The sequence below is a fragment of the Variovorax sp. W2I14 genome (assembly GCF_050435205.1).
Lineage (GTDB): Bacteria > Pseudomonadota > Gammaproteobacteria > Burkholderiales > Burkholderiaceae_C > Variovorax > Variovorax paradoxus_C.
This window is the reverse complement of sequence record NZ_JBNDJX010000001.1, coordinates 7143144-7197842: the sequence shown is the minus strand read 5'-3', so window position 1 is coordinate 7197842 and position 54699 is coordinate 7143144. Positions and strand designations below refer to the sequence as shown.

57 protein-coding genes and 4 tRNA genes (2 of these 61 running past the window's edge) are annotated in these 54699 nt (G+C 66.3%); 13 read left to right on the top strand and 48 right to left on the bottom strand.

Annotated elements, in window-relative coordinates; translation table 11 throughout:
- Nucleotides 1–902, top strand: partial view of a GMP reductase gene (locus tag QF040_RS33475; protein WP_429614482.1) — the 3' portion only. It extends 76 nt beyond the left edge of the window; only the last 902 of its 978 coding nucleotides appear in the window; its start codon lies beyond the left edge, outside the window; its stop codon occupies nt 900–902.
- A gap of 24 nt (nt 903–926) precedes the next feature.
- On the opposite strand, the gene QF040_RS33470 is transcribed toward QF040_RS33475, so the two are convergent.
- A complete protein-coding gene (locus QF040_RS33470; RefSeq protein WP_429614481.1) occupies nt 927–1793 on the bottom strand; it encodes an alpha/beta hydrolase in 867 nt (288 codons plus the stop codon).
- 98 nt (nt 1794–1891) lie between these two features.
- Here QF040_RS33470 and QF040_RS33465 point away from each other — a divergent pair.
- A tRNA-Ala gene (locus QF040_RS33465) sits at nt 1892–1967 on the top strand.
- 49 nt (nt 1968–2016) lie between these two features.
- Here QF040_RS33465 and QF040_RS33460 read toward each other — a convergent pair.
- Complete coding sequence (locus tag QF040_RS33460; protein ID WP_429614480.1) at nt 2017–2727, bottom strand: SDR family NAD(P)-dependent oxidoreductase; 711 nt, start codon at nt 2725–2727, stop codon at nt 2017–2019.
- Nucleotides 2728–2869: 142 nt separating this feature from the next.
- On the opposite strand from QF040_RS33460, the gene QF040_RS33455 reads away from it, so the two are divergent.
- Nucleotides 2870–2945: transfer RNA gene (locus QF040_RS33455), tRNA-Lys, on the top strand.
- A gap of 814 nt (nt 2946–3759) precedes the next feature.
- A complete protein-coding gene (locus QF040_RS33450; RefSeq protein WP_429614479.1) occupies nt 3760–4770 on the top strand; it encodes a hypothetical protein in 1011 nt (336 codons plus the stop codon).
- Nucleotides 4771–5152: 382 nt separating this feature from the next.
- On the opposite strand, the gene QF040_RS33445 is transcribed toward QF040_RS33450, so the two are convergent.
- Nucleotides 5153–5560, bottom strand: coding sequence for a hypothetical protein (locus tag QF040_RS33445; protein WP_429614478.1), 408 nt, complete (start codon nt 5558–5560; stop codon nt 5153–5155).
- A gap of 206 nt (nt 5561–5766) precedes the next feature.
- On the opposite strand from QF040_RS33445, the gene QF040_RS33440 reads away from it, so the two are divergent.
- A complete protein-coding gene (locus QF040_RS33440; protein ID WP_429614477.1) occupies nt 5767–6009 on the top strand; it encodes a hypothetical protein in 243 nt (80 codons plus the stop codon).
- A gap of 89 nt (nt 6010–6098) precedes the next feature.
- On the opposite strand, the gene QF040_RS33435 is transcribed toward QF040_RS33440, so the two are convergent.
- The 5 genes from QF040_RS33435 to QF040_RS33415 form a co-directional block, all read right to left on the bottom strand.
- The gene (locus QF040_RS33435) at nt 6099–6662 is read right to left on the bottom strand and encodes an HNH endonuclease (RefSeq protein WP_429614476.1); all 564 of its coding nucleotides are present in this window, start codon (nt 6660–6662) and stop codon (nt 6099–6101) included.
- Between the two features lie 53 nt (nt 6663–6715).
- Nucleotides 6716–6789: transfer RNA gene (locus tag QF040_RS33430), tRNA-His, on the bottom strand.
- Between the two features lie 28 nt (nt 6790–6817).
- Nucleotides 6818–7015, bottom strand: coding sequence for a short-chain dehydrogenase (locus QF040_RS33425; RefSeq protein WP_429614475.1), 198 nt, complete (start codon nt 7013–7015; stop codon nt 6818–6820).
- 38 nt (nt 7016–7053) lie between these two features.
- Nucleotides 7054–7130: transfer RNA gene (locus QF040_RS33420), tRNA-Arg, on the bottom strand.
- A 387-nt stretch (nt 7131–7517) separates the two neighbouring features.
- Nucleotides 7518–7721, bottom strand: coding sequence for a hypothetical protein (locus tag QF040_RS33415; RefSeq protein WP_144298954.1), 204 nt, complete (start codon nt 7719–7721; stop codon nt 7518–7520).
- A gap of 153 nt (nt 7722–7874) precedes the next feature.
- On the opposite strand from QF040_RS33415, the gene QF040_RS33410 reads away from it, so the two are divergent.
- On the top strand, nt 7875–8258 hold the full coding sequence (locus QF040_RS33410; protein ID WP_429614474.1) for a hypothetical protein: 384 nt from the start codon (nt 7875–7877) through the stop codon (nt 8256–8258).
- Between the two features lie 3 nt (nt 8259–8261).
- On the opposite strand, the gene QF040_RS33405 is transcribed toward QF040_RS33410, so the two are convergent.
- From QF040_RS33405 to QF040_RS33300, 22 genes are all read right to left on the bottom strand, one after another.
- Complete coding sequence (locus QF040_RS33405; protein ID WP_429614473.1) at nt 8262–8726, bottom strand: acyl-CoA thioesterase; 465 nt, start codon at nt 8724–8726, stop codon at nt 8262–8264.
- Between the two features lie 2 nt (nt 8727–8728).
- Nucleotides 8729–9259, bottom strand: coding sequence for a MarR family winged helix-turn-helix transcriptional regulator (locus QF040_RS33400; protein WP_013540115.1), 531 nt, complete (start codon nt 9257–9259; stop codon nt 8729–8731).
- Entirely contained in the window at nt 9256–10032 is a 777-nt protein-coding gene (locus QF040_RS33395; RefSeq protein ID WP_429614472.1) for an SDR family NAD(P)-dependent oxidoreductase, read from the bottom strand. The genes QF040_RS33400 and QF040_RS33395 overlap by 4 nt, the downstream gene beginning before the upstream one ends.
- Before the next feature lie 109 nt (nt 10033–10141).
- Nucleotides 10142–11728, bottom strand: coding sequence for an ATP-dependent acyl-CoA ligase (locus QF040_RS33390; RefSeq protein ID WP_429614471.1), 1587 nt, complete (start codon nt 11726–11728; stop codon nt 10142–10144).
- On the bottom strand, nt 11718–12449 hold the full coding sequence (locus tag QF040_RS33385) for an ABC transporter ATP-binding protein (RefSeq protein WP_307599323.1): 732 nt from the start codon (nt 12447–12449) through the stop codon (nt 11718–11720). Before QF040_RS33385 ends, QF040_RS33390 begins: the two co-directional genes overlap by 11 nt.
- Nucleotides 12446–14233 carry an ABC transporter permease subunit gene (locus QF040_RS33380; RefSeq protein WP_429614470.1) on the bottom strand — a complete coding sequence of 596 codons (1788 nt, stop codon included), beginning with the start codon at nt 14231–14233 and terminating at the stop codon, nt 12446–12448. Before QF040_RS33380 ends, QF040_RS33385 begins: the two co-directional genes overlap by 4 nt.
- Complete coding sequence (locus tag QF040_RS33375) at nt 14230–15285, bottom strand: branched-chain amino acid ABC transporter permease (RefSeq protein ID WP_429614469.1); 1056 nt, start codon at nt 15283–15285, stop codon at nt 14230–14232. Before QF040_RS33375 ends, QF040_RS33380 begins: the two co-directional genes overlap by 4 nt.
- Nucleotides 15286–15356: 71 nt before the next feature.
- Nucleotides 15357–16520: an ABC transporter substrate-binding protein gene (locus QF040_RS33370; RefSeq protein WP_429614468.1), complete on the bottom strand. Its 1164-nt coding sequence runs from the start codon at nt 16518–16520 to the stop codon at nt 15357–15359.
- A gap of 40 nt (nt 16521–16560) precedes the next feature.
- The gene (locus tag QF040_RS33365; RefSeq protein WP_429614467.1) at nt 16561–17034 is read right to left on the bottom strand and encodes an aromatic-ring-hydroxylating dioxygenase subunit beta; all 474 of its coding nucleotides are present in this window, start codon (nt 17032–17034) and stop codon (nt 16561–16563) included.
- Nucleotides 17031–18350 (bottom strand): aromatic ring-hydroxylating dioxygenase subunit alpha, encoded by a 1320-nt coding sequence (locus tag QF040_RS33360; RefSeq protein WP_429614466.1) that lies wholly within the window; start codon nt 18348–18350, stop codon nt 17031–17033. The genes QF040_RS33365 and QF040_RS33360 overlap by 4 nt, the downstream gene beginning before the upstream one ends.
- Before the next feature lie 21 nt (nt 18351–18371).
- Nucleotides 18372–19517, bottom strand: coding sequence for an ABC transporter substrate-binding protein (locus tag QF040_RS33355; RefSeq protein ID WP_429614465.1), 1146 nt, complete (start codon nt 19515–19517; stop codon nt 18372–18374).
- A 34-nt stretch (nt 19518–19551) separates the two neighbouring features.
- Nucleotides 19552–20721, bottom strand: coding sequence for an ABC transporter substrate-binding protein (locus QF040_RS33350; RefSeq protein ID WP_429614464.1), 1170 nt, complete (start codon nt 20719–20721; stop codon nt 19552–19554).
- 57 nt (nt 20722–20778) lie between these two features.
- The gene (locus tag QF040_RS33345; protein WP_429614463.1) at nt 20779–21504 is read right to left on the bottom strand and encodes an SDR family oxidoreductase; all 726 of its coding nucleotides are present in this window, start codon (nt 21502–21504) and stop codon (nt 20779–20781) included.
- Nucleotides 21501–22313 (bottom strand): cyclase family protein, encoded by an 813-nt coding sequence (locus QF040_RS33340; RefSeq protein WP_429614462.1) that lies wholly within the window; start codon nt 22311–22313, stop codon nt 21501–21503. The genes QF040_RS33345 and QF040_RS33340 overlap by 4 nt, the downstream gene beginning before the upstream one ends.
- A 16-nt stretch (nt 22314–22329) precedes the next feature.
- Nucleotides 22330–23583, bottom strand: a complete 1254-nt coding sequence (locus QF040_RS33335; RefSeq protein WP_429614461.1) for an SDR family NAD(P)-dependent oxidoreductase — start codon at nt 23581–23583, stop codon at nt 22330–22332.
- Entirely contained in the window at nt 23580–24752 is a 1173-nt protein-coding gene (locus QF040_RS33330; protein ID WP_429614460.1) for a thiolase family protein, read from the bottom strand. Before QF040_RS33330 ends, QF040_RS33335 begins: the two co-directional genes overlap by 4 nt.
- Nucleotides 24749–26374 (bottom strand): AMP-binding protein, encoded by a 1626-nt coding sequence (locus QF040_RS33325; RefSeq protein WP_429614459.1) that lies wholly within the window; start codon nt 26372–26374, stop codon nt 24749–24751. Before QF040_RS33325 ends, QF040_RS33330 begins: the two co-directional genes overlap by 4 nt.
- A 7-nt stretch (nt 26375–26381) precedes the next feature.
- Nucleotides 26382–26876 carry an aromatic-ring-hydroxylating dioxygenase subunit beta gene (locus QF040_RS33320; protein WP_429614458.1) on the bottom strand — a complete coding sequence of 165 codons (495 nt, stop codon included), beginning with the start codon at nt 26874–26876 and terminating at the stop codon, nt 26382–26384.
- Complete coding sequence (locus QF040_RS33315) at nt 26876–28189, bottom strand: aromatic ring-hydroxylating dioxygenase subunit alpha (protein WP_429614457.1); 1314 nt, start codon at nt 28187–28189, stop codon at nt 26876–26878. The genes QF040_RS33320 and QF040_RS33315 overlap by 1 nt, the downstream gene beginning before the upstream one ends.
- A 19-nt stretch (nt 28190–28208) precedes the next feature.
- On the bottom strand, nt 28209–29201 hold the full coding sequence (locus tag QF040_RS33310; RefSeq protein WP_429614456.1) for a PDR/VanB family oxidoreductase: 993 nt from the start codon (nt 29199–29201) through the stop codon (nt 28209–28211).
- A gap of 21 nt (nt 29202–29222) precedes the next feature.
- Nucleotides 29223–30734, bottom strand: coding sequence for an indolepyruvate oxidoreductase subunit beta family protein (locus QF040_RS33305; RefSeq protein ID WP_429614455.1), 1512 nt, complete (start codon nt 30732–30734; stop codon nt 29223–29225).
- Nucleotides 30735–30738: 4 nt separating this feature from the next.
- Entirely contained in the window at nt 30739–32931 is a 2193-nt protein-coding gene (locus QF040_RS33300; RefSeq protein WP_429614454.1) for a thiamine pyrophosphate-dependent enzyme, read from the bottom strand.
- A 159-nt stretch (nt 32932–33090) separates the two neighbouring features.
- On the opposite strand from QF040_RS33300, the gene QF040_RS33295 reads away from it, so the two are divergent.
- The gene (locus QF040_RS33295) at nt 33091–33573 is read left to right on the top strand and encodes a MarR family winged helix-turn-helix transcriptional regulator (RefSeq protein ID WP_429614453.1); all 483 of its coding nucleotides are present in this window, start codon (nt 33091–33093) and stop codon (nt 33571–33573) included.
- Nucleotides 33574–33579: 6 nt separating this feature from the next.
- On the opposite strand, the gene QF040_RS33290 is transcribed toward QF040_RS33295, so the two are convergent.
- The 6 genes from QF040_RS33290 to orn form a co-directional block, all read right to left on the bottom strand.
- The gene (locus QF040_RS33290; RefSeq protein ID WP_429614452.1) at nt 33580–34455 is read right to left on the bottom strand and encodes a quinone oxidoreductase family protein; all 876 of its coding nucleotides are present in this window, start codon (nt 34453–34455) and stop codon (nt 33580–33582) included.
- Nucleotides 34452–35252 (bottom strand): alpha/beta fold hydrolase, encoded by an 801-nt coding sequence (locus tag QF040_RS33285; RefSeq protein WP_429614451.1) that lies wholly within the window; start codon nt 35250–35252, stop codon nt 34452–34454. The genes QF040_RS33290 and QF040_RS33285 overlap by 4 nt, the downstream gene beginning before the upstream one ends.
- Nucleotides 35249–36253 carry a 3-hydroxybutyryl-CoA dehydrogenase gene (locus QF040_RS33280; protein ID WP_429614450.1) on the bottom strand — a complete coding sequence of 335 codons (1005 nt, stop codon included), beginning with the start codon at nt 36251–36253 and terminating at the stop codon, nt 35249–35251. The genes QF040_RS33285 and QF040_RS33280 overlap by 4 nt, the downstream gene beginning before the upstream one ends.
- Nucleotides 36243–37316: an NAD/NADP octopine/nopaline dehydrogenase family protein gene (locus tag QF040_RS33275; protein WP_429614449.1), complete on the bottom strand. Its 1074-nt coding sequence runs from the start codon at nt 37314–37316 to the stop codon at nt 36243–36245. Before QF040_RS33275 ends, QF040_RS33280 begins: the two co-directional genes overlap by 11 nt.
- Nucleotides 37317–37530: 214 nt before the next feature.
- On the bottom strand, nt 37531–39480 hold the full coding sequence (locus QF040_RS33270) for a DEAD/DEAH box helicase (protein WP_429614448.1): 1950 nt from the start codon (nt 39478–39480) through the stop codon (nt 37531–37533).
- 261 nt (nt 39481–39741) lie between these two features.
- Nucleotides 39742–40338 carry an oligoribonuclease gene (gene orn / locus QF040_RS33265; RefSeq protein ID WP_429614447.1) on the bottom strand — a complete coding sequence of 199 codons (597 nt, stop codon included), beginning with the start codon at nt 40336–40338 and terminating at the stop codon, nt 39742–39744.
- 59 nt (nt 40339–40397) lie between these two features.
- On the opposite strand from orn, the gene QF040_RS33260 reads away from it, so the two are divergent.
- The 3 genes from QF040_RS33260 to rsgA are packed head-to-tail and all read left to right on the top strand — an operon-like array spanning nt 40398 to nt 43017.
- Complete coding sequence (locus QF040_RS33260) at nt 40398–41663, top strand: M48 family metallopeptidase (RefSeq protein WP_429614446.1); 1266 nt, start codon at nt 40398–40400, stop codon at nt 41661–41663.
- A gap of 31 nt (nt 41664–41694) precedes the next feature.
- Entirely contained in the window at nt 41695–42045 is a 351-nt protein-coding gene (locus tag QF040_RS33255) for a 4a-hydroxytetrahydrobiopterin dehydratase (protein WP_429614445.1), read from the top strand.
- A gap of 12 nt (nt 42046–42057) precedes the next feature.
- A complete protein-coding gene (gene rsgA / locus QF040_RS33250) occupies nt 42058–43017 on the top strand; it encodes a ribosome small subunit-dependent GTPase A (RefSeq protein WP_429614444.1) in 960 nt (319 codons plus the stop codon).
- Here the strand turns inward: rsgA and hisC are convergent.
- From hisC to rpsP, 7 genes are all read right to left on the bottom strand, one after another.
- The gene (hisC, locus tag QF040_RS33245) at nt 43011–44099 is read right to left on the bottom strand and encodes a histidinol-phosphate transaminase (RefSeq protein WP_429614443.1); all 1089 of its coding nucleotides are present in this window, start codon (nt 44097–44099) and stop codon (nt 43011–43013) included. The two genes, rsgA and hisC, sit on opposite strands and share 7 nt — an antisense overlap.
- Before the next feature lie 10 nt (nt 44100–44109).
- Nucleotides 44110–45111, bottom strand: a complete 1002-nt coding sequence (locus QF040_RS33240) for a CobD/CbiB family protein (protein WP_429614442.1) — start codon at nt 45109–45111, stop codon at nt 44110–44112.
- 52 nt (nt 45112–45163) lie between these two features.
- Entirely contained in the window at nt 45164–45904 is a 741-nt protein-coding gene (locus QF040_RS33235) for a CoA pyrophosphatase (RefSeq protein WP_429614441.1), read from the bottom strand.
- A gap of 123 nt (nt 45905–46027) precedes the next feature.
- Entirely contained in the window at nt 46028–46411 is a 384-nt protein-coding gene (gene rplS, locus QF040_RS33230) for a 50S ribosomal protein L19 (protein ID WP_042582524.1), read from the bottom strand.
- Between the two features lie 113 nt (nt 46412–46524).
- The gene (trmD, locus tag QF040_RS33225; protein ID WP_429614440.1) at nt 46525–47271 is read right to left on the bottom strand and encodes a tRNA (guanosine(37)-N1)-methyltransferase TrmD; all 747 of its coding nucleotides are present in this window, start codon (nt 47269–47271) and stop codon (nt 46525–46527) included.
- Nucleotides 47272–47288: 17 nt separating this feature from the next.
- Nucleotides 47289–47843 (bottom strand): ribosome maturation factor RimM, encoded by a 555-nt coding sequence (gene rimM, locus QF040_RS33220; protein WP_307509531.1) that lies wholly within the window; start codon nt 47841–47843, stop codon nt 47289–47291.
- A gap of 16 nt (nt 47844–47859) precedes the next feature.
- Nucleotides 47860–48123 carry a 30S ribosomal protein S16 gene (gene rpsP / locus QF040_RS33215; RefSeq protein ID WP_013540078.1) on the bottom strand — a complete coding sequence of 88 codons (264 nt, stop codon included), beginning with the start codon at nt 48121–48123 and terminating at the stop codon, nt 47860–47862.
- 180 nt (nt 48124–48303) lie between these two features.
- Here rpsP and QF040_RS33210 point away from each other — a divergent pair, with 180 nt between their 5' ends.
- Nucleotides 48304–48828: a GNAT family N-acetyltransferase gene (locus QF040_RS33210; protein WP_307643305.1), complete on the top strand. Its 525-nt coding sequence runs from the start codon at nt 48304–48306 to the stop codon at nt 48826–48828.
- On the top strand, nt 48825–49271 hold the full coding sequence (locus tag QF040_RS33205; RefSeq protein ID WP_013540076.1) for a hypothetical protein: 447 nt from the start codon (nt 48825–48827) through the stop codon (nt 49269–49271). The genes QF040_RS33210 and QF040_RS33205 overlap by 4 nt, the downstream gene beginning before the upstream one ends.
- A gap of 3 nt (nt 49272–49274) precedes the next feature.
- Here QF040_RS33205 and QF040_RS33200 read toward each other — a convergent pair whose 3' ends face one another.
- The 5 genes from QF040_RS33200 to hda form a co-directional block, all read right to left on the bottom strand.
- Entirely contained in the window at nt 49275–50285 is a 1011-nt protein-coding gene (locus QF040_RS33200; protein ID WP_429614439.1) for an inorganic phosphate transporter, read from the bottom strand.
- Nucleotides 50286–50299: 14 nt separating this feature from the next.
- On the bottom strand, nt 50300–50944 hold the full coding sequence (locus tag QF040_RS33195; protein ID WP_012746613.1) for a DUF47 domain-containing protein: 645 nt from the start codon (nt 50942–50944) through the stop codon (nt 50300–50302).
- Between the two features lie 183 nt (nt 50945–51127).
- The gene (gene folK, locus QF040_RS33190) at nt 51128–51787 is read right to left on the bottom strand and encodes a 2-amino-4-hydroxy-6-hydroxymethyldihydropteridine diphosphokinase (RefSeq protein ID WP_429614438.1); all 660 of its coding nucleotides are present in this window, start codon (nt 51785–51787) and stop codon (nt 51128–51130) included.
- On the bottom strand, nt 51784–53415 hold the full coding sequence (pcnB, locus tag QF040_RS33185; protein ID WP_013540073.1) for a polynucleotide adenylyltransferase PcnB: 1632 nt from the start codon (nt 53413–53415) through the stop codon (nt 51784–51786). The genes folK and pcnB overlap by 4 nt, the downstream gene beginning before the upstream one ends.
- An 18-nt stretch (nt 53416–53433) precedes the next feature.
- On the bottom strand, nt 53434–54120 hold the full coding sequence (hda, locus tag QF040_RS33180) for a DnaA regulatory inactivator Hda (protein ID WP_041942819.1): 687 nt from the start codon (nt 54118–54120) through the stop codon (nt 53434–53436).
- A gap of 133 nt (nt 54121–54253) precedes the next feature.
- Between hda and purM the strand changes: the two genes are divergently transcribed.
- Nucleotides 54254–54699 carry the beginning of a phosphoribosylformylglycinamidine cyclo-ligase gene (gene purM, locus QF040_RS33175; RefSeq protein ID WP_429614437.1) on the top strand. Its footprint extends 595 nt past the window's final position, so 446 of the gene's 1041 nt are visible here — the first part of the coding sequence; its start codon is at nt 54254–54256; the stop codon falls past the right edge of the window.

The following is a 54699-nucleotide window of genomic DNA, read 5'->3' as shown; positions in this document are numbered from 1 at the left end:
CCAGCGTGACGCTGGGCGAACGCACATTCCGCCTGCCGGTGGTGCCGGCCAACATGAAGACGGTGGTCGACGAGTCGATCTGCCTCTGGCTCGCGCAGAACGGCTACTTCTATGTGATGCACCGCTTCGACCTGGACAACGTGAAGTTCGTCAAGGAGATGCAGGGCAAGGGCGTGTTCGCCTCGATCTCGCTCGGCGTGAAGAAGCCCGACTACGAGACCGTCGACCAACTGGTGACACAAGGCCTCGTTCCCGAATACATCACGATCGACATCGCGCACGGCCATGCCGACAGCGTGAAGAACATGATCGGCTACCTCAAGGAGAAGCTGCCGAAGGCCTTCGTGATCGCCGGCAACGTCGGCACGCCTGAAGCGGTGATCGACCTGGAGAACTGGGGCGCGGATGCGACCAAGGTCGGCATCGGCCCGGGCAAGGTCTGCATCACCAAGCTCAAGACGGGTTTCGGCACGGGTGGCTGGCAGCTGTCGGCGCTCAAGTGGTGCGCGCGCGTGGCGACCAAGCCGATCATTGCGGACGGCGGCATCCGTGACCACGGCGACATCGCGAAGAGCGTGCGTTTTGGCGCCTCGATGGTGATGATCGGCTCGCTGTTCGCGGGTCACGAAGAGTCGCCCGGCAAGACGGTCGAGGTCGACGGCGCGCTCTTCAAGGAGTACTACGGCTCGGCCAGCGACTTCAACAAGGGCGAGTACAAGCACGTCGAGGGCAAGCGCATCCTCGAACCCATCAAGGGCAAGCTGGCCGACACGCTGGTCGAGATGGAGCAGGACGTGCAGAGCTCCATCAGCTACGCGGGCGGCCGCACGCTGATGGACATCCGCAAGGTCAACTACGTCACGCTGGGCGGCGCCAACGAGGGCGAACACCTGCTGATGTAAGCGCCCTGCCCCGGGCCGTCTCGGTCAGGCCTCGAGCAGTTGCACCGCGTGGCGGTGCAGCGCGTGGGCCGGATCGGCGAAGGCGTCGACCACGCTGAAGTGGTCGAGGCCCGGAAGCACCTCGCACACAGGCACGGCATTGCGGCCCCAGGCGTCGCGGATCATCGTGTTGTGGCGGATGAATTCCGGGCTCTCTTCGCCACCGGCGACTGCATAGAGCTGGCCCCTCGGCGGTGCGGGCCAGAGCACCGGGCTCGCACGGCGAGCGTCGGCATCGGTCAGCTTCAGCGTGTTCTCCAGGAACGGCGTGTGTTGCAGTGGCCGCAGGTCGTAGAGGCCCGAGACCGAGAGCGCGTTGCGCACCAGCTGCGCAGGCAGATCGGGCGCGACCGCTTTCCAGTCGCACGCCAGCAGCGCCGCCGCCATGTGGCCGCCGGCCGAATGACCCGCGACGGTGATGCGCGAAGGATCGCCGCCATAGGCCGCGACGTGGCGCCAAGTCCACTCGAGCGCATGCACCACCTGCATGAGGATGCCCGGCACGGTGACGGGCGCCTCGACCGGTCCGGGACACAACGCGTAGTTGGGCACGACGACACAGATGCCGCGGTCGTTGAACGACGGCGCGATGAAGGAATGCTGGCTCTTGTCCATCGCACGCCAGTAACCGCCGTGGATGAAGACCAGGACCGGCGCGTCGGGGATCGGCGCCGGAAAAATATCGAGCGTTTCGTTCGGTCCGTCGCCGTAGCGAAGATCGATCCGGCCGGGCAAGGCGTCGCGCACCGCCGCCGATTCGCGCGTCCAGCGCTCGAAATACGCGGGGTGGTTTTTCACCCGTGCGAGATTGTTGTACATGCCTTCCAGCCAGGCGGGGTCGTACGAGGCCATGCGGTTGCTGCTCTTGTGTTCTTGGTTTGCGAGGCGCGGATCTTGGCACGACACCACGTGCGGCGAGACGGGAGTCTGGTTAGAATTTACGCCGTGTTGGGGGGGTAGCTCAGCTGGGAGAGCGCCGCGTTCGCAATGCGGAGGTCGTGAGTTCGATCCTCATCCTCTCCACCAACCGATTCGAAAAGGCCTTGGCAACCGCCAAGGCCTTTTCTTTTGGCACTCAGGTATCGAGCGTCAGGTGCTGGCCATGCAACGCAGCGGCTGCAGGCGATGCGAGGAAGCCGATGGTCTGCGCCGCGACCGACGTCGACACCCATTCGGCCGGATTGGCATCGGGCATCGCCTGGCGATTCGCCGGTGTGTCCAGCACGCTCGGCGCGACGCTGTTCACGCTGACGCCGTGCGGTGCGGCTTCGGCCGCCATCGCTTCCACCAGGCGCTGCAATGCGCTCTTCGATGCGATGTACGCCGCCATTGCCGGCACGCCGCGCGCCGCCACTTTTGCCGTCACCGCGACGATGCGGCCGCTCTTGCGTTCGATCATCGAGGGCAGCACGGCTTGCGTCACCGCGACGAACGACCACGCATTGAGATTCATCATGCGGTCCCAGCTTGCGCGCGACAGCGCATGCGTTGCCTCGCCCATCTCGAAACCACCGGCGATGTGCACGAGCGCGTCGACGCGGCCGAAGGCCTTGAGCACCTGGCCGGTCAGCAACTCGGCCATGTCGGGCGCCGAGGTCACGTCGCCCGCGAGCAGCAGGTGCTGCGAGTTGTCGAGCCCCGGAAAGACCTCGGTCAATCGGCCGGCATGGTGATCGACCAACGCAAGGCGTGCGCCTTGCTCAAGGAAGTGCTGCGCCACGGCACGACCCAGCGCGCCCGCGGCACCGGTGATCACGACATGGGGCGTGGTGTTTGCATCGCTCATAAGAAAATGCTCCTGATTGAGGAGGGGCATGGCCCCGTCGGTGGCGCATCCTAACGCCGCGGTTCACATTTTTTTTGGACACCGGAAAATTCTGGGATATACTCGTGGTCTTGCCTGAAAACGCTAGTCGCTTACAGCGCAGGGGCTCTTAGCTCAGTTGGTAGAGCAGCGGACTCTTAATCCGTAGGTCGAGTGTTCGAGTCACTCAGGGCCCACCAACCAACGCCGCGTCATCGCTGAAAAGCCCGCTATCCAAAAGGTAGCGGGCTTCTTTCATTGCGGGGAACATGAAACGCGTCCCATATCCATAGGTCGCCGCATACCCGCCGCACTCACACGAAGCAATGTGCGAGAAGCTGCGACTGGAAGCGCTGGTGCCATTCGATGAATCGATTACCACGACCACCACGCCACAGGCGCGATCTACGCGGCGAGCAAGCGGCGCGCCGCGCAGGTCGTCGTCGCGAACCTCGCACTGTTCCGTGGTGCCGAGGCCTACTCAGGCACGGTGTTCGAGAAGGGCATGGCTACCGCTTCGGGATTGCCTGTGGTGCCGCCGGGCTTGGTGCGATCTTGACCAACGCGGCGACCCGCATCGCGAACGCGGAAGAAGCTCTCGCCGTTATGGTGAGGACAGTTCGCGCTGCACCATAATCCCGCCGATGACCACGTCCCTCAAGGAAGAATTGCAGCGCCGCATAAAAGCTCGAGACGAGATAGCCAAGTTGATGCGCCTAGAAAGTCCGGAGGGAAGGCGCGAGGCCGCGCTCACGCTGGCCAGCGGCCACAAAGCACCCGCCGTCCGCCGACGCCGAGAGAGAGCTGCCGCGCCGCGTCGAGGCACTGGAATGGAACGCGAGATTGCCGAGCTGTTGCATCACCCCACGGGCACGTCGAAAGGCTTCGTCGAGGAGCCTGTGCCAGTAGACGCCAGATATCTCAGTAGCCCAGGCGGCATGCACTGCCCGCCCAGTTCGGGCGAACGCCCACCGCCGAAAAAACCAAACCGGGACGCTATGTCCCTCGCAATCAATGCTCAACTCTGTCACGCCCTTTCGCCAGCTCCGCCGCCTGTATGCGGCGGCACTTTCCGCAGCGTCTGCTCTTGACCAGATCAAGTCCGCCCAGGCGCACGCGCAGCCATCGATTTCGCCGACGCTTGAGGAACACCTCTGCGTGATTTCGACCCGGGTAGCCGCGCTCGGCTCCCACGCCGGCCTGAGCGGCGCTCGCACCATTGGCCACACGTGGCAAGACTCCGCGCAGCTGATTCGCGAGTTGCAGAAGGAGATCGCGAAGGAAATGCCCGGCAACATCGCTGCACTGGGCTGGAACTCCTTCGCGCAGTGCGACGAAGACGGGATGATCCGTGCTTGCCTGCAGCGAGTCTCGCAGTTGACCCCGCTGTCGAAAACCTTCATCGAAATCGGATGCGGCAATGGCTTGGAGAACAACACGCACCAGCTGCTGCTTGACGGGTACCGCGGCGGCTGGCTTGACGGCAGCGCAAGCAACATCGCGTTCATCGCTGAGCACCTCGGCGAGCTGAAGAGCGATCAACTCCTGGTCACGGAAGCCTTTGTCACAAAAGAATCCGTCGGGCCGCTGGTGGCGCAGTTCAGGGAGCATCTTGACGAAACCAACATCGACTTCTTCTCGTTCGACATCGACGGCAACGACCTGCACCTGGTGCCGCTGGCACTGAAAGAGATCGCGCCGAAGGTCATTTGCGTCGAATACAACGGCAAATTCCCGCCGCCTAGCAGCATGGCCATGGCCTATGCAGGCGACCATCAGTGGGCGCAGGACGACTATTACGGAGCATCCCTTCAGGCCTGGGTGGATCTGTTCAAAGACGACTACACGCTGGTCAGCTGCAACCTGAGCGGCGTCAACGCTTTCTTCGTCCGCAATGACCTCGCGAGCGCCTTCGCGGTGTACCCGGTAGAGCTACTGTTCCAACCTTGCCGCTATTGGCTGGTTGGGAACAACGGCCACCGCTCAAGCATGAAGTGGCTCAAGCAAAAGCTGAGAGCCCAATGAGAAAAGCTCTCAGCCTATAGCCCCTACTTGAACTCATCGGTCCAGGCTTTGTTGAGAGATACATCAAAGCTCGCTGGTCAGAAAGCACCACGCCGCACCAAGTAGCAACACTGAAATCCGTCTTACATACTGTGGTTTTTCTGGAATCGTTCGAGCGCAGGACGGCAAAGACAGAACACCGAACATGAGACACCACTGTACAAACTCTCAGCCCTAACGCGGCCTGCGGCCTGTTGCAGAGTCGGCCTCTTAATCCGTAGGTCGAGTGTTCGAGTCACTCAGGGCCCACCACCAACATGGCGGAAACGCTGAAAAAGCCTGCTACCTCACCGGTAGCAGGCTTTTTTATTTGCCCACGACATCACGATCACGGCGCTCTCGCTCAGCCTTGGCGCGCGATCCAGTCATCGACAAAGCGCACGAGCACATCGCGCTTCTCGCCGACTTCCGCCATCAGGTACTGCCGTGCATGCGTCTGCGCCAGTTCGTTCGACAGGAACCATTGCTCCCGCTCAGGGCTGCCTTGCGACGGTGGCGTGCCCCAAGCCGCGATGCTCTTGCCGAGAAAGGCCTCGGTGACAGGCAATCGCCCATCCGTCTTGCCGATGTCCGACAGCGCATTGCGCGGCTCGCCGAGCGTGACGCGCGCCCGCACGATGTCGCCGTCCACGTGAATGGAGGCACCAAGGCCGCCGGCCTGATGCACCTGCCAGAGCTGGTCCGCCGAGGCATGGCGAATCCAGCTTTCGAGTGCGCGGGTCAGGCTCTCAAGGATGATTTCTTGGTTCATATATGCACTATTTCACATTTACAAATGGCGACTTCGGCCGACGGTGCCCCGTATCCATGAAGTGCGGTGCGTGACATGGCATCTTGTACCCGCTGTCACACAGCACAACAACCAGGATTTCAGGGACATCACATCGAAGCAAAAAAGCTCGTTGAACCCGCTTCGGCGGGTTATTTTTTGCCCCCCTCGATCCAGTGCAATCGGCGATGTCCGACGACAACACAATCCACCAACCGGGCAAAGTGATTTCCGGCCTGCGCTATATTTCTTCCATGGAAAAGGCTTCCGACATAGGCAAACCCACCGTCCCCATCGATCTGATCGGGCCGGAACACTGGGGCCGCTCCAAACGCGGCAATGGTCGGGTCACGAAAGTGCTCTGCATCATCGTCGGCGGCATCGCGGCGGCAGGGGTGATCGCCTATCGATTCTTCGGCGTCGGACGCTGAACACCCCATCCGCACGATAGAAAGCCCGTTGTCCAAAGACAGCGGGCTTTTTTCTTGAGGGTCGAGCCAAAGCACAGCAGAGCGCCCTCTCATTGAAGCCGCGAGCCCTTGGGCAGCCGCCTCGCCAGCCACTCGTGCACGTCTGCGCGGATGTTGCGGCCTTCGAGCAGGAAGTTCTCGAAGCGGCTCGGCACGTAGGGAAGATAGACCAGCGGCATGCCGGCTTCCTCCGGCGTGCGCGCGGCCTTCCTGTTGTTGCAGACGGCGCACGCGCTCACCAGGTTGGTCCAGGTCCACGGACCGCCGCGCGATTCGGGCATCACGTGCTCGCATTGCAGGTCGCGCTCGTGGAACACGCCCGCGCAATAAGCGCAGGTGTGGCGGTCGCGACGCAACAGCTTGCCCTTGGTGACACCGGGCACGACGTCGAACAGGTTGATCTTCGATGCGCCACGCAGCGCGATGATGGGTGCCACGTCGATGCGCGACTGCACGCCACGCGCGACGTTGAAACCGCCGCGCAGCGTGGCCAGCGGCAGGTCGCCGTCTTCCCACGCGACCGATCCGGTGGCGTAGTGCAGCGCCGCCTGCTCCAGCGAAATCCAGGCTTGCGGCGTGCCCTGAATATCGAGTTGCAGGACGTGAGGGTGCATGTTGGCTCGCCTCCTTTGCGGCGATGGTCGAAGGGTTGAAAGAAAAAGATGGATGGGGTGCACGAACGGAATCGAACCGTCGTCAGCGGGATCACAACCCGCGGCTCTGCCGTTGAGCTACGCGCACCGTAAAGAAGAAAGAGCTGAGAGCCCGGCTACCACTCGCCCACTTCACGCACACGCTGATCGAGGTCGAGACTTTCGACAGCACGCTCGCGGCCAGGCGAAGTGGATGTACTTTCCGCCGTGCGCCAACCGATGCCGAAGCGTTGCGCCAGTGCCTGCACCATGCGCCTGCGCGGCTGGGCCGGGCGCACGGTGATCATCCGGATCGGGGTGTTGCGCTTGCGCATGGTGACTCCTTGGTTGTGGTGGTGACAGCAAAAAAAAATGGCCCCACGTGCACGACTCGAACGTGCAACCCCTTGCTTCGTAGGCAAGTGCTCTGATCCATTGAGCTAACGCGGGATGAATGAAAGCGAAAAACAAAAAGTGTCCGGTTACGAGTTCCGGCGCCGCCCAATCTTTGCGGCCGGTTTCCGCGGAAGGACCATCTGCAATGGCCCGGTTCCGCTCGGGTTCGATGCGAAAAAACGAATGCCCCGCTTTTCCATTTCGGTTGTGTCCTCACGCGACGGACAGCGCGCTGGGCGCTGCCCCGTACGACGTCGCTGCACAGGAGGGATCAGTTCCTGCACATCCCGCCAGACCGTCTACGCGGTGGTTCCTGGCGGTGTGGTGAAGGCACACCCGAAATGGCAAAGCACGAAAAACAAAAGCAAAAAACAAAACAAAAAGGCCCGGAAACCTTTCGGTGTCCGGGCCTCTGCTGGAGAGAGCTTGGAAGGTATGCGCCTATGCGCAACCTCCACCCGGTAGCACCTGATCCTCGAACTTGCCAACGCGCAGGCGGGCTGCGGTTTGCGTGGCATGCACGTAGCTCTGGCGCAGATTCGATTTCGACGACGGCATGCCGAACCCACCGCCACACGACCACACGCGCACGAACGCCCGGCCCGATGCGGGTCGAATGTTGGTGAGGGTCAATGCGGTGTTCACGATGGTTCCTGGGTCAAAAATTGCCGCTGTCGGCTGTCAAGGGTTGGAAAAAGGGGACGGCTTGAGCCGCGAGTGATGGCAACTGTAAATAGTGTTTACGGCGACGTCAACAACCGGGACAATCTTTTCTTGTCTTGTTGTTGTTTTTGAACAGTGCCCAATACCACCGTCGCGCGCCGTCGCAATGTCCTCGCGCTGCATCGCCGCTTTCTCGAGGGCGCCATTGCCGCCGGCCTGCCAGCCAAGGGGCTGGACCAGTCCTTCGCTAAGAAGATCGAAATCTCCCCGAGCATGTGGAGCCAGATCAAGAGCGCCCGGCCCATCGGCGACAACCTCGCGCGGCAGATCGAGCGGCACTGCGAGGTGGAGCCCGGTTGGCTCGACAAGGAAGACCGTCCCTCCGAGGTGCCCGATGCGGCGGAAGAGCGCTTCATCGCGGCTGCGCGCGAGGCTTGGCGCACGGCCAACGCCAAAGGCAAGAGAGAACTCAGCGGCTGGCTGAAGAAACACGCGCAGGACGCCGACCCGTCGCCCTGACGTTCACCTCGCCAACGCCGGTGCGTCGCGCAGGATCGCCGCGCGCATGTCGTCGGGAATGGCAACTGCGCGATGCGTCTCCAGCGATGTCGTCACGATCACCTGCGTCATCCGCATCCGCACTTCGCCGCTCTCGGCGCCGAAGCAGCGCACCGCCAGCGTCATCGAGCGCGAGCCCAGTCGTTCCACGGCAAGACCAAGCATCACCTGATCGCCCATGCGGCTCACTGCACGAAAGTCCACTTCGAGCTTCACGGTCGGCAGCCCGATGCGGCGCTCCGCCACGAGCCCGTGATAACTCAGGCCCAGCCCTTCGTTCACCCAGTCTTCGACCAGCCCGTTGAGCATCACGAAGTACTGCGGATAGAACACGATGCCCGCCGGATCGCAGTCCGAAAACCGGATCAGCCGCGGCCGCCGGAACTCCGCGCTCGGCGCCGCCAGGTCGACATGCGTGGCATCACTCACGCTCACGCCTCCTCGCCGGCCGCCTCGCCGCGCATCACATGCACGCGCAGCAGCCCGAGCTGGCTGTGCATCTGCTTGACCGTCTTCATGTCGAGGCCCGAGAACATCTCGAGGATCCACTGCTCGTGCTCGCTCGCCATCGTCTCGAAGGTGCGCCGCCCCGTGGGCGTGAGGCTCACGATCCATGCGCGGCGGTCGTCGGGGCTGGGCGCGCGCGCCACCATGCCTTCGCGCTCGAGCTCGTCGGTCAGGCCCGTCACATTGCCGCCGGTCACCATGAGGTAGCGCGACAGCACGCGCATCTTGAGCCCGTCCTTGTAGCGGTAGAGCTGCGCCATGTAGTCGAAGCGTGCGAGCGAGATGCCGAAGCGCTCGCGCAGACGGCGGCGGATCTCGGCCTCGATCTGCGTGGTGCTCGCGAGCATGCGCAGCCACAGCTTGAGCATCGCGTGGTCTTCGTGACCGGCGCGTGCTTCATGACCGAGTTCTTCGGCGTCGCTGAGCGCGGCGTGCGAGGCATCGTTGCGTGTCATGTCACCTCTCCTCCCGAAACCGAAATCGACTGGCCTGTGACCGACGCCGCGCCTTCGCCGCACAACCAGCGCACCGTATCGGCCACCTCGGACGGCTGCACGATGCGCTTCTGCGGATTCACGCTGGAGAACTCCGCCAGCGCATCGGCTTCGCTGCGCCCGGTCTTGCCGACCACGTTGGCGACGCTGTTGCGCAGGATGTCGGTGTCGGTATAGCCCGGGCACACGGCATTCACCGTGATGCCCTTGCGCGCCACTTCGAGCGCGAGCGAGCGCGTGAGGCCGATCACGCCGTGCTTGGCCGCGGTGTAGGCCGAGACATAGGCATAACCCTTCTGCCCCGCCGTGCTCGCGATGTTGACGATGCGGCCCCAGCCGGTTTCCAGCATGTCGGGCAGCGCGGCCTGCGCGCACAGGAAGCTGCCCGTGAGGTTCACCGACAGCATCCTCTGCCAGAGTTCGACGGAAGTCTTGAGGAACGGTGCGCTTTCGGCGGCACCCGCGTTGTTGACGAGGATCACAATCGGCCCTCGCGCTGCGCGAGCCTGCGCAAAGGCGGCTTGCACGCCCTCCGGATCTGCCACGTCGGCAGTGGCCACGCCATGTCCGCTGCCGGCGAGCGTGTCGGCCACGCGCTGCAATGCTTCACGGTCGCGCCCGAGCAGCGTGAGCACCGCACCCTCGGCCGCGAGGGTCCGAGCGATCTCCGCACCGATGCCGCGCGCAGCGCCGGTCACGAGCGCGTGACGGCCAATGAGTAGATTTGATTGCATACCTGAATTGTTTAGTCCTGAATCATTTTAGCGACGCGGCACGACCGAAGCTGTCACCGCGTGAAACGCCCGCTATTCATCCAGGTCCAGCGGCAAGGTGCGCACCGGCCTACGACCTCGCGGGCCGGCCGTCCCAGGTCTGTGGCCCCACGCCGCGCTCGCGCAGCTTGAACTTCTGCACCTTGCCGTTCTCGGTGCGCGGCAGGTCGGGCAGCACCTCGATGTAGCGCGGCACGGCGAAATACGGCAGCCGGCCCTCGCAGAAGCGCGACAGCTCCACAGGGTCGATGCGTTCGCCCTCGCGTGCGACGAGCGCGGCCATCACCTCGTCCTCGGCCAGCTCGGAGCGCACGGGATACACCGCGCACGACGCTACGCCGGGATGGCTCAGCAGCACCTGCTCGACCTCGAACGAGGAGATGTTCTCGCCGCGCCGGCGGATCGCGTCCTTGATGCGGTCGACGAAGCGAAATGCGCCGTCCGCATCGCGCACCACGCGGTCGCCCGTGTGGAACCACAGGTTGCGCCAGGCCTCGACCGTCTTCTCCGGCATGTTGAAGTAGCCACTCGCGAAGGCATACGGCTCGTCCGCGCGCAGCAGCAGTTCGCCGGCCTCCCCGGGCGGCAGCGCCACGTCGTCTTCATCGGCCACGCAGGCCTGAAAGCCCGGCCGCAGCCAGCCCATGACGCCGCCGCGCGGGGAATCCGGCGCGGTGGCGATCGCGAAATTGGTTTCCGTCGAGCCGTAGCCCTCGAGCAGCGAAACGCCCGTGCGCGCCTTGAACGCCTGCCCCGCCGCCGAAGGCACGCCCGGTCCGAGCCCGATGCGCACGCGATGACCGCGCTCGCCTTCGCCCTCGGGCTGCGCGAGAAGGATCGGCACCATCGCCCCCAGCAGGTAGACCACGGTCGCGCCGTTCGCGCGCATCGACGGCCAGAAGCCAGACGCCGAGAAGCGCGATTCGAAAACAACCTCGGCACCCGTCAACGCAGCCTGCGCGAAGGTGTTGAGTGCATTGATGTGAAAGAGCGGCAGCGTGGTGCACAGCACGTCGTCGCCCCTGACGCCCAGCACCTCGGCGCTGTTCACGCCCCACCAGAAATACTGCGCATGCGGACAGATCACGCCCTTGGCGGGACCGGTGGTGCCCGAGGTGTAGAGGATGGCGAGCGGATCGCCCGGCTGCACCGCCGCAGCCGCGACGGCCTCCGAGCCTTCTGGATAGTTCGAGACACGCACACCAGCGGGTGCCTCCCACGATGCAGCACCCTCGCCCACCACCCACACATCGCGCAATGCGGTACGCCCGAGATCGGCCGTCTTCAACCGCTCGAGAAAGCCAGCCTCGATCACCAGCAGCTTTGCCGCGCTGTTGTCGAGGAAGTATTCGATCTGCGGCCCCATCGACGCCGTGTTCACCGGCACCACCGACGCGCCCAGCCATCCCGCACCGAGGAAGGTCTCGAGAAACTCGATGCGATTGCCGCACATCACCGCGATGCGGTCGCCGCGCGCCACGCCGTGCTGCGCCAGCGCTCCGGCTCGCACCGCTGCCGCCTCGGCCGCATCGCGGTGCGTCCACTGCCGTCCTGCGATCCGCAACAGCGGGCGCGTGCCGAACAGCGCCGCCTGCCGCTGCAGCATCGCCGGCAGCGTGCGCTGCGCGGGTGGCAGCGCGCGCACCTCACTCGTCATCGTGCGTGCCTCCGCCAAGATACGTCGCCTGCACACGTGGGTCGCTCGCCAGCTCGGCCGACGCGCCCGTGAGCGCGATCTCGCCCGTCTCCAGCACATAGCCCTGGTCCGAGCTTTCCAGCGCGGCGCGCGCGTTCTGCTCCACGAGCAGGATCGAGACGCCGTCCTCCCGCAGCTTGCGCACGATGGTGAGGATGTCCCGCACGATCAGCGGCGCGAGGCCCAGGCTGGGCTCGTCGAGCATCAAGAGGCGCGGCGCCGACATCAGCGCGCGCCCCACCGCCAGCATCTGGCGCTCGCCGCCCGAGAGCGTGTCGGCGCGTTGCGCGCGGCGCTCCGCCAAGCGCGGGAAGCGGTCGTACACCGACTGCAGCCGCTTCTTCATCGCATCGCCGCGCAGCCGCTTGGCATAGGCGCCCAGCTGCAGGTTGTCGAGCACGGTGAGTTCGCCGAACAACTCGCGCTTCTCGGGCACGAGGCAGAGGCCGCGCTCCACGCGCGCCTCCACGTCGAGCCCTTGCAGGTCTTCGCCCTCGAAGCGCAGCGTGCCCTTGCACGGCAGGAGGCCCATCGCGGCCGCCAGCAGCGTGGTCTTGCCCGCACCGTTCGGACCGATCACCGAGATGATCTGCCCCGGTTGCAGGTCGAGCGATACGCCGCGCACCGCCTCCACCTGCCCATAAGACACATGCAGGTCGCCGATCTCCAGCATCGCGGTCATACAACGCTCCCCAGGTACGCCGCCTGCACACGCTCGTCGGCACGCACCGCCGACGGCACGCCCTCCACGAGCTTGGAGCCGAAGTTCATCACCACCAAACGGTCCACCAGTTTCATCACGAAGTCCATGTCGTGTTCGACGATGAGGATGGTCACGCCCTCTTCGCGGAGCTTGCGCAGCAGGTCGCCGAGCGCCATCTTTTCCTTGCGGCGCAAACCGGCCGCGGGCTCGTCGAGCACCAGCAGCACCGGGTCGGCAGCCAACGCACGCGCGATCTCCAGGATGCGCTGCGTGCCCAGCGGCAGGCTGCCCGCGAGCTCGTGCGCGCGGTCGCCGAGGCCGATGCGGTCGAGCTGGCGCTGCGCCTCCTGCAGGATCTGCATCTCCTCCTTTCGGTCGAGCCGGAGGCCCGCCTTCAGGATGCCCGAGCGCGTGCGCGAATGCGCGCCCAGCGCGACGTTGTCCAGGAGGCTCATGTGCGGCCGCAGCTTCACATGCTGGAAGGTGCGCGCCAGGCCCAGCCGCGCCACCTGCCGCTGCGGCATGCCGGCGATGTCGTGGTCGAGAAAACGCACCTGGCCCGATGTCATCGGCAGCGTGCAGGTCAGCAGGTTGAACATGGTCGACTTGCCCGCGCCGTTCGGGCCGATCAACCCGACGATCTCGCCGGCCTTCACATCGAAGCTCACGTCGTTGACCGCCACCAGCCCGCCGAAGCGCTTGACCGCGCCGTTCACCGACAGCACCTGTGTGCCGCGCGCCGGCAGTTGCCGATGCGCGAGCGGTTCGACCGGCGCCGCCGCGTGACGCGAGGCACTCTGCGTGGCGCCGCGCCGACGCGTCCAGCGCCGCAGCAGCCCCATCAACCCGCCGCGCGCAAAGTGCAGCAGCAGGATGAAGAGCGCGGCAAAAGCCACGGCCTCCAACTGACCCGCGCGCTGCGTGAGCATCGGCAGCACATCCTGGAGGCCGTTCTTGAGCACCAGCACCAGCGCGGCGCCCACCAGCGCACCCGCCAGTTGCCCGAGCCCGCCGGCCACGGCCATCAGCAGGTACTCGATGCTCGCGCGCACGTCGAAGGGCGACGGGCTCACGAAGCGGTTCATGTGCGCATAGAGCCAGCCCGCCAGCCCCGCGAAGAGCGCCGCCGTCACGAACAGCGTGAGCCGCACGCGATACGCATCCGCGCCCACGCTCGCCAGCAGCGTCGCACCGCCGCGCAGCCCGCGAATCGCACGGCCGGGCCGCGACTGCAGCAGGTTGTGGCTGAACAGGCAGGCAAGCCCGACCACCACCCAAATCAGGTAGTACATCGACCGCGGATCGGCCAGCGACCAGCCCCCGACCTGCAGCGCCGGAATGTTCGAAAGCCCCGTGTGCCGCCCGAGCGCATCGACGTTGCCGAACAGCATCGCGATCGACAGCCCCCACGCGATGGTGCTGAGCGGCAAAAAGTGCCCGCCGAGCCGCAGCGTCAACATGCCGATGGCGAGCGCCGAGATGCCCGTGAGCAGCAACGCGAACAAGAGGCCGATCCACGGCGACATGCCCTGCGTGGTCGTGAGCCATGCCGTCGCATAGGCCGCGATGCCGACGAAGGCGGCCTGGCCGAACGAGGTCGCACCACCCACGCCGGTGAGCAGCACCAGCCCGAGCGCCACCAGCGCACCGATGCCGATGTCGTTGAGCAGCGAGACCGTGAAGCTGCCCGCCGCCGCCGGCACCAGCGCCAGCACGACGACCACCGCGGCGATCCACAGCATGCGTTTGCGGTTGCCGTTCATTGGTCCACCTCGTCTTCTTCCTCTTCCGAATGGGCCGCCATGAAAGAGCGCAGCATGAGCACCGGGATCAGCAGGCTGAAGACGATCACGTCCTTCAGCGCGCCGCTCCAGAACGAGGCGAAGCTCTCCACCACGCCGACCGCGAGTGCGCCCACGGCCGTCATCGGGTAGCTCACGAGCCCGCCGATGATCGCGGCCACGAAGGCCTTCAGGCCGATGATGAAACCGGAGTCGTAGTACATGGTGGTCACCGGCGCGATGAGCACGCCGATGAGGCCGGCCAGCAGCGACGCGCAGCCATAAGCCAGCAGCGCCGTGCGCACCGGCCGGATGCCGACCAGCCGCGCGCCCACTCGATTCACCGCCGTTGCGCGCAGCGCCTTGCCGGCCACCGTGCGCTCGAACACCAGGAAAAAGAGGCCGCTCAGCACGATCGCCGCACCCACCATCAGCACCACCTGGCCGCTGACCGTGAAGCCATCGCCCAGCGTGAACACCGCGCTCGTGAGCGGCGTGGTGCGCGAACCTTCAGGACCGAAGAACAACAAGCCCAGGCCCGACAGCAGGAAGTGCAGCGCCAGCGACACGATCAGCAGCACCAGCACCGATGCATCGGCAATCGGCTGGAACACCACCCGTGCGAGCAGCGGCGCGATCGGCACGACCAGCAACACAGCCACCGCGATGTGCACCGCCACCGGCACGCCCGGCCGCGCCGCGAGCCACGCGAGCACGCACGGAATCGCCGGCAGCACGCCCCACATGAGCACCGCCTTGGGAATGCGTGCGGCCTCGCCGCGCCGCAAGAGGCTGCCGACTTCCGTCGCCAGCGCCAGCACCGCGAGCACCGCCACCATGCCGATGGTCGCCGGCACGCGGCCGGTCTCGAATGCCGCGAGCGACAGGGCCGCGAAGGCCGCGATGTCGCCGAACGGCACGAACACCACCCGCGTCACGGAAAAGATCAGCACCAGCCCGAGGCCGGCCAGCAGATAGACGGCACCGTTGGCAAGACCGTCGGTGATGAGAATCAGCGCGACGTCCCACGTCATAGGAAAACCTCAGGCATTGCTTTCATCTTCTTGTTCGTCGTTCTTGTCGTTTGCGAAAAAGAGCGGGCCGCTCAGGGAGCGAGCTTCCATTGGCCGTTGTCGAGCTTGACGATCACGCGGGCGCGTTCGTCCACGCCGTAGAGGCTGCCGGGCTTGAAGCTGTAGACGCCGTGCGTGCCCACCACTTCCTTGGTACTGAAGATCGCGTCGCGCAACGCAACGCGGAACTCGGGGGTTCCCGGCTCCGCCTTCTTCATCGCGCGCGAAGCGGCATCGGCGAACACCAGCCAGCCGTCGAAGGAATAGGCCGAGAAGGCATCGCTGGTCGGCGCGTTGTTGACCTTCTGGAACACGGCGCGGAAATCGGTTGCGATCTTCTTGGTGGGGTAGCTGTCGGGCAGCTGCTCGGCGACGATCACCGGACCGGTGGGCATCAGTGCGTTCTGGCCCGCGGCGCCGACCACGCGCACGAAGTCGGGGTTGATGAGCCCGTGCTGGCCGTACACGCCGCCCTTGTAGCCGCGCTCCTGCAGCGCGAGGAACGGCAGTGCGCCCGGCGTGCCGGCGCCGCCGGTCATTACCGCGTCGGGGCGCAGCGCCACGATCTTGAGCACCTGGCCGGTCACCGAGGCGTCGGCGCGCGCATAGCGCTCGTTGCTCACCACCTTGATGCCGGCGCCGGGCGCCGCCTTCATGAGCGCGTCGTACACCAGGTCGCCCCATGCGTCGGTGAAGCCGATGTAGCCCACGGTCTTGACGTTGTTGCGCTTCATGCGCTCGACCACCGCATCGATCATCAGTTGCGTAGGCTGCGCGACCGTCATGACCCACGGGTTCTCGTTGGGGTCGAGCAGGATGGGCGTGAGGCCGATCATCGGCGTCTTCGCATCGCGGCCGACCTGCGCCATTGCAATGGCCGCCGGCACACCCGAAGTGCCCATCAGCACATCGACCTTTTCCTCTTCGACCAGCTTGCGCGCATTGCGCCCGGCCGTCGTCGGATCGGAGCCGTCGTCCAACACGATGAGTTGCACCTTGCGGCCGTTGATCTCGGGCTTGTAGGCCAGCGCAGCCTGCATGCCCTTCGCATAGGGCACGCCGAGCGAGGAGTTCGGCCCCGAGAGCGACACGCTCAGTCCGACCTTGAGGTCGGCCGCGAAAACGCTCGCAACACCACAGGCGGTCAGCGCCGCGGCGAGGGCACCGCGCGTCAGGGTCAGCATCAGGCTCTTCATGTCGTAGCTCCGGTGAGGATGGTTGGAATGGACAGGTAACTCAGATGAACAACTGGATCGCGGGCAATGCGCGCCCGGCGTTGAGCAGGTCGATGCGCTTCTGGCGGATGGCCCAGCCCGAAGGCGTCGATGGCGAACGTACGAGGTGGTGGCGGGCCGTGCCGCTCAGCAGGATCTGCGATTCGCCGCGTGCTTCGACATAGAGGAACGGCGTGCGCAGCCGCACCTCGCCGCCCGTTTCTTCCTCGATGCGCGAGGGCTGCAGCACATGCTGGCTGTGGCTCGCGGGGTGCTGCGAGTGCGCGCGCGGGTTCTTCAGGCGATCGACACGCAATTGCAGCAGCAGCCGGTCTTCGTAGGCCAGCGAGTTGTGCGACAGAGGATCGGCCTGCGCCGCACCGAGCAGCGGCACCCAGTAGTGGCCATCGTCGGCGAAGAGCGCGAGCCAGTCATCGAAGCGCCGCTCGTCGAGCAGCGCGGCCTCGTGGGCGATGAAATCACGGGGATCGTTCATGCCGCGACCTCAGACGCCATCGCCTTGATCCAGGCGCGGAACTGGTTGCGCATGAGCAGCTCGTTCGTTCCGTTGGTCGTGATGGTCGATTGCGCGAGCTCGGCCGCGTCGAAGTTGCGGTGCAGGCTCACCCATTCGTTGCCGCCGGCGCGCAGGCCCTGCTGGATGCTCTCGAACAGGTGCACGTCATCGTGCGCCACCACCGACATCGGCGAGAACACGAGGCGGTTGTAGCTCATCGCGCGCTCGAAGAGCAGCGCGGGCGCACCGGCCGCGCGGAAGCTCCAGGCCTCGATCAGCGTGCGGTCGGCCGCGAGCGGGCGGATCACGCGGATCGCCTGCGGCGAACCCTTCACCGACAAGCTCGGATACAGCACCGAGTTCTGCGGCGAGCGCTGCAGGATGTCGGCCGCGCGCTCCGCTCCGTGCGCGGCCTGCATGGCGGCCTCGTACTCGGGCAGTTGCGCGTAGTTGGAATGGATGCTGAAGTTCACCCCGAGCACGCTGTGCCCGTTGGCGAACACCCGCCCACCCATCTTGTCGAAGAACTCGTAGCCCGAGCCGAAGGGCAGGATCTGCTCCATCGCCATCGGCTTGGGATCGGTAGGCGCGTGCCCCTCCCACAGCGCCTCGGCCGCCTTGGTGGCCGACTCGTGCGTCGACATCGGATGCACCGTGTCGTTGATGTTCTCCAGGTACATCTTCCAGTTGCAGTGGACGATGTTGCGCAGCACGCCGCCGCCCACGGTGAGCTTGCCCTCGGGAGAGCGGTCGACCATGTTGTCGATGGCGCCGAGCACCTCGCCGAAGTAGTCCTCGAACGAAGGACCGGTGTCGGCCAGGCGCACGAACACGAAGTCGCGATAGACCTTCACATGCTTCACCACGGAAAGCCCCTGCCCCGATTCGCAGGCCTTGAGCTGCGTGCCTTCGTAGCCGTTCTTGAGCGGCAGGCCGAGCGGCGCGCCGTCCAGCTTGTACGTCCACGCGTGGTACGGGCAGCGAAAGAACCGGCCAGTGTTGCCGCTCTCGTCCGTCACCAGTTGCGTGCCCTTGTGGGCGCAGCGGTTGTACATGACGTGCACCGCGCCATCGGGCTGTCGCACCATCAAAAGAGGCCGGCCCGCGACCTCCTGCGTCACGAAGTCGCCAGCCTCCGGCACCTGGCTCGCGTGGCCGAGGAAAACCCAGGTATTCGCGAACAGGCGCTCCTGCTCGAGCGCGAAGATTTCTTCGCTCAGGTACAGGTCGCGGTGCACGCGGTCGTCCTGCACCAGGGCGGCGATGCGGTCGGGATGATGGCGGTAGCTGGTCATCGGCGGGCGCTCAGGTTTCGGTCAGGGGACCAGCTTCCACTGGCCCTTGTTCATCTGCACGATCACCACGCCGCGCTGGTCGGAGCCGTAGCGGTCGTCGGGCTTGAAGGTGTAGATGCCGTGCGTGCCCACCAGCTCCTTCGTGCTCACGATGGCATCGCGCAGCGCGGTCCGGTATTGAGGCGTGCCGGGCTCGCCCTTGGTGCGCGAGGCGGCGTCGGCCAGCAGCAGGTAGGCGTCGTAGGTGTACGAGGAGAAGGCATCGGTGGGCACCGCGCCGTTCACCTTTTGGTAGGCGTTGCGGAAGCCCATCGACACCTTCTTGATGGGATTGCTGTCTGGCAGCTGGTCGGCCACGAGCACCGGGCCGCTGGGCACCTGCAGCCCTTCGATGGAGGCGCCGCCAACGCGCACGAAGTCGGCGTTGATGAGCCCGTGCGTGCCGTAGATCCTGCCTTTGTAGCCGCGCTCGGCGAGTGCGATGTAGGGCAGCGCGCCCGGCGTGCCGGAGTTGCCGGCGAACACAGCGTCGGGCCGCGCCGCGACGATCTTCAGGACCTGCCCCGCCACCGACGAATCGCTGCGCGCATAGCGCTCGTTCGCCACCACCTTGATGCCGGCCGTGGCCGCGCTCTTGACCAGCGAGTCGTAGGCCAAGTCGCCCAGGGCGTCCGAGAAGCCGATGAAAGCCACCGTTTTCACGCCCGACTTCTGCATGCGCTCGACCACGCCCGCGACCATGAGCGGGAAGGGCTGCGACACCGTCACCGTCCATGCGCCTTCGGGGCCGGCGATGGTCACCGGGGTGGGCGAAATCAGCGGCGTGTTGAGTTCGCGCGCCACCGAGGCGATGGCCATCGCGCCCGGCACGCCCGAGGTGCCGATGAGCACGTCGACCTTGTCTTCGGTCACCAGCTTGCGCGCGTTCCGCCCCGCCGTAGTGGGATCGGAGGCGTCGTCGAGCACGATCAGCTGCACCTTGCGCCCGCCGATTTCCGGATGCTCGGCAATGGCTGCGCGAATGCCCTTTTCGTAAGGCACGCCCAGTGCGGCAACGGGGCCGGAGAGCGAGCTGATGAAACCGATCTTGAGATCGGCCGCCACGGCTTGTGCGGCTGCCAGTGCAACGGCGGTAAGGCCGAGGATGCGGGCCAAGTTCTTTTTCATTGAGGTTGCTCCAGCGTGTGTTGTGCGCGTTGAATCAGGGGACCAGCTTCCACTGGCCCTTTTCCAGCTTCACGACCACACGCGAGCGCTCGTCCGATCCATAGCGGTCGGTCGGCTTGAAGTTGTAGACGCTGTGCGTGCCCACCAGCTCCTTGGTGCTCACGATGGCATCGCGCAGGGCAAGGCGGAACTGCGGCGTGCCCGGCTCGGCCTTGGTGGCGAGGGCGCGTTGAGCCGCATCGAGATACAGCAGCCAGGCGTCGAAGGTGTAGGCCGAGAAGGCATCGGTCGGCGGTGCGCCGTTGGCCTTCTGGTAAGCGGCGCGGAAGTCCATCGACACCTTGCGGATCGGGTTCTCGCTGGGCAGCTGCTCGGCCACGATCACCGGGCCGGTGGGCGCGAGCATGCCTTCGACGGCGGCACCGCCCACGCGCACGAAGTCGGGGTTGATGAGCGCATGCATGCCGTAGATCTGGCCCTTGTAGCCGCGCTCCGCGAGCGCCAGATACGGCAGCGCGCCGGGCGTACCCGAGGTGCCGGTGATCACCGCATCGGGGCGCAGCGCCACGATCTTGAGTACCTGGCCGGTCACCGACGAATCGGCGCGCGCATAGCGCTCGTTCGACACGATCTTGATGCCCGCCGGCTCCGCGCTCTTCTGCAGTGCGTCGTACACCAGGTCGCCCCAGGCGTCGGAGAAGCCGATGTAGCCGACCGTCTTCACGCCCGACTTCTTCATGCGCTCGACCACCGCGCTCACCATGAGCGGTGCGGGCTGCGGCAGCGTGACCATCCACGCACCCTCGTCGCCCGGCAGGTTGGCGTTGGCGATGGAGATCAGCGGCGTCTTCGTCTCGCGCGCCACGCCGGCAATGGCCAGCGCACCGGGCGATCCTGCGGTGCCGATGATGACGTCGACCTTGTCCTCGTCGATCATCTTGCGGGCATTTCGCGCGGCCGTGGACGGGTCCGACGCGTCGTCCAGCTGCACCAGCTGGATCTTCCGGCCGCCCAGGTCCGCCTTGTAGGCGAGCGCGGCCTTCATACCCTTTTCATAGGGAATGCCCAGCGACGACACCGGCCCCGAGAGCGACGTGATGAAGCCGACCTTGAGATCGGCCGCCCAGGCGCCCGCCACGGCACTCAGGGCGCCGAGGCCCACGGCAATGCTTGCGAGGGCACGGAATCGGTTCAGGACTTTCATGGCGATGCTCCAGAGGTGATGTTTTTTGAACGGAACGAACGAACGCTGAAATGAAAACTAGAGCGTCAGGCTGCCGACGCTGGTGCCGCCGCAGACGTAGAGCACCTGGCCGGTGATGAAGCTGTTGTCGGCGTCGGCGAAGAAACGCACGGCGCGTGCCACATCGGCCGATTCGCCCAGGCGCCTGACGGGCACGGAGGCCGCGAGCGCGCGTTCCTTCTCGCTACCGGCTTCAACAACGTCGTAGAACATGTCGGTGCGAATCGGGCCCGGCGCCACGACGTTGACCGTGATGCCGTCCGCCGCGAGTTCGAGCGCCCAGGTGCGGGCCATGCCGAGCATGCCGGCCTTGGTCGCGGAGTAACTGGTGCGGGTGGCGAGGCCCAGCGCCGCACGCGACGACAGCAGCACCACGCGCCCGAAGCGCTGCGCGCGCATCGCGGGCAATGCGCCCTGCACGAGCTGTATCGCGCAGCCCAGGTGCAGGTCCACAAGCGCATCGAGATCGTCGAGCTTCACCTCGGACAGCAGGGCGGCGCGAATCACGCCTGCGTTGTGCACGATGGTGGTCGGCGCAAAGCGTTCGACCAGTTCGCGCACCGCTTCGCCCGTGGCCGCGCGGTCGCTCAGGTCGACCTCCAGGCTGTGCAGCTTCGGATGGTCGATCTCGGCCTTGCGGCGCGCGAGCGAGACCACCTCGTAGCCCTGTGCGAGCAGGTCTTCGCAGATCGCCTTGCCGATGCCGGCGCTGCCGCCGGTGACGGCCGCGACCTTCGGCGTCATGCCTGCGCTCCCACGAGTGCCAGCACGCGAAGCGGGCTCCCGCTGCCCTTCTCGATCTTCAGCGGCGGGCAGATCAGCACCGCGCCCGCGGGCGGCAGCAGGTCGAGGTTGCTCAGGCACTGCAGTCCATAACGCCCGGCGCCATGCATGTAGTAGTGGCACGGGTACGGCGGGCGCAGGTGATAGCCCTGCCCCGCATCGGTACCGATCGCCTCCGAGCCGAAGCCCAGCACGTCGCGCTGCTCCACCAGGAAACGCACGGCCTCGGTGCTCGGGCCAGGCGTGTGCTGGCCGGTCTCGTCGAAGTTTTGATAAGCCTCGGGGTCGCTGCGCTTGGACCAGTCGGTGCGCATCAGCACCCACGCACCCTTCGGGATGCGGCCGTGCGCGGCTTCGTAGCGCTCGATGTCGGCAACGCTCAGCAGGTAGTCGTCGTTGGCCTGCACATCGGCCGAGCAGTCGATCACGCAGGCCGGTGCGACGAAGTTCTGCACGGGGATGGTGTCGACCGAATTGTTCGGCAGGTCGCGTCCGGAGATCCAGTGGATCGGCGCATCGAAGTGCGTGCCGGTGTGCTCGCCGCAGGAGAAGTTGTTCCAGTACCAGGCCGGACCGCGCTCGTCGTACTTCGACACTTCCTCGATGCGGAAGGGCCAGCACTGGCCCATCTCGGGCGGCAGCGCGATCTGCGGAAATTCGGGCGTGAGCGTCTGCGTGAGGTCGATCACGCGGATGCGGCCGCTTGCCATGGCGGTCACGAGGCCGGCGAGGATTTCGGCGGCGGACATGAGGTCGGTGGTTGTCGTCATCGTGTGGCTCCTGTTCTCAGCCGCCTGCGGCCAGCTCGCGTTCGAGCACCTTCGGGTTGTCGCGCCAGCGCTCCAGCCACTCCTGCGCCACGTCGCCGGGATAGACGTCTTCGACGCCATCGCGCAGCGCCTTCACGATGGCGTTGGCCAGCGCGGTGGGCGCCAGCTTGGGCGGCGGCGTGTGCTGGTTCCATTCGTCGTCGATGGGGCCGGGGAACACGTTGATCACGCGGATGCCGGCCAGCCGCATTTCGGCGCGCAGGCACTGCGCCAGCGAATGCGCTGCCGCCTTCGAGGCGCTGAATGTGCCGTGCGGCGGAAAGTTGCTGAGCGCGTAGATCGACAGCAGGTTGACCCATGCGGTCGCGCCGGTCGCGCCATCGGCCGAGCGGCCCTTGAGCGCTGGCCCGAACTCCTGCGCGAGACGCAGCAGGCCGAAGTAGTTGATGTCCATCTCGGCCTTGGCCACGTCGGTGCCGCGGCGCGCGCCGATGCCGAAGGTGCGGTGCACCTCGGCGTTGTTGATGACGATGTCGACCTTGCCGCCGATGGAGCCCGCAAGCTCGGTCACCTGCCGGCCGTTGGTGAGGTCCAGCGGCACGAGCGTCACCTGCGGCAATGTGGAGATATCGTCCAGCCCGTCGCCCATCTTCTTCCAGGGCTCGGCGTGGCCGACCCAGACGATGTCGGCGCCGGCCTTCACCAGCGCGCGCACGATGGCCTGACCGGTCTCGGTCTTGCCGTCGGTCACCAGCGCCTTGCGGAACTTGGGGTCGCTGGTCATTTCACGCAGCATCTTGTCGTCGGCCATGTGGGCACTCCCTTCATTCGGAAAACCAATGAGAACGGCCTGGCCCGCGCGGTCGAGCCGGGCGCCCACACGGACGCGTGTAGGCGCATCGCCGACCTCGCCGTGCAGGTGGACCATGAGCGTCGGGCCTGCATCCAGGTGCACCAGGCCCAGCCGCCAGGGCAGCCGCTCGCGGAAGAAAAGGTCGTTGCTGTGATGCAGCGTGGTGCTGCCCAGCAGCTCGCCCTCGCCGCTCTGCGTGCGCCAGCGCAGCGCGGCCGAGAGGCACTTGTGGCAGACCTCGCGCGGCGGGTACTGCACGGTGCCGCAGTCTTCGCAGGTCTGCAGTTCGAAGCGGCCTTCGGCGGCGGCGGCCGTGAGGCCGAGCGCCACGCGGCCGCGCGCGCCGGGCGGCAGGTTCATCTGCCGGGTGCGCAGCACCGGGTTCTTGCGCGGGGGGCGCATCAGGGGCATCGTCATGCGGGTCTCCCCAGGATGACCGCGCCGGTACACAGGCAGCGGTCGTAGGTCACCATGCCGAACCCGGCAACAAGGCCGAGTTGCGCGTCGGGCACCGCGCGCGGTCCGGCTTGATCGGTCAACTGCCGGATCGCCTCGACCATGCCGAGGAAACCACCCGCCGCGCCCGCCTGCCCCGCCGAGAGTTGCCCGCCGCTCGTGTTGTTCGGAAAGCTGCCGTCGAAGGTCATGGTGTGCGACTGCACGAAAGCCGAGCCCTCGCCCTTCTCGCAGAAGCCCAGATCTTCGAACTGCATCATCACGATGACGGGGTAGTCGTCGTAGGTCTGCACGAAGTCGAGCGCGGCGGGCTGCACGTCGGCCTGCGCGTAGAGGTCGTCGCGGTCCTTGCGCCAGCCGCCCTGCACCATCACCGGGTCTTCGGCGTAGGCGTTGTGGCGCTCGATGGCACCGCGGATCACCGCATGCGGCAGGCCCAGGTCGCGCGCGCGCTCCTCGCTCATCACGAGAAAGGCGTCGGCGCCCGCGCAGGGCATGACGCAATCGAAGAGGTGGATCGGGTCGGAGATGGGCCGCGCCGCCATGTACTCGTCGAGCGTGAGGCGCTTCTTGAACATCGCATTGGGATTGCCGAGCGCGTTGGTGCGCTGATCCACGCAGATGCGGCCGAAGTCCTCGCGCTTCGCGCCGTAGTTACGCATGTAGTTGGCGGTGATGAACGCGAAGATCGAGTTCGGTCCGCCCGAGCCGTAGGGGTAGCTCGCATCGCGCGCGAAGTTGCTGAAGCTGCCGAGCGTCTGGCGGAAGGAATCGACGTGGTTGTTGTCGGCGCCGACGCAGGCGACGATGTCGGCATCGCCCGCCTGCACGGCGCGTGCGGCGCGGCGCAGGCACATCACGCCCGAGGCGCCGCCGGTAGGTACGTGGTCGAGCCAGCGCGGCGACATGCCAAGGTGCTGCGTCACGCCCACAGCCGTGTCGGGCGCGAGCGAGAAGCTGCTGAGGCACAGGCCGTCGATCTCTTCCTTGGCGACGCCGCTGGCCTCCACCAGCGCCTGCACGGCCTGCCCGATGAACCAATGCGCGGTGTGCGTGGAGTAGCGCACGTAGGGCACCGTGATGGGCACGGCCACCGCGACGCCTTCGTAGGAAAGCCGGTTGCGACTCATGCTTGCCTCTTCTTCATCGACCGGGTGTCGATGCAATGGCCCTGCCCCGGCAGCGAATGCGCCATCTCGCGCAGTTGCCCGCGCTGGATCTTCTGCGAGGGCGTGAGCGGAAGCGCGTCGACGAAAGCGACGTAGCCCGGCGCCTTGTAGTAAGCGAGTTGATCGAGCGCGTGCTGGACGATGCTGGCTGCGATCTGCTCGCGCTGCGATGCATCTGCGTCTTCGCGCATCACGATGCAGGCCAGCACCTCGTCGCCGCGCACCGCGTCGGGCGTCGCGGCCACGGCCGAGGTCTTCACGGCCGGGTGCTGGTTGAGCACGCTCTCGACCTCGACGGCCGAGATGTTCTCGCCGCTGCGGCGGATCACGTTCTTCTTGCGATCGACGAAGAAGAAATTGCCCTCGGCGTCGCGGCGCACGAGGTCGCCGGTGTGAAACCAGCCATCGGCCCAGGCTTCGCGCGTGGCTTCCTCGTCCTTGAGGTAGCCGGAGAAGAAGTAGCGCTTCGGGTCGCCGCCGGCCGAGCGCACGAGCAACTCGCCCGGCGCATCGGTGCCGACATCGCTGCCGTCTTCACCCACGAGGCGGATCTGCACGAAGTCTTCCTGCCGGCCGAAGCAGCTTGCGCCCACCAGGCGCGGCTCGCGGTTGGCCATGATGCAGGCGGCCGCGCCGGTCTCGGTCATGGCCCAGGCCTCGACCAACGGGAAGCCGAATCGCTCCTCGAAAGGCGCGTGGTTCTTGCGGTCCACGCCGGCACCGAAGCCCCAGCGGATCGCGTGGTCGCGGTCGGCGGCAGAGGGCGGGGCAGAGAGCAGCATCGCCGGCATCACGCCGAGGTAGTGAACGATGGTCGCGCCGCTTTCGCGCGCGCTCGCCAGCCAGGTCTTTGGATGGAAGCGATCGAGCTGCACCAGGCAGCCGCCTGCCACCAGCACCACCATGGTGGAGAACGCCATCGCGTTCATGTGGTTGAGTGGCAGCGGCGTGATGACGCGCTCGGTGTCGGGGCGGATGCTGCAGACGCCATCGAGCGCGGCATACCACTCGCCTGCGCGCAGGAAGTACGCGTTGCTCAGGATGCAACCCTTGGGGCGCCCGGTGGTGCCCGAGGTGTAGAGCAGGCCGCATTCGGTGTCGACGCCGATGGGCTCGTGGGCGCGCGACGCGGAGGTCTTCGCGCTGGGCACCGCGTCGTCGGGCCCCATAGTCTCGAAAGCCACGCCGGCTTGCGCGGCGGCTGCGCGCAAGTCGTTCGCGCGTTCGGGCAGCGTCACGGCGAGGCCGATTTCGCTGTGGCCGATCAGGTAGACCAGTTCGGCCGATCGCATCTCGGCGTTGATCGGCACCACGCTCACGCCGAGGGCATTGAGCGCGAACCAGTGGAAGAGGAACGCAGGCCGGTTCTCCAGCAGCAGGCCGACGCGGTGGCCGTGCCCGTAGCCGGCCTCTGCATAGGCCGCGCGCAGGCGCTCGACCTCGGCAGCGGCTTCGCCCCAGCGAATGGCGCCGGCTGCGATGCCATAGGCTGCGGCCGTCACCGATTCGGTGAAAAGGAATTCGGCCTCCGGCGTGCGCGTCGCGGTCGCCGAAAAAACTTGATGGACGGTGGCGTATTGCATCGCGTCCTTAGATGAAAAGCTGCACGGCCGGAAGCGCCGCGTCGCAATTGAGCAGGTTCACGCGCTTGAGCGTCATGCGCAGGGCACCGTCCTGCAGCGTGAGGTGATGGAAGAAGGTGCCGACGTAGAACTGCAGCTCGTCACCCTGCGATTCGGTGTAGTGGAAGCTGGTACGCACCACGAAGCGGTTGCCCTCGGCGTCGAAGGTCTCGACGACCGGCACCTGCAGCAGGTGATGGCAGCGGCTCGGCGGCTGCTGCGAGAACGCGCGCGGGCTCTTCAGGCGCTCGATGCGCAGGTCGCGCAGCAGCTTGTCCTCGTAGAGGTGCGAGGTGTGGTTGAGGCCGTCTTCCTGGTCGGGCACGAGCGGCACCCAGTAGAAGGCGTCGTCGGTGAAGAGCGCGTTCCACTCCTCATAGCGGCGTGTGTCGAGCAGATGCGCTTCGTTCACGACGAAGTCGATCAGGTCCTGGCGGGTGACTTGGGTGTCGGTGCCGGCCATCACATCGTCTCCGTCATGCGCTCGACCCAGCTGCGGTACTGGTTGCGCATCGGCAACTCGTTCGTGCCGCCGGTCGTGATCTCACCGCCCTTCAGTTCGGCGGGGTCGTAGTCGCGGTGCAGGCTCACCCATTCGTTGCCGCTCGCATGCAGTCCGGCCTGCATGCCGCGATACGCCTGCAGGTCGTCGTGCCCCACCACCGAGAACGGCGAATTGATGAGCCGGTTGTACATGGTGGTGCGCTGCAGCAGCTCGGGCGGCGCGCCTTTCAGGCGAAAGGTCCAGCTCTCGATCAGCGTCTTGTCGGCCGAGATCGGCTTCACCACGCGGATCGCCTGGATCGCGCCCTTGATCGTGAGGTTCGGGTAGTACACCGTGTTGTGCCGCGCCATGCCCAGGATCTGCGCGGTCTTCTCTTCGCCGTAACGCGCCTTCATCGCGTCGTCGTATTCGGGGATCGCCTTGTACTTGCTGTGGATGCTGAAGTGCACGCCCGTGAAGCTGTGGCCGTGGTCGTAGGTGCGGATGCCCATGTCCTCGAAGAACTTGTAGTCGGACATGAAAGGCACGAACTGCTCGACTGCCATGGGCTTGGGCTCGTCGGCCGGCTTGTCGGCCCACATGCGCTTGGCGGTTCCCGCCGAGGACTCGTGCGCCACCATCGGATGCATGGTGTCGTTGAGGTTCTCCACGAACATCTTCCAGTTGCACTGGTGCATGAAGCGCAGGCAGCCACCGGCGATTTCGAGTTCGCCTTCGGGCGAGCGATCGGCCATGTTGTCGATGGAGCTGAGCGAGTCGCCGAAGTATTCGTCGAAGTCCGGCCCTGCGTCGTTGATCTTCACGAAGATGAAGCCGCGGTGGCTGCGCACGTGCTTGAGCGTCGTCAGGCCCTTGGCCGACTCGCACTCGTGCAACGCGGTGTTCTCGTAGCCGGTCTTCAGCGGAATCGCGAGCAGCGAGCCATCGGTCTTGAAAGTCCACGCGTGATAGGGGCAGCGGAAGAACTTGCCGGTGTTGCCGCAAGGCGCGCTCACGAGCCGCGAGCCCTTGTGGGCGCAGCGGTTCATCATCGCGCGCACGCTGCCGTCGGTGTGGCGCACGACGATCAGCGGGCGGCCGGCGATCTCGTTGCTGATCCAGTCGCCGGGCTTGGGCAGCTGGCTTTCGTGGCCGACGTAGTTCCAGGTGTTGGCGAAGAAGTGCTCCTGCTCCAGCTCGAAGAGTTCCTGGCTGGTGTAGAGGTCGCGATGCACGCGGTCGTTCTGCACGAGCGCACGGACGGCTTCAGGGTTGTCTCTGTACGAAGGCATGGTTCTCGTGGCTCCTGCTTCAGATGTCGAGCACCAGGCGCGCACCCTTGGCGCGCGAGATGCAGATCTGGATGACGTTGCCTTCCGCCTTCTCGCGGGCGGTGAGCACGTAGTCGCGGTGGTCGATTTCGCCTTCGAGCACAGGCACGGCGCACACGCCGCATTCGCCGCGCTTGCAATCGAACATCGGGTCGCAGCCGTTGGCGATGAGGCAGTCGAGGATGCTCTGGTCGGCTGCAACCGTGAAGCGCTGGCCCGACTGGGCGAGTTTCACCTCGAAAGGCTGGTCGCCTTCTTCGGCGACCGGCTCGGTGAAGAGTTCGAAGTGCACGCGGTCGTGCGCCCAGCCGCGCGCCTGGGTGCGGGCAAGCACGGCATCGAGCATGACCTTGGGACCGCAGACGTAGAGGCGGTCGCCGGCCGGCACGTCGTCGAGGAGCGCGTCGATGTCGAGCGGCGCGCCGGCTTCGGCGTCGGTATGCACACGCAGGTCGTTGCCCAGCAGCGCCTGCAGCTCGGGCAGGAAGGCCATCAACTCGCGGCTGCGGCCGGCGTAGTGCATGCGCACGGGCGCCTCTTCGGCGCGCCGGCGCGCGGCCATGGTGGCGAGCGGCGTGACGCCGATGCCGCCCGCCACCAGCACCGAGCCGCCGGGGCCGGTGTGCAGCGGGAAGTCGTTCTTCGGCGCCTCGATGGCGAGCGTGTCGCCCTCCTTCAGCCCCTCGTGCATGAAGAGGGAACCGCCACGGCCGTCGGCTTCCTTGCGGACGGCAATCACGTAGTCGGTCGGCGCGTTCGTCGCGTTGCGCGCGGTCGCGAAGTTGATCAGCGAGTAATGGCGCCAGTCGGTCTTGCCGTCGGGCAGCGACACCTGCACGCGGATGTGCGCGCCGGCCGCGAAGCCCGGTAGCGGGCGACCGTCTTCCGCGCGCAGGCGCAGCATGCGGATCAGCGGATTGAGTTCGCGCGCTTCGGCGACGCGAAGCTGGAGCGTGGCGGTGGGAGCGGTCATCGTGCGTCCGTCGTCGTCTTTTCAGGCCAGTGCGTGCTGCGCGAGCGCAGCCTGCAGCTTGTGGCCGTGTTCGTCGGCGAGCGCCGCGTCACGCAGTTCACGCAAGGTGGCGGGCGCGAGCTGCGCGCCGGCGCGCTCGACCGCGCGCATCACGGTGTCGTAGTTGCGGATGCCGCGCTCGTGCGTGTCGCTGTAGCCCTTGACGAGGCGCTGGCACTGCGCGAGTTCCACCGCCAGCTCGGGGTTGCGCTGGGCGGTGGCGGCGATGCGCTGCAGCCATTCCTCGATGCGGCGGTTTTCTTCGGCGTAGCGCATCGTCGAACGGCGCCAGCGCTTCATGGCGGCCACGGTGCGCAGCATCAGGTAGCCGCGCAGCGAACTGGTCTGGATCACGCGGCCTTTCTGCGTGAAGCGCTCGACGATCTTCTTGGGCGTCGAGGAATTCATGAGCCAACGGCCGATGCCGCCCGGCAGCGTTTCGCAGATTTCCTGCAGGCGCGGGTGCATGTACTCGTTGATGGCGAGCACCTGGCCGGACTGCACGCGGGCCTCGCCGCGCACGCGCTCGAAGCGGGTGGCACGGGTCTTGAGGGCCGCCACGCGGGCGGTGTCTTCGTAGGACATCCAGAGGGCGAGATGCCGCGCCGTTTCGCGCAGCAGACGGTGATCGCCAGTTCCCGGCAAGGCGGCGATGGTGGCCATCCGGTCCAGGTACAGGCCGGCATAGGCCAGGTCCTGGTAGTCGATGAGGCGGCGCACGCCTTCGAGGAGGAAGTCTTGCGCGGCGAGCGGGAAGTCGTGTTGCACGCGTTCGACCAGAGCGCGCACGGCCGGGTGACGGGGTTGTGGCGTGGGCGTGGCCAACGCGGCTTCAGGCGGCGTCTCACCATCGTCACCGCCTTGAGCGCGAGCGAACGCGCCACCGAAGGCTTTAAGACTGGGCTTCACGCCGACGCCGCCGCGTTCGATGGTCGCTTCGAACTGCGCGCGACTGAACGGCAGCACGCCCGAGCCCGCGAGAGCGCCGAAGAGCACGGCGCTGATCACGCTGCCCGAGGCTTCGGCGGCCTGTGCCATGTCGAAGCGGATGAAGCGCTTGGCAGCCTTGGCCGTGTGCGCGAGCAACTGAGCGCTGTCGACGCGACCATCGCCCAGCGCGCTCTTCTCCGCAATGGAGAACACGCGATGCGTCGACGCGATGAGCGTGGTGCGGTCGTTGGTGACCAGGCCGCGCTGCACCGCGCGGCCGGCTTCCATGAGTTCGGATGCGAGCACCACATCGACGTCGCCCGGCAATGGCATCAGCGCCAGCACGGGCCGGCCGCCATCCGCTTCGGCTTGCGCGACGGGATAGAGCTCGACGTAATAAATGGTGGCGCCGGTGCGCTGGGCCACGCCCGGCACGGAGGTGGTCTGGGCGACATAACCGTTCGCCTCGCCCATGTCGACGATCCAGTCGGCCAGCACGCCACCGCCCTCCCCGCCCATGGCGAGGATCGCGATCTTGATCGGTTGTGCCTTGGTGTTCGTCATCGCTTCAGAACGCATAGGCTTCGCGGCGGCGCGCTTCGCCGCGCTGCAGCCAGCCGATGACCGCGGAACGCACGCGCTCGCGCAGCTTGTCCCAGCCGGTCGGGTTGCTCACGATCTGCGCCTTGTAGAACGAGGGGCACAGCACCGCGGCATGCGAGACCTCGCCGCACACGCCGCAGCCCACGCAGCTGTCGAGCACGGCCGCGACCGGGTCGGTGCGCAGTGGATCGGGGTTGGGCTTGATGGAAAGCGACGGGCAGCCCGACAGGCGGATGCACGAGTGATCGCCGGTGCAGGTGTCGGAATCGACGCCGAACTTCTCGCGCACCATGCGCTTGCCATCGGCGATGGCCTTGCGCACCAGCGGCTTCTCGCGGCGCTGCTTGTTGAGCATGCACTCCGACTGCGCGATCAGGACCTTGGGGCCCTTCTTCGTGGTGGTGAGCGCTTCTTTCAGCGCATCGCGCATGCCGGCCACGTCGTAGGTGCGGCGCAGCGTCTTCACCCATTCCACGCCCACGCCGCGTACGGCGCGCTCGATCTCGTGGCCGGTGCTGCGCGTCTTGTTGACGGCGTTCGACGAGAGGATGTCCTGCCCGCCGGTGGCCGAGGTGTAGTTGTTGTCGACAACGATGGTGAGGTTGTCGCTCTTGTTGAAGACCGCGTTCGCTACACCGCTGGTAAGGCCGTTGTGCCAGAAGCCACCGTCGCCCATCATCGAGATCGCGCGCTTGCCGGCAGGGGCGTTCAATGCCGCCGCACCGGCACCGCCGAGGCCGTAGCCCATCGTGGTGTTTCCGATGTTGAAGGGCGGCAGGATGGAGAAGAGATGACAGCCGATGTCGGCGCTCACGTGGTGCGCACCGAGTTCGCGCTCGACCAGCTTCATCGCGCTGAAGATCGGGCGTTCGGGGCAGCCGGTGCAGAAGCCCGGCGGGCGGGCGTGCACGACATCGCCGAGGGCTGTGGATGGCACAGCGGGCTCGGGCGCGGCATCGACGCCGATGGCAGCCACTTCCTTCAGCGGGATGACCTTGCGCACCGATACGGGCACCGGCAAAGGCGCGAGGCGTTCGTAGCGCTCGCAGAAAGCGCGCGCGCCCTTGAGCAATTCGGAGGACGTGTACTCGCCGGCGACGGGCAGCATGTCCTTGCCGTGCAGCGCGGTTGTCGAGCCCGCCTGGCGCAGGATGGTCGCGAGGTTCTGCTCGACGAAATTGGGCTGGCCTTCTTCCACGATCAGCACCGCGCGCTTGCCCTCGCAGAAGCGGATGACTTCGCTCTCGATGACCGGATAGGCGACGTTCATCACGTAGAGCGGGACCTTGGTGTTGCCGTATACGTCGGCGAGGTCGAGCCGCTCCAATGCGCGCAGCAGCGTGTTGTAGCTGCCGCCCTGCACGATGATGCCGATGTCGTCGGCGTCTTCGGAGAAGAACTCGTTGAGCCGGCGCTCCTCGATGAAGCGCACCGCGGCGGGCCAGCGGTCCTTCACCTTCTCTTGTTCATGCACGAAGCTCGCGGGCGGCAGCACGATGCGGCTGACGTCGCGCTGCGGGTTCTCCAGCGCCTCCTGCAGCGTGAATTTGGCGCGCTTGTTGTCACCCGCGATGAAGTGGCCGTGCACGTGGCAGGCGCGTATGCGCAGCTGCAGCATCACAGGCGTGTTGCTGGCCTCGGAGAGATCGAAGCCCGTCTTCACCGCATCGACGATGCTCGGCAGGTTGGGGCGCGGATCGAGCAGCCAGATCTGCGACTTCATCGCGAACGCGTGGCTGCGCTCCTGCATGATCGACGAGCCTTCGCCGTAGTCCTCGCCCACGATGATGAGTGCGCCGCCGGTCACGCCGCCCGATGCGAGGTTGGCCAGCGCATCGGATGCGACGTTGGTGCCCACGGTGGCCTTGAAGGTGACGGCGCCGCGCAGCGGGTAGTTGACTGATGCAGCGAGCGTGGCGGCGGCAGTCGCTTCACTCGCGCTGTTCTCGAAGCGGATGCCCTGCTCGGCAAGGATGTCCTGCGCATCGGCCAGCACGTCCATCAGGTGCGAGATGGGTGCGCCCTGGTAGCCGGCCACATAGGAAACTTCCGATTCGAGCAAGGCCTTGGTGACCGCCAGAATGCCTTCGCCACGAAACACATCTCCGCCGGAAAGCCGCAGCTTCTTGACTTCTTCGACGAACGAACGCTCAGCCATGTGGGTCCTTCTTCTTTCTCGTGGGAGGATGCGCTTCAGGTGCCACATCACGCTTTCTATAATGTTGACAAATGAATGTATCCACAATCATGAATTACCCTAGACATGCAAGCGGCGTGCCCACGGCTGGTTTGACGTGCCTGGCAGCGAGGTGCCTTCGTGGCTGAACAAGACCAACTCACCGAATCGCATCGCTTCGTCGACGACTACCTGCCGGCGCTGCTGGCGCAGGCCAGCCAGCTGATCTCCTCGGAGTTCCACGAGGTGGCGCGACAGCAAGGCTTCTCGGTGTCGGAGTGGCGCGTGATGGCCTCGCTCGCGGGCAGTGAGCCGATCAGCATCGGCCAGCTTGCGCAGGTGACCGTGACCAAGCAGCCGACGGTGACGCGCCTGCTGGACCGCATGGAATCGCGCGGACAGGTGGAGCGCCTGCCCCACGAAAGTGATCGCCGCATCACGCTGGTGCGCATCACGCGCAAGGGACTGAAGGCCGTTGAGCACCTGATGGAACTGGCGCGCGAGCACGAGCGGCGTGTGCTCGAACCCTTCGGCCTGCGGCGGGCCGAAGAGCTCAAGCAGACGCTGCGGCGGATGATCGAACTGCACGTGCACGTGCCGCTCGAGGAACCGGAAGAAGACTGAGGCCGCCTACGGCACGAGCACCGCGCGGCCGCGATGTCCGCGCTGCGCGATCCATTCGAGTGCGATAGCGGCATCGGCGAGCGCGAAGCTCTGCACGTCGAGGCGGAGGCGCCCATCGGCCAACCGGGCGAGCAACTCGGGCGCTGCGGCACGGCCCTCGGCCTCCCGCCTGAACATGTTGAGCGGCAGCAGCGCCACATCGCGCTGCAGGAAGTGCGCGATGTCCAGTTGCAATGTGGGACCTGCGGTGTAGCCGATCAGCACGGCGCGCCCGCCGGGGCGCACCGCAGGCAATGACGCTGCGAGCACATTGCCGCCGACGGTGTCGATGAGCAGGTCGGCGCTGGCAGCGGCGGGGGCAATGTTCGGAGCGACCGGCGTTACCGTGCACCCTGCATCGCGCGCAAGTTGCATCACGAGAGAACCCACCGCGCCGCTCGCACCCGTCACCAGGACCTGCTCTCCAGCTTGCAGCTTCGCGACTTCATGCAACGCCACCCATGCCGATGTGGTGGGCGAGAAGAACGCGGCGCCGAGTGTCATCGGCAATGCATCGGGCAAGAGGCCGAGCGCTTCATCGGGGGCATCGATCTGCTCGCACCATGTGCCGTCGAACAGGGTACCCAGGCCGCTGCCGCGCAGCCACACGCGTTGCCCCACCTCGTAGCGCCCGCTCGCAATGACGATGCCCGCGGCTTCCACGCCCGGCGTGTAGGGCAGCGGCGGATGCCGCAAGAAACTGCCGCGCCACACGGTGCGGTCGATGTGGCCAACCGTGGCGGCTTGCATGCGGACGATGGTGCGGCCAGGGCGCGCGACGGGATCGGCCACCTCTTCCAGCACGGGCACTGCGTCGAAACCGTGGATGCGGATCGCCTTCATGGCAACGTAGAAAGAAACTCGAGCACGGTCTGCGCGAAGGCTTCGGGCATCTGGTCCGGCAAGGGCACCATGCCGCCTTCGATGTCGACAATGCGCGCGTGCGGCAGATGGTGCTGCAGCTCCGTCGCATGCGGTGCAGCAAACGGATCATCGGTGGCGCGGATGATGAGTGTCGGTTGCGTCACTCGGCCGATGCGATCTTCCATGCGGTAGGACGCAACGGCGCGATGGCCCTCCTCCACGCGATGACCGACCTTCAGCGCATCGAGCACGAAGGCTCCGAGCAAGTCGGGTCGCCCCGCCGGATAGAAACCCTGACGCTTTTGCCACAGCGCGGCGAGATGGCTGCCGTCTTCGCTCGGCGCAACCTCGTCGATGGGCGGCCGCTGGGCACGCGCGATGCGAAAGGGCTCGTCGGTGTATGGCGTGGACGACAGCACCAGACCGCGCACGCGATTCGGAAACGCGGCAGCCAGTTCGATGGCGACGACGCCTCCCGTGTGGTGGCCCACAGCATCAGCTTGTTGGATACCCAGCGCATCGAGCAACTCGCACGCCACGCGCGCCCATTGCTCAATGCTCGCGGACACACCGCCGTCCGAAGAATCGCCAAAGCCTGCGGTGTCCATCGCGATGGCGCGGTAGCGTGCGCCGATCAGCGGAAGCACCTCGCGGTACTCGGCCCAGCTGCGCGGCGACTGGTGCAGCAGCAGCACAGCCGGGGCATCCGTGTCGCCGTATGCCGCGTAGTGCACCTGCCCCACCGACAGATCGACAAAAGCGCGGCGGATCGTCATGACAGCGTCTCGTCGGCAGGCGCGCGCCAGAGACCCGCTTGCTTCAGCTCGCCGAGCGTGCGCGAGAGCACGTCGCGCCGGTATGCGGCGACGTCGCGGCCCTCGTAGTCGTAGAAACCGCTGCCGCTCTTGAGACCGAGGCGCCCCTCGGCGACCATGCGCTCGACGATGGCCGGAGCGGTGTAGCGGCCCTTGTCGATCGAGGTGGACATCTCGCGGCTCGCGTGATGCAGGATGTCGCAGCCGCCGAAGTCGATGAACTCGACCACGCCGAGCGCGGCGAAGCGCAGGCCGAGGCCGTAGCGCGTGGCCTTGTCGATTTCCTCAGCGGTGGCGGCGCCCTCCTCGATCATGCGGGCCGCCTCATTCATCACCAGCGCCTGCAGACGCGGCACGATGTAGCCGGGCGACGCGCCGCACACCACGGGCAGCTTGCCTATCGCTTCCATCAGCGCCTTCGTGCGTGCGAGCACTCCGGCGTCAGTGCCCGGGTGGCAACTGAGTTCCACCACGGGGATCACATACGCCGGGTTGAGCCAGTGCATGTTGAGAAAGCGCTCGGGCAGGCGCACCAGCGCCGCGAGCTGCGTTACGAGGATGCTGCTGGTGGTCGAGGTCAGGATCGCGTCGTCGCGGCAATGGCGGTTGAGGTGCTCGAAGGCTTCGCGCTTGGCCTCCATGGTTTCGGGGACGCCTTCGAATACCAACTCGGCGGCCGCGAGTGCTTGCGGGGCGGCAGCGGCATTCACGAAGTCCACGCGGGCGGCGATGGACTGGATCTGCGCTGCATCGATCACGCCGAGTTGCGCGAGGCCCGCGAGGCTCGCTTCGATCTCCGCCTTCGCCTCCTCACGGAGGTGCTGCCAGGCCTCGTCGCTGCGCGGGCGAAGGTCGATCAGCGAGATGCGGTGACCGGCGTAAGCGAACGCAATCGCGATGCCGCGCCCCATGCGGCCGGCGCCGACGGCTGCGAAGCGGGGTCGCGCGGGCTCATTCGCCATCGTGCAGCCTCTGCTTGAGCTGCGCCGCGCTCATGTCGGCGAGGCCCAGGCTTTCGAAAGTGCGCAGACCGTGGCGCAGGTCGCGGCCGAGAAAGCCCCCCACGATGGCCAGCAGGCCGTGTGCGATCGGCGCGTCCACGCCTGCATGACGGGCGGCCGAGGCGAGGAAGGCCAGGCCAAGCTCTGTGTCTTCGGTGATGTAGCGATGCGTGTGCAGGTCGATGTTCTCGCGCCAGTCGCCGGACTTGACGAGCTGCTTGTGCGCGTCGCCGTACATCCACTGGTCGTTGTTGTAGTGGTCGGCCAGCGGGTAGTGCGGCGCGCCCTGCCCGAAGGCTTCGCGCACGGCCATGCGCTCGCGGTCGAGGCGGTCGGTCACGTCGCGCACCGCGCGCTGGGTGCCTTCGTTGTGGATGTCCCAGCGCTCGAAATGCTGCAGCGGCGCGGCGTTCATCACCATCAGTGGCGGGTGGATGACCGGGCCGGCGTTCATGAGCGCGCCCGATAGCGCATCGCCGCAGCCATGCACGGCCGGGTAGGCCTTGCGGATCACCGCGATCGCCTCGGCCTCCTTGCGCGCCGGGTAGACGCCGGTCGGCAGGCGGATCGCGCGGATGGTGACGTTCACCTCGCGCTCGCCGTGCTTGCGTGCGAGGTACGGCAAGGTGCCGGTCTCGGCCCAGGCTACGTCGGCGTGGTTGCCGGCCTTTTTCACCGCTCGCGCCATCACGTAGCTACCGAAGGTGCCGGGCGGCAGGAAGACGACCTGACCGTCGACGAGGTGCGGGGCCATCGCGAGTGCGATGTCGTGCTGGGCGATGGCGGGGGTGGGGATGACGATCAGCTCTGCGCCTTTCAGCGCCGCGGCGATGTCGGCGGTCGCGAGCGACAGCGGCACCTCGCGTGCGCCGTCGGCATCCTTCAGCGTGATCGCGCCGGCCTGCACAACCGGCTCGAGTGCTGCGGCATCACGACGCCACAGGCGCACCTCGTGACCGGCTTCGGACAGGTCCGCGGCGGCTGCGTAAGCACCGTGGCCACCGCCAAGAATTGCAATTTTCATGTTCGGAATTTGAAAAGCAGATGTCGATGAACCGGCAGCCGAAGCGCGGACCGGGGCGCAATGCGCTATTACATTACTTTTCATCGATTCAGATGTCAACCAAACTCGGGGGCGAAAGCCCTCTCGGAAACCCGCAATGAAAAAGCCCGCGCTTCTTGCGAAGCGCGGGCTTTCTTTTGGGGCGAGACGGCCGCTGGGCCGCTCTGGAATTGGATCAGCGCGAGGGCTTGAACGCACGCTTCTGTGCGTCGCGGGGCACGAACACCTTGCCCGGGCCGCCATGGCCTGCGCCATTGCCGCGCGGCGCGAAACCTTCGCGGGGTGCGAAGCCTTCACGGGGCGCGAAGCCGCCGTCGCCGCGACCACCACCGTGGTGGCCTTGGCCGCCATGGCCGCCGCGCGGGGCGCTGTCGCCCCAGCCCGGCTTGCGGCCGTAGCCCGCGCCACCACCGTTGTTGCCGCCATCGTCACGACCGCCGCCGAAGCCGGCGTTGTTGCCGCCCTGGAAGCCGCGCGGGCCTTGGTGACCTTGGCTCGGGGCCGGACCGCGTGCGTTGCGGTCGTTGAAGCCGCTGGCGCCGGCATAGCCACCGCCGTTGTTGCCGCGATAGCCACCGCCGCCGCCTGCACCGCCATTGCCGAACTTGCGGTCGCGCGACTGGTTGTCGCCACGGCCACCGCGATACTCGCCCATCGGGGGGCGCGATTGCGGCATGCGCTGTTGCGGCTCGAGGCCGGCAACCACTTCAGCCTTGAACTGCTGGCGGCTGTATTGCTCGATGTCCATGATCTTGCGGCGATCGCGGAACTCGGCAAACGTGATGGCCAGGCCATCGCGGCCGGCACGGCCGGTGCGGCCGATGCGGTGGGTGTAGTCCTCGGCCTTCATCGGCAGGCCGAAGTTGAAGACGTGGGTGATGGTCGGCACGTCGATGCCGCGGGCGGCAACGTCGGTGGCCACCAGGATCTGCACCTGGCCCTGGCGCAGCGCCATCAGGCGGCGGTTGCGCAGGCCCTGGCTCAGGGCGCCGTGCAGCGCCACGGCGCTGAAGCCTTCTTGCTGCAGGTCGTTGGCGAGGCCATCGCACTCGACTTGCGTGCTGGCGAACACGATCGCCTGGTTGATGCTGGTGTCGCGCAGCCAGTGGTCGAGCAGCTTGCGCTTGTGCTGGCTGTTGTCGGCCCAGTACAGCGACTGCTTGATGTTGGCGTGCTTTTCCTGCGGGCTGTCGATGGTCACGCGCTGCGGCTCGCGCATCACGCGCTGGGCCAGTTGCTGGATGCGCGGCGCGAAGGTGGCGCTGAACATCATCGTTTGCTGGCGCTCGATGGTGAGCTGGTTGACTTCGGCCAGGTCGTCGGAGAAGCCCAGGTCGAGCATGCGGTCGGCTTCGTCGACCACCAGGAACTTGACCTGGTCGAGCTTGAGTTGCTGCGAGCGTTGCAGGTCGAGCAGGCGGCCGGGCGTGGCAACCACGAGGTCGGCGTTCTGCAGCTTGGCGATCTGCAGTTGGTAAGGCATGCCGCCCACCACATTGGCGATGCGCAGGCCGCGGCAATGGCGAACCAGTTCGATCGCGTCGTGTGCGACTTGCTGCGCGAGTTCGCGCGTCGGGCACAGGATCAGGGCGCCGGGGGTGGCAGCCTTGAAGTGACGGGTGTTGGTCGGGTCCTTGCGCTTGGGCTTCTTCGGCGCGGCTTCACCGCGGGCGGCAGCTTCGGCGGCCAGGCGCTGGAATTCGGCCTTGGCTTCTGCTTCGGCTTCGGCCTGGCGCTTCAGGAGGGTGTGCAGCACGGGCAGCAGAAAGGCAGCGGTCTTGCCCGAACCGGTCTGGCTCGAGACCATCAGGTCGACGAAACGGGCCTTGCCGTCCTGGCCGGCTTCGCCGCCCATGGCGAGCGGGATCACCTTGTCTTGCACGGTGGTCGGCTGGGTGAAACCCAGGTCGGCCACGGCGGCGATCAGTTCGGGTGCGAGGCCCAGGCGGATGAAGCCGTTGGGCAGGCTGGGTTCTTGTTCGACCGCAGCGGCCTCGGGGGCGGCTGCATCGAGCGCCTCGAGGATCGGCGCTTCGGACACAGTGTCCACAGCGGCGGTGAATTCGTTGTTGGTAGCGGATTGCACAGGCGCGAACTCGCCCTGCGCTTCAAAAGCGTCGGTCATGTAGATATCAATCTCAAACGCGAGCGCTGCCGTAGGCGGCGCCCCGTTGGTGGTTAAAAACATCAACCATCCAACGACATTCAGCTTCCGGCTAACGCCTGAGGCTGTGGCCCTTTTTGATCAGCGAATGCGATCGGGCGCGGTGTGCAAGATAGGGAGATGCAAGAGACGCTGATCTGTGTCCTGTGACAAATGCAAATCAGCGAAGCCTGCAATTATGGCACGGCTTCGGGTTTTTACCTAATCTCTTGTCAATGAACCTCAATCGGTCAGGCGAATGAAGGTTTCCCGGTAATGGGCGAGTTCCTCGATGGACTCATGCACGTCGGCGAGGGCGGTGTGCGCCTGCTGTTTCTTGAAGGCGCTGTACGCCGAGGGCTTCCAACGCTTGGCCAGTTCCTTGAGGGTGCTGACGTCGAGATTGCGGTAGTGGAAGTACGCCTCCAGCTTGGGCATGAACTTCACCAGGAATCGCCGGTCCTGCCCGATGGTGTTGCCGCACATCGGCGAGCCGCCGCGGGGAATGTATTTGGCGATGAATTCGAGCAGTTGCTGTTCGGCCGCGGCCTCGTCCAACGTGGAAGCCTTCACCTTGTCGATCAGGCCGCTACGGCCGTGGGTGCCTTTGTTCCAAGCGTCCATGGCGTCGAGCACGGCGTCGCTCTGATGGATGACGAGCACCGGGCCGTCGATGCGGGGCGTGAGGTCGGGGCCGGTGACGACCACGGCGATCTCCAGCAGGAACTCTTTCTCGGGGTCGAGGCCGCTCATCTCGCAGTCCAGCCAGACCAGGTTCTGGTCGCTTTTCTTCAGGGTGGGAACAGCTGCGGGGGGCGTCGGGTCAATGGATTCGGGCATCGCAGGATTGTCGCCCAAGGCCTGCGCCCCGATTTACCGGGGACTAAACTCGCCGCTCCATGTCCTATTCGCTCATCTTCACCATCGCCTTCGCGGCCGCGCTCGTTGCAGGCCTGCTCGTGAAGTTCTGGCTCGCTTCGCGTCAGGTGCGCCATGTGGCCCAGCACCGCGGCGCCGTGCCGGAAGCTTTCGCGCAGACCATCACGCTCGCCGCCCACCAGAAGGCCGCCGATTACACGATCGCAAAGGCCCGCTTCGGCTTGGTCGAGATGGCCTGGAGCGCGGCGTTGCTGCTCGGCTGGACGCTGCTCGGCGGGCTCGACGTGCTCAACAAGCTCTTGCTCATGTGGCTGGGTGGCGGGATGGTTCAGCAACTGGTGCTGCTGGGCGCGTTCGCAGCCATCGGCGGCCTGCTCGAGCTGCCCTTTACGCTGTGGCAGACGTTCCGGCTCGAAGAGCGCTTCGGCTTCAACAAGATGACATTCAAGCTCTGGCTCGCCGACACCGTCAAGTCGACGCTGCTCGGCGCGCTGATCGGCCTGCCGATCGCCGCGTTGATCCTGTGGCTCATGGGTGCGGCCGGCACGCTCTGGTGGCTCTGGGCGTGGGCCGCTTGGATGGGGTTCAACCTGCTCCTGATGCTGATCTACCCGACCTTCATCGCCCCGCTGTTCAACAAGTTCAAGCCGCTGGACGATCCCACACTGAAGGCACGCGTCACGGCATTGATGAAGCGCTGCGGCTTCGCAGCCAAGGGCCTGTTCGTGATGGATGGCAGCACCCGCAGCGCCCACGCAAACGCGTACTTCACCGGCTTCGGTGCAAGCAAGCGCGTGGTGTTCTACGACACGCTGCTGCGCCAGTTGAATGCCGGCGAAGTGGAGGCAGTGCTCGCCCATGAACTCGGCCACTTCAAGCACCGTCACATCGTGAAGCGGCTCGTCGCGATGTTCGCGCTCAGCCTCGCCGGCTTCGCGCTGCTGGGCTGGGTCTCGACCCAGGTCTGGTTCTATACCGGCCTGGGCGTGCAGCCGAACATGTCCCCCGCCGCGCCCAACAGCGCGCTGGCCCTCCTGCTGTTCATGCTCGCGTTGCCGGTGTTCGGCTTCTTCGTGGCGCCGCTGCCGGCGCGCCTCTCGCGCAAGCACGAGTTCGAGGCCGATGCCTACGCCGTCGCGCAGACCAGCGGCGCCGACCTCTCCGCCGCCCTGCTCAAGCTCTACCAGGACAACGCATCGACGCTCACGCCCGATCCGGTGTTCGTCAAGTTCTACTACTCCCATCCGCCCGCGTCCGAGCGCCTTGCGCGCATGACTGCGGCGTGATCAACCACCCCAAATTTCAGCAGAGCCCCTCATGAGCAGCATGTTCAAACCCAAGGACTGGAAGAACCTTCCGGTCCGCAAGGCACTGAGTGCCACGGAGATCGTTTCCGGCCTCTCCAAGCTCGACGGCTGGAAGCTCACCGGCGACGGTGCCGATGTCGCCATCGAGAAGACCTTCACCTTCGCCAACTACTTCGAGACCATCGCCTTCGTGAACGCGCTGGCGATGGTTGCGCACACGCAGGACCACCATCCCGACCTGTCGGTGCACTACAACCGCTGCGTGGTGCGCTTCAACACGCATGACGTGAAGGGCCTGTCGGTCACCGATTTCGATTGCGCACGGCAGGCCGACGCGCTGGTTGCGAGTCCCTCCGCGTGAGGAAACACGCCTGTGGCTAAGCCGGGCCGCGCCGCCTTCACCCCTGCTGCGCACAACACGGGGAAGACGCGGCACGACGGCCTCGTCGTCGCCAGCCATGGGCGTCACTGCCTCGTCGAAACGCCCACAGGCGAGCGGTTGATCTGCCGCCCGCGCGGCAAGAAGAGCCAGGCCGTGGTCGGCGATCGCGTGCGCTGGCAGGCCACCGAGGACGAAGGCACCATCGAGGAAGTGCTTCCACGGCGCAATCTCTTCTATCGGCAGGACGAGATCCGCACGAAATCTTTTGCGGCCAATCTCGACCATGTGTTGATCCTGATCGCGGCCGAGCCTGAGTTCTCCGAGCACCAACTGGCGCGCGCGCTGATCGCGGCGGAAGCCGAGCGCATCACACCGATCATCGCGCTCAACAAGAGCGACTTGGTCGAACCTTTCGAGCGCGCCTGGACCAAGCTGGCGCCTTATCGCCGCATGCATCACGGGGTGCTGCCGCTGTCGCTCAAGGCGTCGGGCGAGGCGGACTATGCATCGCTGATGAAGCTGCTGTCCGGCAAGTCCACCCTCGTGCTCGGCCCTTCCGGTTCGGGCAAGAGCACGCTGACCAACCTGCTGGTGCCGGGCGCGACCGTGCTGACCCAAGAGATCTCGCAGGCGCTGAATTCCGGCAAGCACACGACCACGAGCACCACCTGGTACTGGATCGACGAAGCGCGCACCACCGGACTGATCGATTCCCCGGGCTTCCAGGAATTCGGCCTGAACCACATCGAGCCGATGCAGCTCGCCGGGTTGATGCCTGACATTGCCGAGCACACGGGCGACTGCAAGTTCTACAACTGCACCCACCTGCACGAACCCGGCTGCGGCGTGATCTCGAACGTCGAGACACCCACGCATGCAGGCCCGATCAGCGCATCGCGCTACAGAATCTACGGCGAGCTGTTCGCCGAGCTGAGCCAGACGCGCTACTGAGCGCCCAGGATCGCTTGCAGCGCCTGCACCAGCGCGCTGCACTGCTCGCGCGTGCCGATGCTGATGCGCAGGTACTGCGCGATGCGCGGCTGCTTGAAATGCCGCACCAGCACCGCGCGCTCGCGCAGCAACGCGGCCAATTCCGCCGCATCGCGTTGCGGATGGCGCGCGAGCACGAAGTTGGTCTGCGAGGGCAATACCTCGAAGCCCAGGTCTTCGAGCTGCAGGTGCAGCCCTTCGCGGGTGTCGACGATCTTGTCGCGGGTGGTGTTGAACCAGGCCTCATCTTCCAGCGCCGCGACGGCGCCCGCCGTGGCGAGCCGGTCGAGCGGGTAGGAATTGAAGCTGTCCTTCACGCGCACCAAGGCGTCGATCAGGTGCTGCTGACCGCACGCGAAGCCGACGCGCAATCCCGCCAACGAACGCGACTTGGAAAGGGTCTGCACCACGAGCAGGTTCGGATATTTGTCGATAAGCGGCAAGGCGCTTTCTCCGCCGAAATCGACATACGCCTCGTCCACCAACACCACGCGGTCGGGGCACGCTGCGAGCAGCCGTTCGATCTGCGAAAGCGGCAAGCCGATACCCGTGGGGGCGTTCGGATTGGCGATCACGATGCCTGCGCATCCATTGCGCGCACGCACCGCAATGGCTTCGATGTCGACTCGCAAGCCGGCATCGACCGGCTGCACTTCGCAGGCAATCCCATAGAGCTGGGCATAGACCTTGTAGAAGCTATAGCTCACGTCGGGCATCAGCAAGGGCTCGGCCTGCTGGAAGAAGGCGAAGAAGGCATGCGCAAGCACTTCGTCCGAGCCATTGCCGGCAAACACCTGCTCGACCGTCAGACTGTGCCGCCGCGCCACCGCTTCGCGCAGCGCGAGCGAGGTGGGATCGGGGTAGCGCTCCAACCCGTCTGCAGCAGCTTGCTGAATCGCGTCGACAGCAAGCGGCGACGGCGGATACGGGTTCTCGTTGGTGTTGAGCTTGACGAGGTTCGCGATGCGCGGCTGCTCGCCCGGCACGTAGGGCTCGAGCGCGGCGATGCGCGGGCTCCAGAAGGCCGGCACTGCGGTGGTCATGTCACGCCACTCAGCCCAGCAGACGGGCCAGCGTCAACAACGCCAGCAGCACCATCCACATCACGACCGAGCGCCAGACGAGGCCGACCACGCTGCGCAAGTGGCCGGGCTCAGGCTCGCGCCCCGGCGTGCTGCCGCTGTCGGGCCTGCGGCCGTCGATCACGGATTCGCCGGCCTGTGCGCGCGGCAGCGGGTCCGTGACCGGAATGGGGCTCAGCGAGCCGCCGCCGAGGCGCACATTGACCGCGCCCGACGTGGCTGCGAGGATCACGCCGTCGTTTTCGTTCGGAAAGCGCCGGGCATCGTTGCGCCAGCAGTCGATGGCTTCCTCGAAGCTGCCGACCACCGCGAAGCCCAGCGCCGTGATGCGAGCGGGCAGCCAGTCGATGCCGTGCCAGGCGCTCTCTGCGGCCTGCTGCACAGAAATGCTCGACGGTTGCACCGCCGCGCCGTTCTTGTGGGCCCAGTAGCGTGCGACGAATTCGCTCATCCGATAGAACACCGCGCCAGCCGGTCCGAGGCCGATAGCAGCGAGCACCGAGAACCACGCCAGCACGCCGAACACATGGCGGTGCGCGGCAATGACCGAATGCTCGATCACATGGCGCACGATCTCGCTGCGCTTGAGCTCGGCCGCATCGACGCCTTGCCAATGGGCGAGCAGCGAGCGCGCGAGCGGCTCGTCGCCCTCGTCTAACGCATCGCGGATGTCGGTGAAGTGGTGGCTGAATTGCCGAAAGCCCAGCGTGACGTAGAGCACCGCGATGCTCCAGAGCACCGCGAAGGGCAGGCCCAGCGTGAGCACCAGCAGCCAATGCACGCCGAGGGCCACGAGCGTGGGCACGAAAACGGCGAGCCCCCAGGCGATCCATCCGTGATGGGGCTTGCCCGCATCGAAGTTGCGGCTGGTCCAGCGGGTCCACGCGAGGACTGTGCCGTACACGGGGTTGTGAGGGCCCAGCGGCCTCACTTGCTCGATCAGCAACGCGCACAGGATGGCAAAGAAGCTCATCCGTCGATGATAGCGAGAGAGCCTGCAGATCCAGCCGGGATTCAGGCGGGATTCAGGCGCTCAGGAAACGGTAAAGATTGCGCAGCATGCCGGCGGTGGCACCCCAGACGAAGCGCTCGTCGGCCCCGTCCTGGTAGGGCATCGAATACCACTGGCGCTTCGTGCCGTCGGGTGCGGGCACGGTGTGGTGGCGGTGGTTGGCCGGGTCCATCAGCCACGCGAGCGGCACCTCGAAGGCATCGGCGACCTCGTAGGGATTGATGGCGAGTTCGAAGCCGGGCTGCACCAGCGCGACCACTGGCGTCACGATGAAGGACGTGACCGTCGTGTACGTCGGCAGGTTGCCGAGCACTTCGATGTATTGCGCGGAGAGGCCGACCTCTTCCCATGCCTCGCGCAACGCAGCGGCTGCAACGTTCGCATCTTCGGGATCGACGCGGCCGCCGGGAAACGCGACCTGACCCGAATGGGTCGAGAGGTGCGCGGTGCGCTCGGTCAGCAGCACGGTCGCGCCTTGCGGGCGCTGCACGATCGGCACGAGCACGGCAGCCTGCGCGGGTACGCGCTCGGTCATGCGCGGCTCACGGCGCAGTTCAGGCATCCAGACCGGCGGCGTTTCGAAACGGGCCCGCAGGGCCTGTGCCGTCAACTGCGCGGCCGGCACTGCCGGCAATCCATCGTTCCTCACCGTGAAGGGCGCCTTGCGCGGATCGAACGGCGGCAGCGTGGACGGCGCCACGGCGTTGACGGGTTCGAGGGAGGCGTCCTGCGGGGATGTGGATGAGGTGGTCAAGAGATGAAAGGTGCCGGAGCCGGAAGGAAGAAGTAGAGCGGAAAAACGGAAAGTTGTCTTCGGGCGGAGCAACAACGCAAAAAGCCGCCAGAACGGCGGCTTTTTGCACTGCAGGAAAACGGCTTACTTGGCGGCCGCTGCTGCTTGCGACTTGCCCGGCAGCTTTTCCTTGATACGTGCCGAACGGCCGCTGCGATCGCGCAGGTAGTACAGCTTGGCGCGGCGCACATCGCCACGACGCTTGACTTCGATACCGGCGATCAGCGGGCTGTAGGTCTGGAACGTACGCTCCACGCCTTCGCCGCTGGAGATCTTGCGCACGGTGAAGCCGCTGTTGAGGCCGCGATTGCGCTTGGCGATCACGACGCCTTCGTAGGCCTGAACGCGCTTGCGGGTGCCTTCGACGACGCTCACGCTGACGATGACCGTGTCACCGGGCATGAAATCGGGGATCTTCTTGCCGAGGCGGGCGATTTCTTCCTGCTCGAGGGTTTCGATGAGGTTCATGATTTCCTGATATTCGATCGTGTCGGGCTACACAAAAGGCGCCGTTGGTATCTGTCGCCCTGAGGTGAACAGAATGCCAGGCGCGGCCGGGCAGAGGATCGGGGAGCCCGAGATTATAGCTTTTTTTTCAGCACTGTCTCATCGGCCTTGTTCAGGCGGCCGGCGGCGCGAGCGGCGTCGATGAGATCGGGGCGCTTGGTGGCCGTCACAACCAGCCGCTGGTCGCGGCGCCAGCGCTCGATCTGCGCATGGTGACCCGAGAGCAGCGGCGCCGGAACGCCCTGCCCGTTCCATTGCTCTGGCCGGGTGTAATGCGGGCAGTCGAGCAAGCCATCGAGCGCGGGGTTGAAGCTGTCCTGCACATGGCTGGCCTCGTCGCTCAACACCCCTGGCTGCAGCCGCGCCACAGCATCGAGCAGCGCCATGGCCGCGATCTCGCCGCCGGAGAGGACGAAGTCGCCGAGGCTGATCTGATGGGTGACGCGCGTATCGATGAAACGCTGGTCGATGCCTTCGTAGCGGCCGCAGACCAGCACCGCGCCCTCGCTGGCCGACCATTTTTCGACCGCCCCGTGGCGCAGCGCCTCGCCGATGGGCGAGAACAGCACGACCGGTGCTTCCGCTCCGCGCGCAGCCAGCGCCGCATCGAGGCAGGCCGCCAGCGGCTCGGCCATCATCACCATGCCGGGACCGCCGCCGAAGGGTCGGTCGTCCACGCGCTTGTAGTTGCCCTGAGCGAAATCGCGCGGATTCCAGAGCACGACCTCGACCTGCTTGGACTCGTAGGCGCGACGCGTCACGCCGCTGGCCATGAAAGGCGCGAACAGTTCGGGAAAGAGCGTGAGGACGTCGAAGCGCATGCGCGCAAGCCGCGGGGTCAGAACTCGGGTTGCCAGTCGACCGTGATGAGACGGCCGGCCAGATCGACCTTGTCGACGAAAACAGAGACGAAGGGCACCATGCGCTCGACGGTCTTGCCGTCTTCTTCGGCGGTGAGCACCAGCGTGGTCTGCGGGCCGGTGGCGAGCAGTTCGCGCACCGTGCCGAGCGTCACGCCTTCGCGGTTGACGACCGACAGGCCGATCAGGTCGACCCAGTAGTACTCGTCGTCGCCGGCCGTCGGGAAACTCGAGCGCGGCACGAACACGCGCGCGCCGCGCAGGGCCTCGGCCGCATTGCGGTCAGGCACCTCTTCGGACGAGGCGACGATGCAGTCGGAATGTTCTTTGGCTTCGCGGATCGCAAGCCGGAAAGCGGCGTTCGCCGAGGCTCCGGGAGCCTGCAGGAACCAGCGCTTGGAAGAAAAAAGCGCCTCGGGTTGGGCGCTGTGGGGCAGGACCTTGAACCAGCCCTTGATGCCCCAGGCATCGGCGATGCGTCCTACCTCGATCGCGTCCGCCGGCAATTCGGCGGCTTCGAGTGCGGGCAACATCGCCGTGCGTGACGGCTTAGGCTGCCGCCTTGGGGGCTGCGGCTGCAGCTTGCTTGATCAGGCGCAGGACCGTGGGCGAGGCTTGGGCGCCAACGCTCTTCCAGTAGGTCAGGCGATCCTGGGCAATGCGGATGCTTTCTTCGTTTTCCTTGGCGGTCGGGTTGTAGAAACCCAGGCGCTCGATGAAACGGCCATCGCGGCGAACGCGCTTGTCCGACACGACGATGTTGAAGAACGGACGGCCTTTGGAGCCGCCGCGGGAGAGTCGAATGACGACCATGATTTATCCTTGGGTGGTCAGCGAGCCAGTTGGATGAGAAAGAGGCCCGCTCACAATGTTCTTCCAGCGTCGAGACACGCGACATGGCCACCCGGCCAGCGACACGCTGAAAAGCCTGCGATTATAGCCCGCTACGCGTTTTCTCCGAATTTTCGGCCCCGCCCCGTCTCTTTTTCACCCATGACCCTCTCCATCCGCCCCAGCCGCGACGACGACGTCGCGGCCATCACGGCCATCTACGCCCACCATGTGCTGCACGGCACGGGCACCTTCGAGACCGAGGCGCCCTCCGGCACCGACATGGCTGCGCGCCGCGCCGACGTGCTGAGCAAGAACCTGCCCTACCTGGTCGCCGAAGAAGATGGCGAGGTGTTGGGCTTTGCCTATTGCAACTGGTTCAAGCCGCGCCCGGCCTACCGTTTTTCGGCCGAAGACTCGATCTACATGGCGCAGTCAGCACGCGGCAAGGGTCTGGGCGCCAAGCTGCTGGCGGCGCTCTCGCAGGCCGCGGAAGCGGTCGGCGTCCGCAAGCTGATCGCGGTGATCGGTGACTCGGCCAACGCCGGCTCCGTCGGCGTCCACCGCAGCCAAGGCTTCACCCACGTGGGCGTGCTGAAAGACTGCGGCTGGAAGTTCGGCGAATGGCGCGACGTGGTCCTGATGGAAAAGGTGCTCGGCGAAGGCAGCACGACAAAACCCGAATGAAAAACAAAACTACCGCGGCCTGGCTCTCTTTCCTCGGCGGCCCCCTGGGCCTGCACCGCTTCTACCTGCGCGGCATGGGCGACCTGCTGGGCTGGCTGCTGCCCATTCCGACGGCACTGGGCATCTACGGCATCGAGCGTGTGCGCATGTACGGTGTGGACGACGGCCTGAGCTGGGCGCTGATTCCGCTGCTGGGCTTCACCATCGCCGGCTGCGCGCTGACGGCGATCGTCTACGGCCTGATGGCGCCCGAAAAGTGGAATGCCCGCTTCAACACCAGCGCACCGGAAGACGCCGCGCCGGGCCAGACCAACTGGTTCACGATCGGCGCCGTGGTGCTGTCGCTCTTCTTCGGCAGCACGATCCTGATGGCCAGCATCGTGTTCAGCTTCCAGCGCTACTTCGAACACCAGATCGAAGAAGGCCGAAAGATCTCGCAGTAGCCGTCAGAACAGCTGCATGCTGAGCCAGTAGGCGATCGCGGCCACGAAGGCCGACGCCGGGATCGTGAAGATCCACGCCCACACGATGTTCCCCGCCACGCCCCAACGCACCGCGCTCGCGCGCTGCGTAGAGCCCACGCCGACGATGGCGCCGGTGATGGTGTGGGTGGTCGACACCGGAATGCCCAGCGCCGTTGCCAGGAACAGCGTCAGCGCGCCGCCGGTTTCTGCGCAGAAGCCGCCCACGGGCTTCAACTTGGTGATCTTCTGGCCCATCGTCTTGACGATGCGCCAGCCGCCAAACATGGTGCCCAGTGCGATGGCGGTGTAGCAGCTCACGATGACCCAGTTCGGCGGTGCCGCGTCGCCGGCCGAGGCGTAGCCGGTGGCGATCAGCAGCATCCAGATGATGCCGATGGTCTTCTGTGCGTCGTTGCCGCCGTGGCCCAGGCTGTAGGCGCCGGCCGAAACCAACTGCAGCCGCCGGAACCAGCGGTCCACCCGCGACGGCGTGGCGCGCCGGAAGCTCCAGGCCACCACGATCATCATCATCGAGCCCAGCAGGAAGCCCAGCAGCGGCGACACAAAGATGAACGCCACGGTCTTCCAGATGCCCGAGGCCACGAGGCCGGTCGTGCCGGTCTTGGCGATCACCGCGCCCACGATGCCACCGATCAGCGCGTGCGACGAGCTGCTCGGGATGCCGTAGTACCAGGTCACGAGGTTCCAGCTGATGGCACCGATGAGCGCACCGAACACCACGTGCACATCGACCACGCCGGGCTGGGCGATGCCTTTGCCCACCGTGGCCGCCACGCTCAAATGGAAGATGAAGATCGCGATCAGGTTGAAGAAGGCCGCGAACACCACGGCCTGCCCCGGCTTGAGCACGCCGGTGGAGACCACCGTCGCGATCGAATTGGCGGCGTCGTGGAATCCGTTCATGAAGTCGAACAGGATCGCCAGCGCGACCAGCACTATCACCACCCAAAGGGCGACCTGAGCCGTTGCCATCGGTTGCTACCCGCTCAGGAGTTCTCGAGGACGATGCCCTCGATCACGTTGGCCACGTCCTCGCACTTGTCGGTGATCGTCTCGAGCAGCTCGTAGATCGCCTTGAGCTTGATCACCTCGCGCACATCGGGCTCCTCGCGGAAGAGCTTGCTCATGGCGCTGCGCATCACGCGGTCGGCGTCCGATTCGAGGCGGTCGATTTCCTCGCAGGTCTTGAGCGTCGCCTCGGCCACGGCCGGGTCGGCGATCTTGCCGAGGAACTTGACGGCGTCCTTCAGGCGGTCGCAGCACTTCACGCTCAGGGCAGTGAGGCGCACGATCTCGTCGGTCATGTGGCGCACGTCGTACAGCGCCATCGTCTCGGCCGAGTCCTGGATCAGGTCGGCCACATCGTCCATCGTGTTGATGAGCTTGTGGATCTGCTCCCGGTCGATGGGCGTGATGAAGGTCTTGTGGATCAGCCGGTTGACGTCGTGCGTCACGCGGTCGGCCGCGCGCTCGGCGTTGTCGACGTCGCGGTTGTACTGCTCCCGCAGGTGCACGTCGCTGTAGTTGGCAACGAGTTGCTCGAAAGCCCTCGCTGCCTCCACGATGCGCTCGGCGTGCTGGTTGAACATCTCGAAGAAATTGCCCTCGCGGGGCAGCAGCTTGCCGAACATGGAAACTCCTGGGGTGTGCCAACCACAACTGGATGACACCTGCATGAAAAACCGGCGAAGTTTAACGGGAGCGACGACCGTGTCCCGGCGCGCCGGCTTTTCCCGGTCGCTGGATTGCCCGAAATCACGATGCCGGTCGCCGAACCATCGCAAGGCAAAGCGGGTCGCTTGCCGTGCGGTTTCTCAGACGATGCGCTTGACCACTTGGCCCGTGACGCGGGCCAGCGCCGCGCGCGGCACCTTGTCCGGGGCGATCTCGGCGAGCGGCTTCAGAACGAAGGCGCGCTCGCGCATGCGGGGATGCGGCAGGGTCAGCGTGGGCGTGTCCATCACCGAATTGCCGTGCATCAGGAGGTCCAGGTCGAGCGTGCGCGGCGCGTTGGGGAACGGCCTTTCGCGGCCGGCCTGCGTCTCCAGGCGCTGCAATGCCACGAGGAATTGCTCGGCATCCAGGCCGGTTCGCACGGCCACCACGGCGTTGACGAAATCGGGGCCTTCTGCATCCACCGGTTCGCTGCGGTAGAGCGACGAGCGGGCGGTCACCGTGGTGCGCTGCAGCGCGCCGATGGCGGCCATGGCGGCCTTCACCGAAGCCTCGGCATCGCCCAGGTTGGCGCCGATGGCGACGAAGGCCTGTACGGTCGGGTAGTCCTCGCGCGGGCCGCGGGGGCGGCTCGTGGGGGCTCGGGCAGGCGCACGACGTGCGGGGGGGCCGCCGGGCGGGCCCTTCCTGGCGCCGGCCGACGGAGGCTTCGCACCGCCCGCGCGCGGCGGAGCGGCCTTGGCCTTGTCACTGGCCTTGGGGTTCTTCTTGCCGCCCTTCGGCTGGTCGGACGCGCTCATGCGCCGTCGGCGCTTCCGCCGCCCTCACCACCACCGCCACCGGTCCGGGGTTTGCGGCGGCGCCGGCGCTTGCGCACCGCGGGCGCTTCGCCATCGGGCGGCACGGCGCCAGCCTCGACTTCGACTTCTTCGTCCTGTTCCGAATCCTGGACCAGGGCTTCACCCTGGCGCTGCCGGCCGGCCGGCTCGCTGCGTGGCTTCGACGGCGGCGGGGTTTCACGCACCCGCACGCGCTGGCGGGTCTTCTGCTCGTCGCGCACCTGCTCCAGCAGGTCCTGACGGCGCACGTCGTCGGCGGTGCTGAATTCCTGCCACCACTCGGCAATCGCCTCTCCGACCTCGCCCACGTCGGCGCGCAGCCGCATGAAGTCGAAAGCAGCCCGAAAGCGCGCCTGCTCGACCAGGCTGTAGGGCGTGGAGCCGGTGCGCTTGTCGAAGCGCGGCTGCATCATCCAGATCTCGCGCATGTCCGCGGCCAGCTTGCCGCGGCCCGACACGTCGCCGATGCGCGAATTGAACACGTCGTCGATCGCGTCCTGCAGCGCAGGGAACGGCGGCTGCGGACGCTGGCCGTGACGGCCTTCCTGACGCTGGGCCCAGCCGTCGCGCACGTCGGCCCACAGCACGCAGGCCAAGAGGAAACTGGGCGCCACGGGCTTGCCTTCGCCCACGCGGCGGTCGGTGTCCTGCAGGGCCGCCTTCACGAACGGTTGGTCGGCGCGCTCGACCACCACGTCCAGCAGCGGATAGATACCGGTGGCGAGCCCCAGCTTTCGCAGTTGCTCGATCGTCGCAATGGCGTGGCCGGTCTGCAGGAGCTTGAGCATCTCGTCGAACATGCGGCTCTGCGGCACGTCGGCCAGGAGCTTGCTCGACTCGATCAGCGGCGCGGCGGTCTTGGCTTCCATCTTGAAGCCCAGCGCCGCGAGCTTGGCCGAGAAGCGAATGGCGCGAATGATGCGCACCGGGTCTTCGCGGTAGCGGGTGACCGGGTCGCCGATCATGCGAAGCGTGAGCTTCTGGGCGTCCTTGATGCCGTTGTGATAGTCGACCACCACCTGGTTGGCCGGGTCGTAGTACATGGCGTTGACGGTGAAGTCGCGGCGCGCCGCGTCTTCTTCCTGCGGGCCCCAGACGTTGTCGCGCAGCACGCGGCCGCTGGCGTCCACGGCGTGCTTCATGCTCGCGAGCTCGCCCTTGCTGGTGCGCTCATTGCCGGCCACCTGCTCGGCGGCGGCGCTGTCCATGTAGGCACGGAAAGTCGAGACCTCGATCACCTCGTGCTCGCGCCCCCGGCCGTACACCACGTGCACGATGCGAAAGCGCCGGCCGATGATGAAGGCGCGGCGGAACAGCGATTTCACCTGCTCGGGCGTGGCATTGGTGGCCACGTCGAAGTCTTTCGGGCGCAGGCCCAGCAGCAGGTCGCGCACCGCGCCGCCCACCACATAGGCCTCGTAGCCCGCCTGCTGGAGCGTGGTGACCACGTTCTTCGCGCGTTCGTCGACCAGGGCCGGATCGATCTTGTGAACCTCTGCCGGCACCTCCTGGCGCTTGCCGAAGCGGCTCTTGCCCTGCGTGCCGCCGGCGGATTTGCCCAGCAGCTTGTCGATGAATGTCTTGATCATTGGTTGTGAAAGCTCTTCTTATTCGTTTTCGAGCATGGATCGGATCAACGGGATGGTGATCGCGCGTTGTGTCTGGAGCGCGTAGCCGTCGAGTTGCGTGAGCAATTCCATCAGGCTGCCGAGGTCGCGGCTGAAGCGGTGCAGCATGAAATCGAGCACGTCGTCGGACAGCATCACGCCGCGCGCATCGGCCGCCTGGCGCAGCACCGCGCGGCGCTCGGTCTCGCTGAGCACCTGCAGGTGGAACACATGGCCCCAACCCAGGCGGGTGCGCAGGTCTTCGCGAAGCGGCAGGTCGGCCGGCGGCAGCGCGCCGGCGGCGACCACGCCGCGCTGCAGGGTCTGGGCGTTGACGAACCAGTTGAAGGCCGCGTGCTGCTGCACGGCGGTGTAGAGGTGCACGTCGTCGAGCAGCACGGCGCCCCAGCGCTCGTCGAACTCGGGCGGCTCGAGCAGGCCGGCGTGCAGCCAGCCCACGCTCGCGCCCTGCTCGCGCAGTGCGACGCGCACCGATTCGAGCAGATGGGTCTTGCCACTGCCGCCTTCGCCCCAAAGATAGGTGGGCACCGGCGAGTGCAGCGCAGGGCTGCCGGCGCTGCCCACCCACACTTGCAGGTGGCGCAGCGCCGCCTCGTTGGGGCCGGCAAAAAAGGCGTCGAAGCTGGGGCCCGTCGCAATGCCGATATCGAGCGCGAGCTGTTTCATCCCGGGAAGGTTCATGGAGGGGGCCGCTGGGGCCCTTAAAATCAACAGGAATTCTATCGGCCCGGCCGCTCCGGTTGCCGGCGCCTCTACCACCCCGCCTCTTGTGGGCTCTCTTGTTCGCTTTCGCACACCCATGACCTCCCCTACGCCCACCCCGCTCAGCTACAAGGATGCCGGTGTCGATATCGATGCCGGCGACGCGCTGATTGACCGCATCAAGCCCCTGGCCAAGAAGACCATGCGCGAAGGCGTGCTGGCCGGCATCGGCGGTTTCGGCGCCCTGTTCGAGGTGCCCAAGCGCTACAAGGAGCCGGTGCTGGTGAGCGGCACCGACGGCGTGGGCACCAAGCTCAAGCTGGCTTTCGAGTGGAACATGCACGACACCGTCGGCATCGACCTCGTGGCCATGAGCGTCAACGACGTGCTGGTGCAGGGCGCCGAGCCGCTCTTCTTCCTCGACTACTTCGCCTGCGGCAAGCTCGATATCGACACCGCGGCAGCGGTCATCGGCGGCATCGCGCGCGGCTGCGAGCTCTCGGGCTGCGCGCTGATCGGCGGCGAAACCGCCGAAATGCCCGG

Coding starts and splice junctions, on each gene's coding strand:
- QF040_RS33335 (WP_429614461.1), bottom strand. CDS start 23,583: ATGACGATGCCCCTGATGCGCCCCCCGCGCAAGAACCCGGTGCTGCGC.
- QF040_RS33240 (WP_429614442.1), bottom strand. CDS start 45,111: ATGAGCTTCTTTGCCATCCTGTGCGCGTTGCTGATCGAGCAAGTGAGG.
- QF040_RS33390 (WP_429614471.1), bottom strand. CDS start 11,728: ATGACGAGTGAGGTGCGCGCGCTGCCACCCGCGCAGCGCACGCTGCCG.
- QF040_RS33260 (WP_429614446.1), top strand. CDS start 40,398: ATGTCCTATTCGCTCATCTTCACCATCGCCTTCGCGGCCGCGCTCGTT.
- QF040_RS33355 (WP_429614465.1), bottom strand. CDS start 19,517: ATGAAAAAGAACTTGGCCCGCATCCTCGGCCTTACCGCCGTTGCACTG.
- QF040_RS33340 (WP_429614462.1), bottom strand. CDS start 22,313: ATGACGACAACCACCGACCTCATGTCCGCCGCCGAAATCCTCGCCGGC.
- hisC (WP_429614443.1), bottom strand. CDS start 44,099: ATGACCACCGCAGTGCCGGCCTTCTGGAGCCCGCGCATCGCCGCGCTC.
- hda (WP_041942819.1), bottom strand. CDS start 54,120: ATGAAACAGCTCGCGCTCGATATCGGCATTGCGACGGGCCCCAGCTTC.
- QF040_RS33470 (WP_429614481.1), bottom strand. CDS start 1,793: ATGGCCTCGTACGACCCCGCCTGGCTGGAAGGCATGTACAACAATCTC.
- orn (WP_429614447.1), bottom strand. CDS start 40,338: ATGCCCGAATCCATTGACCCGACGCCCCCCGCAGCTGTTCCCACCCTG.
- QF040_RS33375 (WP_429614469.1), bottom strand. CDS start 15,285: ATGACGTGGGACGTCGCGCTGATTCTCATCACCGACGGTCTTGCCAAC.
- rplS (WP_042582524.1), bottom strand. CDS start 46,411: ATGAACCTCATCGAAACCCTCGAGCAGGAAGAAATCGCCCGCCTCGGC.
- QF040_RS33255 (WP_429614445.1), top strand. CDS start 41,695: ATGAGCAGCATGTTCAAACCCAAGGACTGGAAGAACCTTCCGGTCCGC.
- QF040_RS33370 (WP_429614468.1), bottom strand. CDS start 16,520: ATGAAGAGCCTGATGCTGACCCTGACGCGCGGTGCCCTCGCCGCGGCG.
- QF040_RS33400 (WP_013540115.1), bottom strand. CDS start 9,259: ATGACACGCAACGATGCCTCGCACGCCGCGCTCAGCGACGCCGAAGAA.
- folK (WP_429614438.1), bottom strand. CDS start 51,787: ATGAGCGCGTCCGACCAGCCGAAGGGCGGCAAGAAGAACCCCAAGGCC.
- QF040_RS33385 (WP_307599323.1), bottom strand. CDS start 12,449: ATGACCGCGATGCTGGAGATCGGCGACCTGCATGTGTCTTATGGGCAG.
- QF040_RS33300 (WP_429614454.1), bottom strand. CDS start 32,931: ATGGCTGAGCGTTCGTTCGTCGAAGAAGTCAAGAAGCTGCGGCTTTCC.
- QF040_RS33285 (WP_429614451.1), bottom strand. CDS start 35,252: ATGACGATCCGCCGCGCTTTTGTCGATCTGTCGGTGGGGCAGGTGCAC.
- rpsP (WP_013540078.1), bottom strand. CDS start 48,123: ATGGTCGTCATTCGACTCTCCCGCGGCGGCTCCAAAGGCCGTCCGTTC.
- QF040_RS33270 (WP_429614448.1), bottom strand. CDS start 39,480: ATGACCGACGCTTTTGAAGCGCAGGGCGAGTTCGCGCCTGTGCAATCC.
- QF040_RS33425 (WP_429614475.1), bottom strand. CDS start 7,015: ATGCGCAAGCGCAACACCCCGATCCGGATGATCACCGTGCGCCCGGCC.
- QF040_RS33200 (WP_429614439.1), bottom strand. CDS start 50,285: ATGGCAACGGCTCAGGTCGCCCTTTGGGTGGTGATAGTGCTGGTCGCG.
- QF040_RS33210 (WP_307643305.1), top strand. CDS start 48,304: ATGACCCTCTCCATCCGCCCCAGCCGCGACGACGACGTCGCGGCCATC.
- QF040_RS33325 (WP_429614459.1), bottom strand. CDS start 26,374: ATGCAATACGCCACCGTCCATCAAGTTTTTTCGGCGACCGCGACGCGC.
- QF040_RS33460 (WP_429614480.1), bottom strand. CDS start 2,727: ATGAGCGATGCAAACACCACGCCCCATGTCGTGATCACCGGTGCCGCG.
- QF040_RS33450 (WP_429614479.1), top strand. CDS start 3,760: ATGCTCAACTCTGTCACGCCCTTTCGCCAGCTCCGCCGCCTGTATGCG.
- QF040_RS33440 (WP_429614477.1), top strand. CDS start 5,767: ATGTCCGACGACAACACAATCCACCAACCGGGCAAAGTGATTTCCGGC.
- QF040_RS33195 (WP_012746613.1), bottom strand. CDS start 50,944: ATGTTCGGCAAGCTGCTGCCCCGCGAGGGCAATTTCTTCGAGATGTTC.
- rimM (WP_307509531.1), bottom strand. CDS start 47,843: ATGTTGCCCGCACTCGAAGCCGCCGAATTGCCGGCGGACGCGATCGAG.
- QF040_RS33280 (WP_429614450.1), bottom strand. CDS start 36,253: ATGGCGAATGAGCCCGCGCGACCCCGCTTCGCAGCCGTCGGCGCCGGC.
- trmD (WP_429614440.1), bottom strand. CDS start 47,271: ATGCGCTTCGACGTCCTCACGCTCTTTCCCGAACTGTTCGCGCCTTTC.
- QF040_RS33350 (WP_429614464.1), bottom strand. CDS start 20,721: ATGAAAGTCCTGAACCGATTCCGTGCCCTCGCAAGCATTGCCGTGGGC.
- QF040_RS33365 (WP_429614467.1), bottom strand. CDS start 17,034: ATGAACGATCCCCGTGATTTCATCGCCCACGAGGCCGCGCTGCTCGAC.
- QF040_RS33435 (WP_429614476.1), bottom strand. CDS start 6,662: ATGCACCCTCACGTCCTGCAACTCGATATTCAGGGCACGCCGCAAGCC.
- QF040_RS33205 (WP_013540076.1), top strand. CDS start 48,825: ATGAAAAACAAAACTACCGCGGCCTGGCTCTCTTTCCTCGGCGGCCCC.
- QF040_RS33290 (WP_429614452.1), bottom strand. CDS start 34,455: ATGAAGGCGATCCGCATCCACGGTTTCGACGCAGTGCCCGTGCTGGAA.
- QF040_RS33380 (WP_429614470.1), bottom strand. CDS start 14,233: ATGAACGGCAACCGCAAACGCATGCTGTGGATCGCCGCGGTGGTCGTC.
- QF040_RS33445 (WP_429614478.1), bottom strand. CDS start 5,560: ATGAACCAAGAAATCATCCTTGAGAGCCTGACCCGCGCACTCGAAAGC.
- QF040_RS33275 (WP_429614449.1), bottom strand. CDS start 37,316: ATGAAAATTGCAATTCTTGGCGGTGGCCACGGTGCTTACGCAGCCGCC.
- QF040_RS33395 (WP_429614472.1), bottom strand. CDS start 10,032: ATGCAATCAAATCTACTCATTGGCCGTCACGCGCTCGTGACCGGCGCT.
- QF040_RS33360 (WP_429614466.1), bottom strand. CDS start 18,350: ATGACCAGCTACCGCCATCATCCCGACCGCATCGCCGCCCTGGTGCAG.
- QF040_RS33310 (WP_429614456.1), bottom strand. CDS start 29,201: ATGACCGCTCCCACCGCCACGCTCCAGCTTCGCGTCGCCGAAGCGCGC.
- pcnB (WP_013540073.1), bottom strand. CDS start 53,415: ATGATCAAGACATTCATCGACAAGCTGCTGGGCAAATCCGCCGGCGGC.
- QF040_RS33315 (WP_429614457.1), bottom strand. CDS start 28,189: ATGCCTTCGTACAGAGACAACCCTGAAGCCGTCCGTGCGCTCGTGCAG.
- QF040_RS33330 (WP_429614460.1), bottom strand. CDS start 24,752: ATGAGTCGCAACCGGCTTTCCTACGAAGGCGTCGCGGTGGCCGTGCCC.
- QF040_RS33320 (WP_429614458.1), bottom strand. CDS start 26,876: ATGGCCGGCACCGACACCCAAGTCACCCGCCAGGACCTGATCGACTTC.
- QF040_RS33305 (WP_429614455.1), bottom strand. CDS start 30,734: ATGACGAACACCAAGGCACAACCGATCAAGATCGCGATCCTCGCCATG.
- QF040_RS33345 (WP_429614463.1), bottom strand. CDS start 21,504: ATGACGCCGAAGGTCGCGGCCGTCACCGGCGGCAGCGCCGGCATCGGC.